This window comes from Microbacterium sp. NPDC087665, from assembly GCF_044743285.1.
GTDB lineage: Bacteria > Actinomycetota > Actinomycetes > Actinomycetales > Microbacteriaceae > Microbacterium.
Genome location: NZ_JBIUWD010000007.1, coordinates 55887 through 109935, shown reverse-complemented (window position 1 = coordinate 109935; position 54049 = coordinate 55887). Strand labels below are relative to the sequence as shown.

Below are 54049 nucleotides of genomic sequence, written 5' to 3'. Positions count from 1 at the left end.
GGGGCGGATCCGTCATCGCGCGGGATCGCGCGCAGGGCTTCTTCGCGTCCGGTGGGCTGGGTGAGCTCGGTCATGTCCTGAGCGTAAGACGAATCTTCGCCCGAGTCAGGTGGGTGGCAATTCACTAGACAATCTAGTAATCTATCTGCCGAGGAGAGTGATCGATGTCCCCCGACGTGGAAATCGCCGACCGCACGACGGTCGCCGATCGCCGCGCGCTCGGGATGCCGCTGGCTACGGTCGCGAGGGTCGATCTCACTCCGCTCGCCGCGAGCGACGCCGTGGGCCGGTACTCGGGTATCGAAAGCCTCACTGCACGCACGCCCCTCTGGCGAAGCGCCGGCATCGTCGGGCTCGTCGCCCTGGTCGCGGCCGGTGCCGCACCGGTCATCGCCGGAGTGCTGCTCTCGGGGTGAATCCGCTTCCCCCGCCAGACCACCGAGAAAGAAAGGAGCCCCCCATGGGACTCGATGACAAGATCAAGAACGCTGCAGAAGACATCGCCGGCAAGGCGAAGGAAGCAGCGGGCAAGGTGACCGGTAACGAGAAGCTCGAGGCCGAGGGCAAGGCCGACCAGGCCAAGGCCGACGTCAAGAAGGCCGGCGAGAACGTCAAGGACGCCTTCAACAACTGAGCGTGACAACGATTTCGGGGAGACGGTGAGTGCACCGTCTCCCCGAATTCTGCCCGGGGGTGTCCGCTCGGGCAGGACGAAAGCGAGAACGACATGTCCGATCCCGTGAGAAGCGATTCCCTCTGGCAGCGGTTGCTGCGCCGATTCCGGCCTGCGCCGACCGAACCGCGGCGCCTCACGGTCGACGACGTGACGGTCGTCGACCGGCCTATGCTGCGCCGCGCGGTCGCCGGCACCGTGGTGGGCAACCTCATGGAGTGGTACGACATCGGTGTCTACGGCTACCTCGCGGTCATCATCGGACGCGCGTTCCTTCCGGATGCCTCCGCCGGCGCGCAGTCCCTCTTCTCGCTCGGCGTCTTCGCCGTGACGTTCGTCGCGCGTCCGCTCGGCGGCATCGTGCTCGGACAGCTCGGCGACCGCATGGGGCGCCAGCGGGTGCTCGCCTTCACGCTCATCATGATGGCGGCCGCGACCTTCCTCATCGGTGTGCTGCCCGACTTCTCGGTGATCGGCATCTGGGCGCCGATCCTGCTCATCGTGCTCAAGCTCGCGCAGGGGTTCTCCACCGGTGGCGAGTACGCGGGTGCGACGACGTTCATCACCGAGTACGCGCCCGACCGTCGCCGCGGCTTCTACGCCTCGCTGCTCGACCTCGGCTCGTACATGGGCTTCGCCATCGGCGCCGCGTTCGTCTCGATCCTGCAGCTCACGCTCTCGGCCGACGTGATGCAGGGCTTCGCCTGGCGCATCCCCTTCCTCGTGGCGCTGCCCCTGGGTCTCATCGCCATCTACTTCCGGCTCAAGATCGAAGACACCCCTGCCTTCCAGGAGGCGCAGGAGGCAGCGGCGAACGCGGCCGACGAAGCGCAGGCGGCGGCGGATGCTCCGAAGGGCGTGATCGCCCTCATCCGCGCCTACTGGCGCGAGCTGCTGACGGCCTTCGTGCTCGTGGCCGCGGCCAACACCGTCGGCTACGCGCTCACCTCGTACATGCCCACGTACCTGACCAAAACGCTCGGGTACGACGAAGTGCACGGCACGCTGCTGACGCTTCCCGTGCTCGTCGCGATGGCACTGTGCATCCCGCTCACCGGGCGGCTCTCCGACCGGATCGGTCGCAAGAAGGTGCTGTTCATCGGCTCGATCTCGGCGATCGTGCTGGCGGTGCCCGCCTTCCTGTTCATGATGCACGGCGAGATCTGGTCGACCCTGCTGGGCCTGGTGCTGCTCGCGTTCCCGGTGACGTTCTACGTCGCCAACCTCGCCTCGTCGCTGCCGGCGCTCTTCCCCACCTCGTCGCGCTACGGCGGCATGGGCATCTCGTACAACCTCGCCGTCGCACTCTTCGCGGGTACCGCGCCGGTGGTGATGGAGGCGCTCGTGCAGATGACGGGCTCGTCGCTCGCGCCGGCGTTCTACGTGATCGGCACGTCGATCGCCGGATTCGTCGCGGTGGTGGTGCTCAAGGAGTCGGCCCGCCGCCCGCTCCCGGGCGCGATGCCGAGCGTGCAGACCGAAGAGGAGGCCATCGAGCTCGTCGAGGGGCAGGACGACAACCCCGACCTCGACCTCGACGAGCTGTTCCCCGAGCGCGTCGAGCAGGCGGCCGAGGCCGACGATGCGGAGCCGGCCACGCCCGAGAAGGCGTGAGGCGGCAGCCGTCGATTACTCGCCGGCGGTGCCGTCTTCCTGCGACTCTTCGTGATCGCGGATGACGTCGCGCAGCTCCTGATCGAGATCGGCCGCCTCTTCGATGGCCGAGGTCATTCCCGCGAGGAAGCGAGTGACCACGGCGCGCTCCTTGTCGGACATCTCGTCGACCAGAGCCAGCATGCGCCGGTGCATCGCGCCGAGCGTGTGGCGAACCTCGTCGTCGCTGCTGACCGTGGGCACCACGATGCCCGCGCGGCGGTCGGTGGGGTGCGCCTCGCGACGGGCGTGGCCGCCCTTCTCGAGACGATCGATGAGCGTGGTGGTCGACGCCGTCGAGATGTCGAGCATGCGGGCGATGTCGATCGAGCGCACGATGCGCCCGGCGCGCTGCTCGCGCAGCAGGAAGCGCAGAGCGACCAGGTCTGTCTCGTTCATGCGCATCGAGGCCCGCGTGCGCGCGCGCATGGCGGTCTCGGCGGAGCGATAGCGGCGCAGCAGGTTGAGCACGTCGACCGTGCTCGCGGTGTCGCCCTCGGGGTACCAGTACCCCGAGCGGGTGAATTCCTCGGAGTTCTCCATCACGCCACCACTTCGTCGTCTTCGCTGGAGCGGCCGTCTGCCTGCTCGAGCATCTCCACCGTACCGGCCTCGACCTCGGCGGGAACGATCTGCAGGATACCGCCGGTGATCGCATCGTGCTCGGCCTGGGCGATCTGCTCCAGCCGCTGCACCGGGGTGGCGGGGAAGCGTTCGTGCAGGCGCTCGATCATGTCGGAATACAGGATGTATCCCGCCTGATCGAGGGTGAATCGCTCAGCCATTTCGTCCTTTCCGGCGGCAGTATTCCATCTTCTCACCCGCAGTACCCCCTGATGATCATTGAAAACCGCTAGCCAACCTGGTTACGTGAGTGTCTTGTAGCATGGAGGGGTCAGGGGGTGACGCATGGTCAACGAAACGACGACGAGAACATCCGATCTCGTGCACTGTGTCGAGGAGTTCCGTCGTGTCGACGCCCAGTTCTCTCGACGCCTCGCCGCGATGCGCGCGCCGAACGACACCGATCGCGTGGCGATGCGATTCATTGCGGATGCTCCAGCCGACGAGCCCGCGACGCCGCGAGGTCTGGCCGATCACCTGAGCGTGAGCACGGCGGCGATCACGAGCGTGGTGCGGCGCCTGCAGGAGCGCGGTCAGATCGAGATCGCGCCGCACCCGACGGATGCGCGCTCCAAGGTGCTTCGGCCTTCCCGGCGCGATGCCCACTCGCCGGTCGATGAGCTGACTCGACGCCTCGAGACCATCGCCGACGAGTTCACCCCCGAGCAGACCGAGACGGTCGCGCGCTTCCTCCGTCGCATCACCGAGGAGATCGATGACCTGCCGTGACGCCTCGGGTGGGCATTTAGCTAGTTAAACTAGTAATGTTGTTCCCAGGCGAGTTCTCTCTGACACGAGGAGCATCATGGGACATCTGATCTACGGCAATGCCGACGCACCGATCGAGGTCGACGTCGAGCTCTTGGCCCACCTGCGCGCGGTCACGGTGACCAAGTTGCGGCGGAACGAATCGTTCGCCCTCACCATCCCCACCTGTGACGGCTCGATCCAGACCCTCTGGATCCACGCCTCCATCCCGCTGCGCTTCTCCTTCGACGGTGACCCGGCGCTGCATCGTCCGCTGCTGGCGTCGATGATGGAGGCCGCGAACTCCCCGGGTGGGCTCGACCTCACCCGTGACGACTACGCCACGTCTCTCCAGCACTCCCGCGAACTGCAGACGATGAGCGCCTGAGATGCCGCACCGAGATCGCAAGGCATCGCGGGCATCGCTCGCTGCACCCCGGCGGCGCCCGAGTCTCGTCCGCCCGCCCCGGGGACTCTGGGTCGAGGTGGAACGCGGATTCCACGTCGGCAACGAACGGGGGATCTTCCTCGGTTCGGTGAAGGCCGCCGACCCGGAACCCGGGTTCCACGCCTTCGGAGCGACCTCCGAGCACCTCGGACACTTCGTCGCACTCGACGAGGCGAAAGCGGCCGTGGTCGCGGCATCCACCGTCTCCGCGCCGGGTGAACTGACCCACTGAGGCGTCTGGGCGGGACCCTTCGACAAGCTCAGGGACTCATCCGCTGGGTTGCTGAGCCTGTCGAAGCATCCCCACGAGACACAGAAGAGGGGCCCGCAGGCGAACCTGCGGGCCCCTCCGTCATTCTCAGACCTGCGCGTTGCGGCGGCGGATCACCAGACCCGCGCCGGCGAGCAGGGCGAGGATGCCGAGCATCCACAGCATCGTCGCCTCACCGCCCGTCGCGGGCAGCGTGCCGTCTCCGGCATCCGCTCCGCCACCGACGCCGCCCGCACCGCCACCGGGCGTGCCGCCGGTGCCCGGGTCGGTCGGGTCGGCCTGCGCCACCACGGTGACCGCGCTCTGCGCCGTCGCCGTCGTGCCGTAGTCGTCGGTCACCGTGTAGACGAGCGTGTAGGCGCCCGCTGCCGGTCCCACCATGCGTGCCGCGCCGGTCGACTGCACCAGCTCGACCTCGATGCGGTCGGTGAGGTCGACGCCGTTCGCATCCTTCGCCGTGATGCCGGCGAGCTCGTCGAACTGTTCGCCCTCGACGACGGTGCGGGTCGGCGGGACGCCTCCGAACGTCGGCTCGACCGCGGTCACGGTCACCGTGCGCTCGACCACCGTCTCGTTGCCGGCCAGGTCGGTCACCCGGTAGGTGAGCGTGTACTCGCCGGGCTTCGTGACGTCGACCGCACCGGTCACCGTGATCGCCGCGGTGACGTCGCCGTCGACCTCGTCGGTCGCGGTGACGCCGGCGAGCGGGTCGAACGACTGGCCCTGGGCGACCTCGGTCGCCTCGGGGAGACCCGCGAACTCCGGGCCCTTCTCGTCGTTCACCGTGCGGGTCAGCGTGACCTCGTCGATCACCTTTCGATCCATCGTCTGATAGGTCGTGAGGGTGATCTCGGTCGGCGTCACGTCGACGTCGGTGTACTGCGGCTGGTTCGACTGATCCTTGATGGCCGCCTCGGGAGACGAGGCGTCGAGGCCGTAGAACTTGCTGCCGCTGGCGGAGTTGCCGGTCACGTAGAGCACCTGCCCCTCTTCGGCCGCCAGGGTCACGCCCGACTCCTGCTGCGCCTCCAGGTCTCCGACCGGCGTCGTGCCGTCCATGAGGTAGCTGCGCGTGTAGATGTGGTCGTGCCCGGCGAGCACCAGGTCGATGCCCAGTTCGCTGAACACCGGTGCGAGGGCCGCACGGCGCTCCTTCACGTCCTGCTCCACGGAGTGGAACGCGGCGGAGTACAGCGAGTGGTGCATGACCACGACGATCCAGTTCGCCTCGGCGCCCTGCTCTTCGACGACCTCGCGCAGGAAGGCCGCGTGGTCTTCCTCGTTCGTGCTGCGCGCGTTGGTGTTGATGTTCAGGTAGAGCACGCCGTTGTAGGTGTACCAGTAGTCGCCTCCGGCTCGCCCCTCGGTGCTCTCGTACCCGTGGGTCTCGGAGCGGTTCGGGGTGAAGAAGTGCGAGTTGAACTGGTCGGACTGGTTGTCGTGGTTGCCGATGGTCGCCTGGAACGGCAGCTGCTTCAGCAGCTCGGGGGCGATCAGCGAGGCGTACTCGTCTTCGGAACGGTGCGTCTCGATCTGGTCACCGCCGCTCACGATCATCGAGGCATCCTTCTCGAACTGGTCGATCTGTCCGAGCGAGGCGGCCCAGCGGTCGCGGTCGTTCTGCCAGCTTCCGGATGCTCCGATCTGAGCATCCGTCAGGTACACGAAGCTGTACGACTCGTCGTACGTGCCGGTCCACAGCTCGTACGAGCGCGACCATCCCATCTCGTCGTTGCCGACCCGGTAGAGGTACGCCGTCTCGGGGGCCAGCTCGTCGATGACGACCTGGTTCGAGAAGCGTCCGTCGCGGGATGCCGCGGTGGTGGCGTCGAGCGTGCGCGCCTCGGCGACGGGGAACCCGGCGCCGGTGCGGGCGGATGCCGGTGCCACCTGCACCTGGGCGTCGATCTGACGATCGGTGTAGAACGTCAGGTTGCGCTGGCTCTCGTCGGATCCGACGTGCAGGAGCACATCGGAGATCGCGGCGGGAGCGCCCTTGGCGGCGATGGTCAGGCTCTTCAACTGCAGGAACACGTCGGAGCTGCCCGCGTTCGTGTTGTGCACCTGGATCGCGATGGTGTTCGCGCCCGCCTTCAGAGCGGATGCCGGCACCGTGAACGCACCGGTCAGCGGTGCCGAGCCGTTGTCGCCCGCGTAGACCATGTTGCTCGCGCCGTCGCCGATCCGCGCATCCGCGAAGCCGCCGACGAGCTGGCCGTTGACGTACACGCGTGCCGCGTCGTCGTAGGCGATCTCGCCGTTCAGCTGCGTGATCTGCGCGAGGTCACCGGCTGCGAGGTCGAAGGTGCTGCGGAAGAAGAAGGCCTCGGTGTTGGTGGTGCCCTCCTTGTACTGCGTCAGCAGGGTGGTCGGCGTGTAGCCGCCGCCCAGGTCGGCGATCGCTCCGTTCTTCGCACCGAAGCTGCCGGTGCCGGTCTTCCACGACGCGTCGTCGTAGTCGGCGGCGGTCCAGCCGGTCTTCGTGGCGAGGCCCGCGGCGGGGTCGTCGGCGGTGTCGTGGAAGCGCCAGAGCGTCGAGGCATCCGTCACCGGGGTGCCGTCGATGTCGGTCGGCTCACCGATGGTCGGTGCCGTCGGCTCCTGCGCGTCCGGACGGGTCGGCAGAGCGGGCTCTTCCGGGTCGACCGTGTCGAGGGGGCGCAGCGCCACGTCGAAGACGTGCATGATGCCCTTGTTGACGTCGGTCGGAAGCGTGACGCTGCGCACCGTCTTCTTCGTGTCGAGCGGCACGACCGCCGTCGCGAAGAGAGACGGCTTGGCCGTGTCGGAACCACCGCTGAGCGTGTTGCGCTTCGTCAGCGGAACCAGGCGCAGGTTGCCGGGCTCGACGTTCGTCGAGGTCCAGTCGGTCATTCGCACGTCGACGTTCTTCGTGCTGCCGTCGGTGTAGGTCACCACGGCGGTACCGCGCGACGGTCCGTTGGTCGCCAGGCCCAGGAACGAGATGCCGGATGCCGCGACGTCGCCGAAAGCGAGCTCCTGGCCGTTCGGGATCCAGTGGTCGGGCTCGCCGGGCTGCGTGTCGGGCCAGGTGAACGTGATGCCAGTGTCGCCGAGCGGGAGCTTCGCCCCCGCGGTGACGCCCGCGTTCGCGAGGTCCTGACGGGAGAGCCCGATGCCACCGGCATCCAGCCCGCCCATGTTCACCGCACCGTCGGCCGTGACTCCGACCGAGTTGCGGTTGTCGCTGCCCTCGCGGAACGACGGCGGCACATCATCGGCTCCGGTGCCCCACGTCGCCGGGGTGGCGCCCATGGCGAAGTCGAGCGTTCCACCCGAGCGGGCGAAGTCGGCGGGCAGCCACGACGCGGTCTGCGCCTGGCCGTTCACCGACAGGCCGGTCGTGTAGCGGCGATCGTCGCCCGCGCCGGGCGCATCGATCGTGATCGTGCGGTCGGATCCGATCGAGGTGATCTCGATGTGCTCGAACATCGGCGCCGAGACCAGCAGGTCGGCCGTGCCCCAGATCGCCGGCATCAGCCCGACGTTCGCCCACACGTACCAGGCGCTGAAGGAGCCGAGATCGTCGTTGCCGGCCAGGCCGTCGGCCTCGGTCGTGAACAGCTCGTCGGCCGCGCGGTACAGCGTGTCGGTGGTCTTGTGCGGAGCCTGCAGCCAGTTGTAGACCCACGGCAGGCCGAAGCTGGGCTGGTTGGCGATGTACGCGGCGTCGCTGAAGGCGCCCGCGTCGAGATCGCGCAGGATGCTGTCGAGCTGCGCGGTGGCCTTGTCCTTGCCGCCCCGCGCCTCGATCAGATCGCCCATGTTGTGGGCGACGTTGAAGCCGTACTGCAGACCCGTCGACTGCTCGAACTGCGCACCCTGCGTGGTGAGCGACGTGTTCATGAAGCCGTTGCGGTTGCGGGCGTCGATGTGCTCGCGGGCCGGGTTGAAGATGTTCTTCCAGTTCTGCGACCGGGTCGAGAACTGCTCGTACGCGTCCTGGTTCCCCAGGCGCTGCGCCATCTGCGCGATCGCGAAGTCGTTCGTCGTGTACTCGATCGTGCGCGAGGTCGCCGCGCCCTGCTTGTCTCCGTCGACCCATCCGTGGATGCCGTACATCACGGCATCCGATCGTCCGGTGTTCGTCATCGGCAGCGTCTGCGTCGCGAGCATCGTCGCGAGAGCTTTCTCGCGGTCGTAGTCGGTGGAGCCGAAGTCATCCGTCGCCGCCACGATGTTCTGCAGCGAGTCGCCGCTCATCTTGGTCTGGATCTGGTTGTACGTGGGCCAGCTCGTCCACTTGCCCGACTGCGTCACCATGTCGACGATCGACTGGTTGATGTCGCTCGCGCGCTGCGGGTAGAGCAGCGCGACCAGCTGGGCCTGTCCGCGGTAGGTGTCCCACCCCGAGAAGTTCACGTAGAAGTCGCGGCCCGCCTCGACCGTGCGGATCGTGCCGTCGTACCCCGTGTAGCGCCCGTCGACGTCCTGGAACGTGTTCGGGTGCAGCAGCGAGTGGTAGAGCGAGGTGTAGAACGTGGTGCGGTCGCGGTCGGTGCCGCCGGTGGCGTCGATCGATCCGAGCGCCTCTTCCCACGTGGCGCGCGCCTGGGCGCGGGTCTGATCGAAGTCGAGGGTCGCGGTCTCGGCCTGCGCGTTGCCGCGGGCGCCGTCGACCGAGACGTAGCTCAGGCCGACCTTGGCGGTGACATCCGAGCCGTCGGGGAACGTCAGCCAGGCGCCGGCGCCGTGCTTGGCCGCCGCGCTCGCCGTGGTGCCCTCGGCCTGGACGCCGCTCGGGGTCCACGTGCCGTACGACTCGACGGGGGTGTCGAAGGTCGCCGAGAAGTAGGCGGTGTACTGGGGGCCGCCGTTGCAGACGACGTTCGCCTTGACCGAGCCCGAGAGCTCGCCCGTGGCGGGGTCGAAGGTGATGCTCGAGGCGTGCACCTGGTTGTTCGAGCCGCCGGCTTCGAAGAGCAGGGTCGAGCTCTCGGCGTTCTCGTCGAACGAGTAGCGGCTCACCGCGGTGCGGGTGGTGCTGGTGAGCTCGGCCTGCACCGACTCGAGGTCGACGGAGTAGTAGCCGGGCTCGGCCTCTTCGTTCGCGTGATCGAAGTCGAGGAAGTAGTTCGCGATGGTCGACGCCGGGTTGCTGGGCAGCGCGCCGTCGGTGAGGGCGCCGGTGAAGGGGATCACCGGGAAGTCGAAGCCGCCGAAGTTCGACCGGCATCCCGTGCCCGAGAGGCGGGTCATGCCGAAGCCGCGGATCTGGTCGGCGTTGTACTCGTACCCGCCGAACTGCTGCTGGTTGCCCGTCTCGTAGGTCGTCGGGCTGGACTGCACCATGCCGAACGGCAGCGTCGCACCGGGGAAGGTGTTGCCGTAGTGGTCGTTGCCGCGCTGGTTGTTCGCGTCGTTCATCTCGGTGCCGATGAACTGATCGACCGCCTCGAACGGCGTGAGCGTCGAGACCTCTTCGGCGTAGGCCGCCGGGGTCACGAGCACCGACGATGCGGCGAGGGCGGTGATGACTCCCGCGGCGAGTGCCGCGCGGCGTCTTCTCATGTGTCGGCTGGGGGACGCCGAGCGCATGGGGGGCATGCGTTACCTCCGTGTGGTGGGGTGGGGAGGCGCTGCCCGAATTATGACAACGCTGTCAGGAACAGTAGACACGTTCCTGGACGCGTTGTCCAACAAAAGATGAACTTTGAGTGTCGGCCCTTCGATGCGGGCCCTTCGACAGGCTCAGGGACCCATCCACTGGGTTGCTGAGCCTGTCGAAGCACCCCGCCCGAAGCATCCGCCCGTTACTGGGCGGTGTAGCCGCCGTCGACGAGGTGGTAGCTGCCGGTGACGAAGCTGGCGGCGTCGCTGGCGAGGAAGACGATGAGGTTCGCGACCTCGTCGGCCTGGCCGAGGCGGCCGATCGGGTGCTTGCTCACGAGGAACGCCTTCGCTTCTTCGCCCATGGTGGCCAGCAGCGGGGTGTCGATGAAGCCGGGGCCGACCGAGTTCACGCGCACGCCCTGCGCCGAGTACTCGAGGGCGGCCGACTTGGTCATGCCGACGACGGCGTGCTTGGCGGCGACGTACGCGGGGGAGTTCGCGAAGCCGACGCTGCCGAGGATCGACGCGATGTTGACGACCGAGCCGCCTCCGTTCGCGAGGATCGAGGGGAGCTGCGCCTTCATGTTGCGGAAGACCGCGTTGAGGTTGATCGAGATGACCTTGTCCCAGGCCTCATCGGTGTACTCGGCGGTGGGGGCGGATGCTCCGCCGATGCCCGCGTTGTTGATGCCGATGCGCAGCGGGGCGAGGGTGTTCGCGAGCTCGACCGACGACGCGATCCAGGCGGGGTCGGTCGCATCGCCGATGGATGCTTCGGCCACGCCGCCTGCGGCGCGGATCTCGTCGACGACGGCCTGGGCGTGCTCGCCGTTCAGGTCGTTGACGACGACTGCGGCGCCGTTCTTCGCGAGAAGGAGGGCGACAGCCTTGCCGATTCCGCTGCCTGCTCCGGTCACGATCGCCGAGCGGTCGGAAACGTCGTACTGGGCCATGGGTGGCTTCTTTCCCGGGCGGGCGCGGTGCCGGGACATCTTCTCGGACTGTCCGTCCTTCTCTCCAGCCTACGCCTCTTGCGGGCAGGTGGATTCACGTGGATGGAGTTTTTGGGGGGTACGCGGGTGTCGCGTTGCGTCACTCGGGAGGAGATCGGCACAAGGGAGGACGGATGCCGCGGATCCTTCCTCCGCAATGCCGATCTCCTCCCGAATGGCGGGTAGTCAGAGGGTGGAGGACCCGGGCGTGGAAGGTGCCGGAGCCGACGGCATCCGCTCGGCCGGTTCCCACACGACCAGCAGGAAGGCCGCGATCGGCCCGAAGAAGAGGGTGAGCAGGAACCACCTCCATGCCGAGCGGTTGCGGGTGCGGGCCAGGCCGCCCGCGAGGAGCGCGAGGGTGGTCCACATCGCGGAGACCATGGACGCGAGGTACTGGATTTCCATGGCCTCGACCCTAGGTCGGGATCGAGGGTCGCAGTCGGCGCTGGTGGGGCGCGCCGTTCGTTCCACCCGACGTGGAGGTCCGCGTTCAGAGCTCGGGGTGGCGGCGGTGATGCCCGGTGAGCTCCTCGAACGCCTGCGCAGCGAGCAAGAGCTCGACGTCCCGGCCGGGGGCAGCCACCAGCTGCGCCCCGACGGGCAGCCCGCCCGCGGTGAAGCCGGCGGGGACCGAAACCGCGGGGCAGCCGGTCGCCGAGATGATCGTCGCCGCGCGCATCCATTCGAGGTAGTCGTCCATCGGTGTATCCCTGATAGCGCGGGGGTACTCGATCCGGGCGTCGAACGGCGCGACCTGTGCGGTGGTCAGCACGAGCAGGTCGTGCGTGGCGAAGTGCGACTCGATCGTCGCCGCGAGGCGGCTGCGCGCCTCGTCGGCGGAGAGGAGCTCGTCGACGGTGAGCGCGAGACCCATCTCGGTGTTCCAGACGACCGCGTCCTTGACCTCCTCGCGATGTTCGCGCACGAGAGTGCGGTAGTCGGCCGCGAAGTCGTACGCCCTGGTCACGCGGAAGACCTCGTCGGCGTCGCGCAGATCGGGGATGTCGTCGTCCACGCGAGCGCCCGCGCTCGTGAACACCTCGGCCGTGGAGCGGACGATCGCGTCGACCTCGGAATCGATGGGGAACAGGCCGTTCAGATCGCTCGAGAACCCGATGCGGAGTCCGGCCAGCCCGGCGCCCGCCCCGTGACGGCTCGGGTGGGTGAACTCCGCGCGATCGAACACGGAGCCGGGCTGCGGCATCGAAAGCGGCGCGCCCGCTGCAGGACCGCAGGCGACGGACATCATCAGCGCGAGATCGCCGACGGTCCGCGCCATGAAACCCGGCTGGGCGAGCCATTCCCACGGGTTCGCGGGCAGAGCGTGGGGGATGCGGCCGTTGGTCGGACGCATCCCGACGATGTTGGTGAACGACCCCGGCGTTCTCAGCGAGCCGCCCATATCCGATCCATCGCCGGATGCTTGGATCCCGGCGGCGATCGCTGCCGCTGCCCCGCCGGACGACCCTCCGGCAGATCGGGTCGTGTCGAACGGGTTCACCGTGGTGCCGAACACCCTGTTGAAGGTGTGGGAGCCGGCGGTGAATTCGGGCACGTTGGACTTGCCGCTCGTGACGACGCCGGCGGCCCGCAGCCGGGCGATGATCAGCGCATCCCGGTCTGGAACATTGTCGAGCAGCAGCGCGGAGCCACGCGTGGTGCGTAGGCCCGACACGTCGGTGGAATCCTTGTGCGTCATCGGGACGCCGTGCAGTGCGCCGAGCGGCTCTCCGGCGGCCCTCCGGGCATCCGCCGCATCCGCGCGGTCGAAGGCTCGCTCGTCGTCACGCGTGACGATCGCGTTGAGCGCAGGGTTCACGCTGTCCATTCGCGCGAGATGGTCGGCGAGTGCTTCGCGCGCCGAGACCTCGCCGACGGCGATGCGAGCCGCCAACTCGCGCGTGCTCAACCAGGTCAGTTCGGACTCGTACGTGACGCGAGAGATCACCGGCAGGCTCCTCATGTTTCGGGGGCGTATCGCTTCTGTTGCAGGTTCCGAACATACTGTACGTTTAGAAAATATTAAACGTAAGGTGAACGGACCCCCCAACTACTCGAGGAGGAGTTTTATGAACGGTCTGTGGAAAGCCGCTATCGCAACGACAGCTCTCATCGCCGTCGCACTCACCGGATGCGCGAGCGGCGGGTCTGATGACACCGCCGACGATGTGCGCGAACTCGTGGTCGGGGCCGCCGATCCCGTACCCGATCTCACCCCCGGTCGTCAGAGCAACGTCTACGGGCTGATGATGTCGGTGTTCAGCCCGCTCACCTTCATCGACGCGGAGGGCGAACTCGAATACGTCGCCGCCGAGTCGGTCGAGAGCGACGACAAGGTGACCTGGACGATCACCCTGCGTCCCGACTGGACCTTCCATGACGGAACGCCGGTCACCGCGCAGGACTACGTCGACAGCTGGAATGCGGTCGCGCTCGGCACGAACGCATTCGCGAACTCCGGTCAGCTCGCCTCGATCGTGGGCTACACCGACCTCAACCCCGCGGAAGGCGAACCGACCACCGACGAGATGTCGGGCCTGCAGGTCGTCGACGACCACGTGTTCACGGTGACGCTGACTCACGCCGACAGCCAGTTCCCCGTGCAGCTCTCGCAGGCGCAGACCGCGTTCTACCCGATGCCGCAGAGCGCGTTCGACGATCTGGCGGCGTACGGCAAGAAGCCGATCGGCAACGGCCCGCTCGCGCTCACCACCGAATGGGTCGAGGGCGAACCGCTCGTCGCCGAGCGGTTCGACGATTACAAGGGCACGGAGTCGACGGTCGACAAGATCACGTGGGTGCCCTACAGCGATCGGCTCACGGCCTACACCGACGCTCTGGCGGGCAATCTCGATCTCAGCGCCGTTCCCGCGACGCGAGCACTGCAGGTGTCGAGCGACTTCGACGAGGAGAACATCTACAGCTTCTCCGCACCCGGAATGAACTACCTCGGAATCCCCTACTGGGACGAGCGGTTCTCAGACATCCGCGTGCGACAGGCGATCTCCATGGCCATCGACCGGGATGCGATCAACGAGGCGATCTACGGGGGCCTCAACAAGCCCGCCACCGCATGGACCCCCGCCGTCATGCCGGGCAACCCCGATGGCGTCTGTGGCAAGTACTGCGAGTACGATCCGGATGCTGCGGCCGCCCTACTGCAGGAAGCCGGCGGATTCGACGGAGAGTTGACGATCCACTTCCCGGGAGGCGCCGGTCACGAGGACCTGTTCAACGCGATCGCCAACTCCCTTCGGCAGAACCTCGGAATCGAGGCCGTCGCGCGTCCTTCGGTCGGCTGGGCCGAGTTCGGCGAAGCGCGCAACACCCAAACGCTGGACGGACCGTTCTTCTCGCGGTGGGGTGCGCTCTACCCGAGCCAGCAGTCGACGCTGCGGGCGATGTTCTCGAGCGCCCCGGTCTGCAAGAACTGCGGAGGAGCGCTTTCGCCCGACGTGGATGCGGCACTGACGCAGGCAGACCTCACCGGTGGCGAAGACGGAACCGCATACGGGCAGGTGCAGAAGATCCTCGCCCAGAACTTCCCGATCGTGCCCCTGTTCGACGAGTCCTACAACTACGTCACCTCTGATCGCATCGAGAAGTTGACCGCCTCGGGAGTGGGGGAACCCATCCTCACCGAGATCGTCCTCACCGACGACTGATCCGCGCCGTCCTCGCATATGTGGAGATTTCTCGCCCGGCGATTGCTGGAACTCATCGTCGTCTTCATCGGCGTCACGTTCGTCATCTACTGCGCGGTGTTCCTGCTGCCCGGAGATCCGATCGAGGCGCTCGGAGGCGACCGCCCCCTCCCCGAGAGCGTGCAGCAGCAGCTGCGCGAGCAGTACGGGCTGGACCAACCCATCTGGCAGCAGTACGTGAACTACCTCGGGGGCCTGTTCCAGGGAGATCTCGGCACGACATTCACCGGTCAGTCGGTGAGTGAGCAGATGGCCAGCCGCTGGCCGACGACCATCACTCTCGCCCTCACCGCGTGGGTGTTGACGGTGCTGATCAGCGTCGTCCTGGGTCTGGTCGCCGGCCTCCGGCAGGGATCGGCGATCGACAGGTCGGTGCTGCTGGGCACCATCATCGCGGAATCGGTGCCGGTGTTCGTCATGGGCATCACGGCCCAGTACGTGTTCGGCATCATGCTCAAGTGGACACCCATCGCCGGCGTCGGCGATGGGTGGCCACGGGCATACATCCTTCCCGCGCTGATCATCGCGATCTATGGGCTGGCGGGGGTGTCGCGGCTCATGCGCGGCAGCGTGATCGACACGATGCAGTCCGACTTCGTGCGCACTCTGCGCGCGAAAGGACTCTCGCGCCGGAGCATCGTCGGACTGCACGTCACGCGCAATGCGGCGGCCCCGGTGGTCAACGTGCTGGCGATCCAGCTCGGTTCGCTCCTCGGTGGCACCGTGGTGATCGAGGCGATCTTCAACATCAACGGGGTGGGGCAGCTTCTCTACAAGGCCATCCAAGACCAGGAGGGCACGCTCGTCGTGGGGGTCGCCACCACGCTCGTCCTCATCTTCCTGATCACCAATGTCGTCGTCGACGTCATCTCTTCGCTCCTCGACCCCAGGATCCGCAATGACTGAGCCCGCGACCGTAGCCATCGATGGGAACTTCGACCGCGCGACCACGCGCGGACTCTGGGCGACGCTCCGCGGTCGCCTGCAGTTCTGGGTGAGCGTCGTCCTCCTGGGTTGTCTCGGGATCATCGCCATGATTCCGGGCATCCTGTCCGGATTCTTCGGACAGAGCGACCCCCGGGCTTGCGACCTGCTGGCCTCGAACCGGCCGCCGGGGCCGGGGCATCCGTTCGGCACCGACGTGCAGGGGTGCGACGTTATGGCGAATGTGCTCTTCGGCACCCGCACGTCGCTGTTCATCGGACTCACGACCACCGCCATCTGCCTGATTGTCGCCGTCATCCTCGGCACTCTCGCGGGCTACCGCGGGGGATGGGTCGACTCCCTCATCGCGCGGGGTGCCGACGTCGTGCTCGGGTTCCCGTTCCTCCTCGGAGCGATCATCGTGCTCAACACGGCGCCGGACCGCACACCCCTGCTGCTCTCCGCGGTGCTCGCCTTCTTCTCCTGGCCGACGTTCGCGCGCCTCATCCGCAGCTCGGTCAAAGAGGTGAGGGAGCGCGAATTCGTGCAGGCGGCGCACGCACTGGGGTTCTCGCAGCTGCGCGTCGTGCTGACGCACGTGCTCCCCAACTCGCTCGCGCCCACACTCGCGATCGCCGCGACGATGGTGGGTGGAGTCATCGGGGCAGAGGCGACGCTGACCTTCCTCGGCGTCGGCCTGGTTCCGCCGTCGATCTCGTGGGGCGTGCAGCTCTCGACCGCGCAGTCGTACTTCCAGCTCGCCCCCCACACCGTCGTGTTCCCCAGCATCTTCTTGACGGTCACCGTGATCAGCCTCATCATGCTCGGCGATGCCCTCCGAGACGCGCTCGATCCGAGGGGGAGATCATGAGCGTCGCTAGCCTGTGGGAATCACCCGGACGATATCGGTCGTCATCGCGGTCACGGAAGAACGAAGAAGGAAGGAGCGTCTCGACATGGCGCTGGATTCACTGAGCGACGAGATGAGCGACTTCATCGATCGGTTCACGGATGCCTGGGAGCTGATGCGAGGCAAGAGGATCACCGGGCGCGTGCTAGGTGTGCTGATCATCACGGACGAGCCGTCGCTGACCTCCGCAGATCTGGTGCGGCTGCTGGATGCCAGCCCGGGAACCATCTCGACGGCGACGAGGTCGCTCATGGGCTCCGGGTACATCACCCGGCTGTCGGTCTCGCACAGTCGGGTCGCGCACTTCCGCGCGGAGGAGGACGTGTGGGGCGCGTTCCTCAGCCGCGAGAAGGTCGGTCTCCAGCGCATGGGCGAGGTGCTCCGCACCGCGATGTCGACCTCGGTCGGGTCGGAACCCGCACCGGCTCGCCGACTGCGGAACGGTAGTCGATACATGGCGTGGGTCGATCAGTTCCATCACAACCTGCTGGATCAGTGGCGCACTTACCGCGATCAGGATGAGGACACACCGCCGCCCGCCCAGCTTCCCGACGAGATGATCGCCGCGATCAGGCAGAAAAGTGAGCGGAGCGACCGTGAGTGAACCCCTTCTGAGCATCACCGACCTCGCCGTCGACTTCGGCAGCCGCCATGGCGGTTCGGTGCGGGCGGTCAACGGTGTCGCGTTCGACGTGGGACGACGAGAGATCGTCGCCGTCGTCGGCGAGTCGGGCTCGGGGAAGTCCGTGACGGCGATGAGCATTCTGGGCCTGCTCCCCGACACCGCCGAGGTGACCGGCAGCATCGTGTTCGACGACGAGCAGCTGCTGGGTCTCGACGAGCGCGCGCTGCAGACGATCAGAGGGCGCCGTATCGCCGTGATCTTCCAGGACCCGTTCAGCGCCCTCGATCCGGTCTTCACCGTGGGGTTTCAGATTCGTGAGACGCTGCGCAAGCACTTCCCCGAACTCAGCGCGAGCGATCGCAGAAAGCGTGCGGTCGAACTGCTCGCCTCGGTCGAGGTGCGCGACCCGGCTCGACGCGCGCGCTCCTACCCGCACCAGCTCTCGGGCGGGCAGGCGCAACGCGTCGTCATCGCCATGGCATTGGCGTGCGACCCGGAACTGCTCATCGCCGACGAGCCGACGACGGCGCTCGATGTGACCGTGCAGCGCGAGATCCTCGATCTCCTCCTGCGCATTCGTGAGCGCGAGGGAACGGCGGTGCTGCTCATCACGCACGACATGGGAGTCGTCGCCGACGTGGCAGACCGCGTCGTGGTGATGCGGCATGGCCAGGTCGAGGAGATGCAGACCGTCACCCGGATCTTCGAGCGCCCCGAGGCCGCGTACACGCGCCAGCTCCTGCAGGCCGTGCCCCGCCTCGACGTGGCGGTTCGCGAGTCGATCGCCGATGATCTTCCCGTCCTCGAGGTCGACGATCTGACCGTCGAGTACCGGCAGGGGATCCGGTCGGTGACCGCGGTCGAGGATGCGTCGCTGAGCATCGCGCGCGGAGAGATCGTGGCGCTGGTCGGGGAGTCGGGATCGGGCAAGTCGACCATCGGCAAGGCCATCACGGGTCTCGCTCCGGTGACCGAGGGTCGCATCGTGATCGACGGCGTCGACGCCGTGCGGGCTCCGCGTCGCCAGGCGATCGAACTGAAGAAGAAGATCGGCATCGTCTTCCAGAACCCGCAGGGAGCCCTGGATCCGCGCTGGACGATGGCCGAATCGATCGGTGAGCCGCTGCGCGTTCATGGGCGCCTGCGCGGACAGGCGTTGACGGCCCGCACCAACGAGCTGCTGGACTCGGTGGGACTCTCGCGGTCGTGGAGCACGAGGTACCCGCACGAGCTGTCGGGCGGGCAGCGACAGCGTGTCGCGATCGCGCGCGCCCTCGCCCTCGACCCGCTGCTGTTGATCGCCGACGAGCCGACGTCGGCTCTCGACGTTTCGGTGCAGTCCACCGTGCTCGATCTGTTCCGCCGGCTGCAGCGCGAGCTGCGCTTCGCCTGCCTGTTCGTCAGTCACGATCTCGCCGTTGTCGACAGCCTCGCCGACCGGATCATCGTGATGAGCAACGCGCGCATCGTCGAGCAGGGCGATCGACGTCAGGTGCTGTCGAATCCGCGCGAGGACTACACGCGGCGGCTTCTCGAGGCCGCGCCGGTGCCCGACCCGTACCAGCAGCAGATCAGACGAAGAGAAAGAGGGCGAGTATGACCACGGAGGCGAGAGCAGCCACGATCTCGGACGATGAGATCGTGATGCGGGCATCCTCCCTGCCGGAGCTCGACGGGTATCCCACGGTCGACGACCTGCTCGAGCGCATCGAAGCGCTGAGAACCGAGTTCCCCGACCTGCTCACGAGGAGGCGCGTGGGGACGTCTCGACTCGGCGAGCCGATCATGAAGTACACGCTCGGCGAGGGCGAGGGCGAGGGCGAGGGTCGACGCGTGCGTTGCCTGGTCGTGGGAGGCATCCATCCGAACGAGCCGATCGGATCCCACACGGTCATCCGCCTGCTCGACGACCTCCTGCGCGACGCGTCGTTGCGGGAGCGCCTGGCGACGGACTGGCACGTGATCCCGTGCATCGACCCCGACAGCATGCGGCTGAACGAGGGGTGGTTCGACGACCCGTTCGACGCGGAGACGTACTTCCGCAACTTCTATCGGCCCCCCGGTCGCGAGCAGGTGGAGTGGACCTTCCCGATCGACTACAAGCAGAAGTACTTCGATGCCACGCTCCCCGAGACGCAGGCCCTGCAGCGGGTGATCGACGAGCTGCGCCCCGACCTCTACATCCCGCTGCACAACTCCGAGACCGGGGGCGCGTACTACTACCTCTCTCCGGCGGCGCGTGACTTGGCGCCTCTCCTGCATCGACTGCCCGCGGAGCTGGGGATCCCTCTTCACCTCGGCGAACCCGAGGCTGCGCACCTGGCGGAGTTGGCTCCCGCCGTGTTCGCCTCCGGCGCGGCGGAAGACGCATACGAATGGCGGGTGCAGAACGACCTCGATCCGGTTCCGCCCGGCGCGGCAGGTCAGTCCTCGACCAGCTACGCGAGCCGCTACGGCACGGTGTCGCTGATCGCCGAGCTGCCAATCTGGCGCACCTTCGGCGCTGACGACATCCGCCCGTCAGGGTCGAACTACGCGGACCTCCTCCGCTCGGCGGGGGAGTCGCTCGTCGACACGGGCACGCAACTCTCCGCGCTCCTCGAGCGGGTGCGACCGCTTCTGACGCTGGACTCGCCCTTCCTGCGCAGTGCCGAGGCGTTCGTGCCCGGCATGTCGCGGGCCGGGCAGCACATGGTCGAACGCTCCCGCGACGCGGCCAACGACCGGGAGGCCACCGTGGCCGAGCGCCCGATGTCTGTGGTGTGGATGTATCGGCTACGGTTCGGCGGTGCATTGCTGCGCGCTCTGAGGGCAGAGGTCGCAGCCGGATCGGCGCCGGTGTCGATCCGCCGCGCGGCGGCCGAACTCGACCGCACGTGGACGGGGTGGCTGGCGCAGCGCGAGGCCGACGAGCAGCCGCAGGGAATCCCCGTCACCGCCGTCGTCGGTGTGCAGTACGGCGCAGTGCTCGGACTCGTCGCGCACTGCGCGGATCGCATCCGCACTCGAGAGAAGGAGACGGCGTGATCCGCCCGCAGACGACATTGCTCGCACTGACGCACGTGACGGGAGACGCGGCTCTCGCGGAAGTCGACGTTCTCGTCGTCGCCGTGGGCACCCGCGACGGCAAGATCGACGTCAGTGCCCCGACGCTCTCCGAGGACGTGACCCAGGCGCTCGCCGACGTTGCGGATGCTGTCGGGCATAAGGGTGCGCCGGGAGCAGTCTCCCGCGTTCCGTCGCCCGCATCGGTCGTGGCGAGGTCGGTTCTGCTGGTGGGCATCGGCGACCTCGCCGGGCACGCGACCGAGTGCAGCCCCGCAGCCGCCGAGTCGCTTCGGCGCGCAGCCGGGAGCGCGTTGCGTTCGGTCGCGTCCGCGAGCGAGGTCGGGATCGCATTCCCCGTGACCGATCGTGCGAGCGTCGAGGCAGTCGCGGTCGGCGCTCTGCTCGGCGCCTACCGGTACACGGCGCACCTCTCCGACAACGACGCGGCGACCGTTCGCACGATCTCGATCGTCGCGAACGGCGATGTGCAGCCCGTGCTGGATCGCGCCGCGATCGTCGCTCGTGCGGTCGCGGCGGCACGAGACCTGGTGAATGAGCCGCCGTCGCACCTCTTCCCCGAATCGTTCGCGGACGCAGTGTCGGAACAGGCGCGACGAATCCCCGGGAACGCAGTGGCCGTCGACGTCATCGATGACGACGAGCTCCGCAGACGAGGATTCGGCGGGCTGATCGGCGTGGGATCGGGGTCGGCGCGCGGACCCCGGCTCGTCAAGATCACCTACGCGCCGCCCGGTGCCGACCAGCATCTGGCGCTCGTGGGCAAGGGCATCACCTTCGACTCCGGGGGTATCTCGCTCAAGCCGGCGGCGAACATGGAGAAGATGAAGTCCGATATGGCGGGCGCCGCGGCTGCGGCGCAGACCCTCTTCGCCATCGCCGAACTCGGCCTTCCCGTGCGGGTCACGGCCTGGCTGGCATTGGCGGAGAACATGCCCTCCGGTTCGGCCGTGCGTCCGAGCGACGTGATTCGCATCTACGGCGGGAAGACGGTCGAGGTGATCAACACCGATGCCGAGGGGCGGTTGGTGCTGGCCGACGCCCTGGTCGCCGCCCAGGAGGAGGATCCCGATCTGCTTCTCGACCTCGCGACCCTCACCGGCGCCCAGGTGACAGCGCTCGGCTACCGCACCTCCGGCGTCATGGGCGTTCCGAGTGCGCGAGACGTCGTGGTGCGGGCATCCGATCTCTGTGGCGAGCCGATGTGGGCCATGCCCATTCCCGAGGAGGTGCTCGCCGCCTATGAATCGAACACCGCCGACCTCAAGAACGTCGGCAAGCCCGCCGCCGGGATGCTCGGCGCGGCGGCCTTCCTGCGGGAGTTCGTCGGCGAAGGCGTCGCGTGGGCTCATCTCGACATCGCCGGTCCCGCCTACAACTCGGACTCCGCGTACGGCTACACCTCGGTGGGAGGCACGGGCGTGCCGATCCGGACCCTCATCGAGGTCGCGCGGGGCATGGCGTTCCCGGGGTCCAGTACGGAGGAGTGACGATGTCGGCCCCGCTCCTCGGCACCAACGCCGAGGAGCTACATGCCGACGAGCTGCTCGCCGACGAGTAGGCGGAACGGGTGCGGTCAGCTCTTCGCGCGGCGCGCGTGCGAGCGTGCCTTCATTCTGTTGCCGCAGACCGCCATGGAGCACCACTTCGCGGTGCCCGGGCGGCTGTGATCGACGAGGAACTGGCTGCATTCGTCATTCGCGCAGGCGCGGAGGCGACCGGGGGACTCGGTGATCACGCTCGACCACGCCAGCACGGCCCCCGCCGCGAGTCGGTCGTCTTCGGGAACCTGAAGATCCCAGATCACGCCGTCCGGAGTGAGGCGCGGCGTGCGCACGGCGCCCTCAAGGAACCCCTCGAGTTCGCCGACGGCTGCGGCATCACCATCACGGATGACGGTCTGCAGGGCCCGTCTCACGCGTCTCAGGCGCGCTAGCTCGTCGGCGGATCCTGTCCCGCCCCAGCTGCGTGCGAGCTTTCGCCCGGCGGCTCCCTGCAGCTCATCTGTCGGCACGCCCTCGATGACGGGCGCGCTGTTCACCAGTGCCAACAGCAGCTGCTCGTCTTGAAGCATCGTTCTCCGTTCTCTCGGGCCGTGCGTTGCCATGGAACCATGCTAGCGTCTTGCTAACCAGTAAAACAAGCCAAAGGGGTTAGTAATGGTCACCGTCCACCACCGCACCGTCTCCGTCGACGGGCTCGATGTCTTCTACCGCGAAGCCGGCCCGGCCGACGCCCCGGTGCTCCTGCTCCTGCATGGATACCCGACCAGCTCCCACATGTTCCGGCACCTCATCCCGGCGCTCGCTGACCGCTACCGCGTCATCGCTCCGGATCACATCGGCTTCGGTCGCTCCTCCGCGCCCTCGGTCGACGAGTTCGACTACACCTTCGAGGCGCTCGCACGCGTGACCGCCCGGTTCCTCTCGACCATGGGGGTGGCGCAGTACACGATCTATGTGCAGGATTACGGCGCCCCCATCGGCTGGCGCCTGGCCCTCAACGACCCCGCGGCCGTCGTGGGGGTCATCTCGCAGAACGGCAACGCGTACGAAGACGGCTTCGTGCCGAGCTTCTGGAACCCGATCTGGGCCGACGCCGCCGAACGGACGACCGAGACGCGTGACGCGCTCCGCCCTGCCCTCGGCCGGGAAGCGGTCGAATGGCAGTACCTCCACGGCGTGCCGGACCCGACGACCGTCGACCCCGACGCCTGGGAGCACGACCTCGCGCTCCTCGCCCGACCCGGCCAAGACGACGTGCAGCTGGCGCTCTTCCGCGACTACGCCACCAACCGAGACCTCTACCCCGCAGTCCACGACTGGTTGCGCACCTCGCAAGTGCCGGTTCTCGCGATCTGGGGGCGCAACGACGAGATCTTCGCCGCCGCGGGCGCGGAAGCGTTCACCCGGGATGCCCCCAATGCGCGCGTCGAGCTCATCGACGGCGGACACTTCCTCCTCGAATCCGACCTCGATCGCGTGGCTGACATCATCAAGGGCTGGCTCGGGTAGTCGCATCTCGGGTTGGCGCGGTCGGGATCAGCCTGCTCGCTTGTCGAAGGGTTCCTTGTGCCCTCCGACAAGAATTGTCGGAAAAACGATCTGTTGACACAGAATGTCGCGCAAGAGCGGCTGTTTCAGCTTTCACGCGACCTCTTTGCCGTGACACTTTTAGCCACCGGCGGCCTCCAGGGCCGATGCAGCTAGGTCAAGGGGGTGAGTGAAGAGCCGTCTAGTCGTCGATGGACGTACGAGAACAGCGCGAACGCGTCGTAGAAGTCGGGCATGGCTTCGACGATGTTGATGCGATTCGAGTGCGCCCGAGGGTTTCGGAAGTGTCCGTGGATGCCGAGCAGAAGATTGTTGAAGCCTCGATGCTCACTGATGTCCGAGTCTGACTCATATGCGTTGATGTAGAGAACCGGCTTGTCGCGACCAGTGGCGAAGACACCGTTGTACAGGGCACCGCCGTCGCCCGCGAGACCGGTGATTGCTCGGACGCGAGCAGGAATGCTCTTGGCTGCCTCCGAGAGCGCGTGGAAGAGCGATCGGTTCACGAACTCCTCCTCGCAGTAGCGGAAGAGCTCGGCGTGCGTGCCCCGTCTGCGAAGCTCGACCTGAAGGGTGCCAGCGAGTTTCGCGCCTTCGCTGAGAGATGTCGCTTGCCTTTTGCGAGTTAGCTTTCCAGCGTCGTTTACCCCATAGCCGTGATGGATGAGGAACTCATTGAGTTCGTCTCTGAGTTGCGTGAAGTGCTGAGGGTCCCGTGCGTACCTCCCGGGAGACATCGCCTTCGTGATGAATGCCGCAACACAGTTCCCAGCGCTCTGGACCACCTGCTCGTTGTTCAACGCGGCGTAGAGCCCATCACGCTTGTTGAATCCGTCGGGCCGGCCACTGACGCCCACCATCTGGAGAAGCTGGTCGATCTCGCGGTTCGTCAGCCCGGGGTGCTCAGTTTGTCCGAGGATCTCCGTGACTCCCTTGACGAGATCCATGGGAAACACCGGCAGTCGACTTGGCTTGTCGCTCATTCCTGTCCTCCGTGAGAGGTAAGGCCGTACAAGCGGCGAGCGAAGCCGATGGACCAGGGTGCCGTGTACCAGCCCTTCTGTGTGAGATGTGACTCCCAGTCCATCTCGTTGAGTCGATGAACGTGGATCGTGTAGCTGAGATCGTCGGCTGGCAACACGAGGGACTCGGTGAAGTACCACCCATCAATCCGCTCGATGATCTTCCTCAGACGGTCCCGATGCCCCAGCAGTGCCTGGGAGCGAAGGAGAGTGACATCCTCGAGCATCTTCATCACCTGCTGCACGGATTCGGTCGGGAGATTCAGTCCCGTGCCGAGATCGTGCCCAGCGGCGCGGACTGCCTCGACGAGCTTCTGGAAGAAGTCTTCGGCTACGACACCCGGCTGCCAGTCGACCGTAGAGATGACCGTCCCGTCATCTTCCTCGAGCCTGACGGACAGTTCGCCATGCAGGGGATCGTCGATAACGAACCGATAGTGAATCTCGGTTTCCCAGACGGGCGCGCGCACCCCAGCGCTGCTGATGAGATCCGCCATTTCAGCAGCGCGGAGCACTCCCAGAAGCGACTCTCGGGTGAGGTTGGTCAGCGGGACACGATACTGCTCCACTTGTTCGTCGAGCTCGGACTGCTGGCGGTCAGCCAGCTTCTGCTGAATTGCCTCGAGCGATGCCGCAGTCTGCGCCGCCTTCACACTGGCTGCCTCTGCGGTAGTTCTGGCGGTTGCCGCGTTGGTCTCGGCAGTGCGCACTCTGGACTCGTTGGCCTCCACGCGCCTCCGCACCTGTCCAAGAATCAGCTCCCCCGGAATGAGGAGCATCACCACGACAGCGGCATTGGCGAAGATGTTGCTCCACCAGGGAGCGGTCGACTGAATCGCCCAGCTCCAGGACGCCAAGCCCATTCCCCCGAGCGAGCTTCCGCCGATGATTAGGGCGGGACGGATCCATCCGCGGCGCCGGTTGCTCGGCTCTGGTGGGGCATCGGGCATGCGTTCATGCTATTGGCTTGCAACCTCCGCTGCGGTGGAATGTCGCAGTCGATGGGTCAAGACTCCGGGGGAAGATCGTAGCGGAGGAAGTGTTGGCGGGCCTCCTGGATTAGATCTGGGAGGATGACGAGGGCGTTCTCCAGGTCTTCGCGTGAAACGTCTTGTGCATGGGCCACGGCGTTCCGGACGGCCCTCACGCTCCGAATTGGGCCCGCGTGGTCATCCAAGAAGAACTGCTGGACCGCTCGACGATGGTGGTCCTTTGAGATCAGTTCTCCGCGGCCGCGCTGTGCCCCGAGACCGAGCAGATTCGCGAGTACCTGGAAGTCCGACAGCACTCGCATCTTGAGTTCGCTCTCAGGTACGTCGCTCGACGCCTCAAAGTTCGGGATGTGATCTCGATGTTGCTCTTCACGGACATCCTCGGCCTGCTTTCGAAGTCGAGCCCGCAGGTCCTCAAGCGCTGCGCCGTCGCCGAGGTGGATGTTCGTGGTGTTGGTAGCGGTTGCCGTGGTGACCGCATCGATCTGAGTCTGCTGGTGCTGCACGACGTCGCGGAGGTGGTCAACACTCTCCCGTGCAGATTCCGCGGCCGCCCGAGCCTCCGCGACCTTCCGCTTCAAACTGACTCCCAACACAGTGATCTCCGAGATGTCCGGCCACAGAAGGGCCACGACCAGCAGCAGGAAAAGCAGAACCGTCGCGCTCGTTGCGGTGGGCGGGGCACAGGTGGTCAGAGCGACGACAGAGTCGTCCGCCTTCAGCGTCCCGGTGACAGTGCACTCGTGGTAGCCGAGAACTGCGGTTACGACGCCAATGACGAGTAGCCCGAGTGCGATGCCGAAGCGTGTTCGCGCCAAAGGTGGCTTCACGGTGTCTTCCGAAGGGGTTGTCACATGAGCATCATGGCAGGGGGTGCCGCCGACGTCGACGGATCGTGGACAGCACTTCATCCGGACTGAGCGAAATCCCGAGGTCGGCGAGATGCTCCGGGTGCTTTGCCATGAGGTCGGTTTCCACACCAAACAGCGACCTCAAACCAGTGGCCCGATCCTCGAGCCCGAGCAACCACACCAACCGCAAGGTGATCTCCATCACGGTGCGCAAGTCTGGAGCGCTCACCGCCTCCCGACCACGCTGAGCGAGCTCCCCGATCGTCAGGATCTGATCATGCGCAGCACGATTTCTACTTCTTGGAGCGGGCGGGCCGTCCCTTGCGGGCGTTAATCTTGGCTGCGCTTTTGTGTCACCGCACCGCGTTCCCGAAGAGCCTCTTGACACGACCCCCGCTCGGGCATAACGTACAACCAAATGGTTGCACAACGAGAACTGAGCGAAGCGGAGGTCGACCGTGTCTTCCACGCACTGGCCACGTCGACCCGGCGCGACATCCTGCGCCGGACGATCGAGCAGGAGCAGTCCGTCTCGACACTCGCCGCCGAGTACGAGATGTCGTTCGCCGCGGTGCAGAAGCACGTCGCCGTGCTCGAAGCCGCGAACCTCATCGTCAAGCGCGCCGAAGGACGCGAGCGCCTCGTGCGCGCGAATCCCGAGATGATCGCCCGCGCCAAGGCGCTGCTCGCCCGGTACGAAGAGCTGTGGCGGTCGCGCATCTCCCGACTCGACGACCTGCTCGCCGCCCCCACGAACACCACGAAGAACACCGAACCGACCGAACACGAACAAGGAGACTGACAATGCCTGTCACCGATGTCACGACGGATGCCGAGAACCTCACCATCACGGTCGTCGCCGACCTGGCGGCTCCCGTCGAGCGGGTCTGGGATGCCTACAGCGACCCGCGCCAGCTCGAGCGCTTCTGGGGTCCTCCCGGATGGCCCGCCACCTTCACGCACTGGGACCAGACGGTGGGCGGCAAGGCGAACTACACGATGAACGGCCCGCGCGGGGAGAAAGCATCCGGCACCTGGGAGTTCTTGAAGATCGACGGCCCGCGCAGCTTCGAGGTGCTCGATTCGTTCGCCGACGAAGACGGCACGCCCAACGACGACATGCCCGGCATGCGCATGGTGATCGCCTTCGAGCCGACCGGCGAGGGCACCCGCATGGTCAGCACGAGCTACTTCTCGTCGGCCGAAGCGCTCGAGCAGGTCGTGGCGATGGGCGTCATCGAGGGAACGACCATGGCGATGAGCCAGCTCGACGCCGTGCTGCAGGATCTGCGGGACTATGCGCAGGGCAAGGGCACGCAGGTCGAACTGCTCGACGATGTGCACGTGCGCATCACGCGCCTCGTCGACGGCCCGCGCGACCTGGTGTGGCGTGCGCACAACGAGCCCGAGCTCATGAAGCAGTGGCTGCTCGGACCCGACGGATGGGTGATGACGGAGTGCGTCGTCGCGACCGAGGTCGGCCAGACGTACCGCACCTCCTGGGCCCCGGTGGGCGACACCGAGGGGCAGCCGTTCGGCTTCGAGGGTGAGGCGCTGCTGATCGACGCTCCGAAGCGGTCGGTGCAGACCGAGCGGATGATCGGCATGCCGGTCGAGACGCTCAACGACCTCAACCTCTACGAGGAAGACGGCGCGACCCTCATCACGCTCTACATCGAGTACCCCGACAAGGAAACGCGCGACATGATCCTCGCCACCGGCATGGCCGACGGCATGGAGACCTCGTACGCCCGCCTCGAACGGGAGCTGCTCGCGGTCTGAGCCTGCACAACTCCTCAGAAACCGGCCGATCCGGGGAAGGATCGGTCGGTTTCTGGGGTTTCGGGGCCGGATCTGAGGAGTTGTGAGCCGGGTCGAGCCCGCACCCCGGCCCCAACTCAGGACAAACCGTCGATTCCGGGGCGAATCAGGGTGGTTCGGGCGGGTTCGCGGCCGATTGTCCTGAGTTAGGGACACGGCACCGCGCTGCCCCGTGCCCCGCCCCCGGGCGAGGCGGGATAAAGTGGCGACACGATGAGGATCACGCGACGGACTCTGCTGATGGGTGCAGGAGCCGGTGTCGTCTCGGTGCTGCTGGCATCGTGCACGCCCGAGCCCACGCCCGCTCCGACGCCGACCCGCACGCCGACGCCCGAGCCGACGAACGGTGTTCCGGTGCCCGCGGCGAGCGTGCGCAGCGGCTGGATCAAAGACGCGTACGCGTTCGGCGCCGTCAGCTTTACCCCGGTCGGCGTCACCGCCGACGCGCGCGCTGCGCTGGCGCGTCCGGTCGATGACCGCCTGTTCTTCGCGGGCGAGGCCACCGATGAGGATGCTCCGGGCACGATGCGCGGGGCGATCGCCTCGGGCGAGCGCGCGGCCGATGAGCTGATGACGCAGGCGGATGCCGGAGAGCGCGTCGCCGTGATCGGTGCGGGTCTGGCCGGCGCGACGGCTGCGGCGCTGTTCGCCCGGAACGAGCTGCAGGTCACGGTGTTCGAGGCGCGCGACCGCGTCGGCGGACGCGTGTATTCGCGGGTCGACGACTCCTGGCCGGTGCCGGTGCAGTTGGGCGCGTGGCTGTTCGACGAGGCGGATGCCGAACTGCTCGACGACATGACGCGCGAGGGTGTCGGCGTCGTCGACCTCGATGGCGAGCTCTGGCGCGCACCCGACGGAGACACCGATCGCGTCGATGACCAGCCCTTGCTCGCTGCGGTCACCACCGCGCAGGCAGCCCCGCAGGATTCCTCGCTCGCGGATGCTCTCACCGCCGCGGGCGGCGACCCCGCCGATCCGGCGAACGCCGCGCTGTTCGCTCTTCTCGCCACGCGCGCCGGTGCCGATGCCGAGATGCTGTCGAGCTGGTTCCCGCCGGTCGTGCCACCGCCCGGTCCGAAGGCGGCACGCGACAGCCTGCTGCCGTTCGTCGAGCAGGCGCTCGATGGGCTGCAGGTGGGGCTGAACTCTCCCGTCACGCGTCTCGCCTACGACGACACCGGGGTGAGTGTGCGCCTCGGCACCGGTGAGGCGCAGACCTTCGACCGCGTGCTCGTGACCGTGCCGCTCGGTGTGCTGCAGGAGCAGGGCATCGAGTTCGAGCCACCCCTGCCGTTCGGAAACCGCGGCGCGATCTCGTCGCTCGGCATGGGCGGCATCGAGACCGTCTGGCTGCGCTGGGACGAACCGTTCTGGGAGGCCGAAGAGGCCATCTGGCACACCGTCGACGGCGACGCCATGATCCGCACCTGGATCAACCTGCGCCCGTCGACCGGCGAGAACGTGCTCGTCGGCATCGTGGGCGGTGCGAGCGCGGCGGAGTTCGCCGAGCTCGACGAGAAGGCCGCGATCGAAGCGGCGCTCGAGTCGCTCAGCGTGTACGTCTGACCGGGTCGCTCGCCCCGGCCGCGTGAACGAGTTCGTCCGTGTCGGCGGAGTGCTCGGACTCTTCCGACGCCGCGCGATGATCCGGCTCGTCGTGATCGGGGCCGTCGTGATCGGACTCGGCCGGGTCGACCCGTAGTCGCCTCGGCAGGGGCATCCGACTGATGAGAACCAGCGCCGTCGCCACGATCGAGAACGTCGCCAGGGCGATGCCCGACGAGATGAGGAACTCGGGCGGACCGCTGACCTGCCGCGGGTCGAGGAAGTAATACGGGTACCAGCCGATGATCGGTCCCCGGATCATCGTGAACGCACCCCATAGCAGCGGATACGCCAGCGTCGCCGGGATCACCCGCCACGGCACCGCGCGGTGCCCCGGCGCCAGCGCCCAGGCGGCGACCGTCAGAGCGGGCAGGTAGAAGTGCAGCACCTGATCCGACCACGGCACATCGATGCGGATGCCGCGCAGCCCCGCCTGCCACACGAGGATCGCGAACACGAGCCCGGCCGTGATGGTCCACGACAGCACGAGCGCGAGCGTGACGGTGAGCCAGCGCGGATCGCGGGCCTTGCACAGAGCGATGATCCCGGCGATCGTCAGCAGCACGACGAACGCGACGTTCGACTGGTTCGTGAGGTACGCGAAGAAGTTCTGGCTCGCAACGGTGTTCGAGGCGAGACCCCACGCGAGGCGGTGGATGAGGGCCACGAGGCAGATGGCCGCGGCGCCCAACCGGAGCAGGCCGAAGACGGTACGCGTCTTCACCGCTGCGTCACCGGCCGATCTCCCATCCGCCGAGTCTACTTTTCGATCGGATGGCCGCCGTCACGACGGGCGGGATACGCTCAGCGGCGCTCGCGCGTCGACCACGCGGCCAGGGCGACGAGTGCGGGCTGGAAGAACAGGCGCACGAACCGCTTCATGTCGGTGTCGAGGCCGAAGCCGTCGCGCTGGTGCATCCACTGCGACACGTTGCCGGGGAACACCGCGACGAAGAACAGGGCCGCGATCGTGCCGACCAGGCGGCGGCGCTTGCGGGCGAACAGCAACAGCGCGCCGAGACCGACCTCGACCACGCCCGATGCCAGAACGGTGACGTCGGGGTCGAGCGGCAGCGACTCGGGCACCTGCGCCTGGAACTCCCGACGCGCGAATGTCAGGTGCGAAACCCCCGCGAACACGAGCGAGGAACCGAGGAAGATGCGGCCGATCGTGCGCGCGGAAGTCGACATGAGGCGAGTGTACGCGCGTCAGATCAGGCGGCGCAGCGCCTCGGCGAGCCCGATGCCCTGCGCATCGGCGCGATCGCGCAGTCGCGCGTGCTCGTCGCCGGTGAGGCTCAGCCGCAGCTCGATCGGGTCGGCGGCCGGGGCATCGAGGTCGTCGAACAGCGACGACGTCTCTGCCCAGAGCGGAGCATCCGCCGGGTGGGTCGTGACGGGAGCGGATGCCGGAGCGGGCGTCGTGCCGGGCGTCGCCGCGGCAGCGATGGGGGCGGATGCCGCGACGGTGGCGCCGGCATCGATCGCCCGCGTGAATCCCGGGCCGCGGCGCGGTTCCTGCTTCGCCTGGTAGGCCTTCGCGGCGGCATTCGCACGCTCGTCGGCGGCCTCGTTCAGGCGGTCGCCGGCGTGACCCTTGACCCACGAGAACTCGACGTCGCGGCCGCGCATGGCCTCGTCGATGCCCTCGAGCAGGTCGCGGTTGAGCACGGGCCCGCCGTCGGACTTGCGCCATCCCTTGCGCTTCCAGCCGGGCATCCACTTGGTCACCGAGTCGATCACGTAGCGGCTGTCGCACCGGATGAGCAGCTTCTCGGTGACACCGGCGGTCGCCTTCAGCAGCTCGAGCACCGCCTGCAGTTCGCCCTGGTTGTTGGTGCCGTGGGGTGATCCGCCCGCCGCCCAGTTGTCGTCGTCGATGTACCAGGCCCAGCCGTTGGGGCCGGGATTGCCCAGGGCGGAGCCGTCTGCGGCGGCGGTGATCGTCATCCCTCCACCGTAGCCGGGGCCGCCCCCATTGCCCGCCGCGTCGCGCGCCCGTGAGGGCTCACAACACGCCGTATCGAGCGGAGTGTCTTGACACCTGGGCGAGGGATCAGGCCAGCGGGCGGCGCATGCGCACCTCGCGCCGACCGTCGGGGAGCGTATCGCCCGGCTCGGAGAGCGCGACAAACCCGGCGCGCTCGTACGCGCGGCGGGCGGCGGGGTTGTCGGGCATGACGGAGAGATCGACGACGGATGCCCCGCCCTCCGTCGCCCAATCGACGACGCGGCCGATCAGATCGGCGGCCAGGCCCGTGCCGCGCGCGGCCGGAGCGACCCACATCGAGATCAGTTCCGCGCGAGCGGGGTCATCGGCGATCGGCATGCCGGAAACCATCCCCACGACGTGCTCGCCGTCGAACGCGAGCAGGTCGTACGCACCCGCAACCGAAAGTCGCTCGCGCCAGCGGGCCTCAGATGCTTCGATCCAATCGGTGAGCTGCGAACCGAAGGCGGAGGGCGACTCGCGCAGGGCCTCGAGGCGCGCAGCGCGCCACAGCATCCATTCGTCGGCGGTCACTGGCCGCATCACGATGCCGTTCTCGCCGGGGGAGGTCATGTCAGTCCTCGTCGGGCTCGCGGTTATCGATCTCGAACTCGGCAGGCGGCGGAGACGTCATCGGGAACACGATCGAGCTCACCTCGGCTCCGAGGCCGATCGACAGCGGGTCGACAGCGGGCGCGGTGTCGAGGGTGTCGGCTGCGCCGCGGTCGAGCGGCTCCGACGGGAGCCCTGCCCACTGATTCTCTTCTTCTTCCGGGCGGTGCTGAAACAGTCCCATGGGCCCATTGTCTCTCCGGCTGCCGCGCGTTGGGCCGGATTCACACCGGATTGATCGGATGCTCCGCTCCCGTCCAGGTGCCGGTCAGGCCGAGAGCGAGCGCTTCTTCTACGGTGGGACCATGGCTGCTTTCTCGTGGGAATCCTGGCTCGGAACCGTCGCTGCCATCGGCATCGCGCTGCTCGGCGCGGCAACCGCTCTCACCCTGCTGACGATCGTCGTCGCTCTGCTGAGCCGCCGACTCGCGTGGGTACGCGAGCTCTCACGGCGCGCCCGCAACGCCCTGTTCGTGACGGTCGCCGTCGTCGCCATGTGGATCGCGTGCGCCGTGTCGGAGCCGGCGCGTGCGGACTGGTGGCCGGCAGTCTCGCGGCTCTTCCTGATCGCGACGATCCTCGCGAGCGCGTGGCTCCTCGGCGCGCTGGTGTCGTTCGGGTTCGAGCGACTGATGGATCGGGAAGAGGCCGATCGTGTCGGGCCCGACGCGCGCCGTCGACGCACGCAGTTGCTGGTGATCCACCGGCTCGTACTCGTCACGATCGCGGTCCTCGCGCTGGGCACCGTCCTCTTCACCTTCCCGGAGATGCGCGCGGTCGGCACCAGCCTGCTCGCCTCCGCGGGAATCGTCAGCATCATCGCGGGACTCGCGGCGCAGTCGATCCTCGGCAACCTGATCGCCGGCGTGCAGGTGGCGTTCACCGATGCCATCCGTGTCGGCGATGTGGTCGTGGTGGAGGGTGAGTGGGGCCGCGTCGGCGAGATCAACCTGTCCTACGTGGTGGTGTACATCTGGGACGAGCGGCGCCTGGTCGTTCCCTGCAGCTACTTCACGACGACCCCGATCGAGACGTGGACGCGACGCTCGGACAAGATCCTCGGCACGGTCTACATGGATCTGGACTGGCGGGTGCCGATGGACGGGGTACGCGAGGAGTTCCAGCGCATCGTCGAGGCGTCGCCGGCGTGGGACGGCCGCTCATCGAGCGCGCTGGTCACCGACTCGCAAGGCGGGTTCGTCACGGTGCGGTTCGTGATGTCGGCGAAGGATTCGGGTGACCAGTGGGATCTGCGCTGCGAGGTGCGCGAGAAGATGATGACGTGGTTGCAGACCACCCACCCGGAGGCGCTGCCTCGCACGCGCGTTTCCTTGGAGTCGTCGGCCGGGCCGAGCGGAGTCTGAACAGGCGCGCCGGACGGTGTGGGCGCGCGTCAGGCGGATGCCGCGCGCACGGCGTCGACGAGTTCGCGCCACGGGCCTGACAACTGGGTGTCGGCGAGCTCGCGTTCGCGCCGTTCCGACGGGGTGCGGGCGCGGATGCTCCACACGAAGCGATCGGCCCCGGTCGGGTCGTCGAGCTCGGCGTCCCACGGACAGCGGTCGATGCGCGTGATCCACTCGTCGGCGTCGTCGGACGACACCTCGACCCGCCAGTGTTGGCTGATTCCCGCGATGCCGCCGGAGCGCACCACCGCGATGATCACCTGCGCGTGCGACGGCGCGGGGTCAGTCGGCTCCGACCCCATCGGTACCCGGGACTCGCTCATCTCCATAGACTCCCACGGTCGTCCAGGCGCGTCGAGCGGCTGTCGCGGTCGCCTCGTCGACCTCTGCCGCCGCAGCCACGGTCGCGTCGGCGAACTCGGTGAACGTGGCGGTGCTCGAAAGCCCGCCGGTCAGCGCCCGATACCAGACCGTGCCCGCCGTCTGCCAGGCGTTGCCGCCGAGGTCGATCGCGAAAAGCGCGAAGGCACGGTTGGGGATGCCCGAGTTGATGTGCACGCCGCCGTTGTCTTCGGTGGTGCGCACGAACCCGCTCATGTGGTCGGGCTGCGGGTCTTTGCCGAGCTCGTCATCGTCGTAGGCCGTGCCCGGCGCGATCATCGATCGCAGTGCCTTGCCCTGCACGGCGTCGGTGAAGATCTCGGCGCCGATGAGCCAGGTGGCGTCGGCCGCCGCGTGCCCGAGCGAGTACTGCTCGGTGAGAGCGCCGAAGACATCGGCGACTGACTCGTTGAGCGCGCCGGGCTGCCCCTGGTACTCGAGGTTGGCGGTGTGCTGCACGACGCCGTGGGCGAGCTCGTGACCGATGACCGTGATCGATCCGGTGAACCCCTGGAACACCTCGCCGTCTCCGTCGCCGAACACCATGCGCTCGCCGTCCCAGAAGGCGTTGTCGTAGTCGACGCCGTAGTGCACCGATGCATCGAGCGGAGCCCCGGCGTCGTCGAGGGAGTTGCGGCCGAAGGCGGTCAGCAGCAGCTCGAAGGTGGCGCCCAGCCCGTCGAATGCCTCGTTCACCGAGACGTCGTCGACCGGGCCGTCGTCTTCGCTGCGCACCAGGATGCCCGGCAACGTCTGGGTGTTGCCGGCATCGCTGATCGTGCGGTTGGGGGCGTCGGAGAGCTGCGCGACCAGATCGCCGTTCTCGTCGATCGACAGATCGATGCGGGCGCGGAACGGCGGGCGCCCGGCGGTGAGGGTCTGACGGGCGGCGGCGGCTGCGCGGGGGAACCGGCCGGAGGCGGCCAGGCGCGCGAGCAGATACGAGGGGACGACTCCGTGACGTTCGATCGGTGCGCTCATGCAGTGACCCTACGCCGGGTCACCGACGTTCGGTCAAGCCCGTCGAGGTCGCCCGCGAGGCGATTTCGACTTGAGATTGAGAATCGTTATCAATAAGGTGAGGGTGCCATGAACCACTCCCCGCCCCGCCGCGCACTCCTCCTCGTCGGAGTCGCCGCTGTCCTCGCACTGACCTCCTGCACCGTCCCTGCTGCACCCGCCCACGCACCGTCGGCATCCCCCTCCGACGCGCACGACGTGGGAGCGGATGCCGCGGCCGAAGTCGCCTCTCCCGCGCTCGCCCTCGCAGTGGCCGACGAGCGCGGCCGTCTCACGCTCCTCGACCTCGACACCGAAGAGCGCCGGGTGATCGCCGAGACCGACGGCATCCCCACCGACATCGTCGGCGACGGCCGTCTCGTCTACGTCGTGCACCAGACCGAGAGCGCGACCGAGGTCGACGTGATCGACACCGGCCGGTGGACCGTGCCGCACGGCGACCACACGCACTCGTTCCTCGCCGAACCGCAGCGCATCGGCGCGATCGAGGGAGTCGGCACCCCCTCGATCACCCCGGGCGAGCAGCGCGCGACCGCGTATTTCGCCGGCACCGCAGACCTCACGACGCTCGTGCACGAAGACCTCGCCGAGGGCATCCCGTCGGCGCAGCAGGTCACCGCCGACGGGCCGGTCATCGCGTTCGCCGGGCACCTGATCGCCGCGAACGCCGGCGCCCTCGACATCGTCGACGCCGACGGCGCCACCGCCGCGAGCATCCCCTGCGCCTCAGCGATCGACGTCGACATGACCCGCGTCGGCGCCGTCGTCACCTGCCCCGAAGGCTCCGTCCTGTTCACCCGAGAGGTCGGCGGAGCCGTCGTGGCCGAGAGCATCCCGTTCCCGCCGGGCACCGCCGTGACGACCCTCAGCGGTCGCCCCGACCGCCCCGACCTTGCCGGTGCCACCGCCCAGGGTGCCCTCCTGCTCGACGTGCGCGCCCGCACCTGGACCGCCCTCCCCACCGACACCCCGCTCGTGCGCGCCGTCGCGATCGGCGACGATGCCTCCCGCACCATCGTGCTCGATGCCGCGGGAGCCGTGCGCATCCTCGCGCCCGACGGCACCGTGCTCGCCAGCACGCAACCGCTCGTCGCCGACGCCCTCGTCGACCCGGCCCTCGCCGACCGGGTGCAACTGATCGTCGACGCGCAGCACGCCTACCTCACCGACCCCACCGGCGGCGAAATCCACGAGATCGACCACCGCGACGATGCCCGCGTCACCCGCACCTTCACCGACCTCGACCCCTGGTTCGTGCAGCAGGTCGGCTGACGGCATCCGCCCCCCCGCACCCCTGACGACACCGTTCGTCTGCGCACCCCGCGCACCCGCAACAAGAAAGAGAGAACACCCATGTCCCGATCCGCCCGCAGCCGCCTCGCGGTCGGCGCCCTCGGCGCCATCGCCGCGGTGGCGCTCGCCGGATGCGCGAGCACTGCGCCCGCCGCCGACCCCGCACCCGAAGACACGCACGACCACGATCACGCGAGCGACTCCCGTGTCGCGATCGCCTACGACGGCGGCATCGTCGTGCTCGACGGCGAAACCCTCGAGACCGTCGGCGAGGCCGAGCTCGACGGATTCCTGCGCGTGAACAGCGCGGGTGACGATGCGGGACACGTCTTCGTGACGGCATCCGACGGCTTCCACCTGCTCAGCACCGGCATCGACGGCGACGTCGAATTCACCGGCGAGGTCTTCGCCGCCACCACCCCCGGCCACGTCACCCCGCACGCCGGCCGGACGGCCCTGTTCGACGACGGCACCGGCGGCTTCGAGATCTTCGACACGGATGCCGTCGGCACCGGCTCTCTTCCGACGACCGACGCCTTCTCGTCGGAGACCGCGCACCACGGTGTCGCGGTCGAGCTGTCGGACGGCACGATCCTCTCGACGATCGGCACCTCCGAATCCCGCTCCGGCGTGCGCCTGCTCGACGCCGGCGGCACCGAACTCGCCCGCAACGAGCAGTGCCCCAGCGTGCACGGCGAGGGTGCGCTCAAAGACGAGGTCATCATGTTCGGATGCCAGGACGGCATCCTGCTCTTCGCCGACGGCGCCTTCACCAAGCTCGACGCCCCCGACGAATTCGGCCGCTCGGGCAATGCCTACGTGACCGAGACCAGCCCCATCGCCGTCGCGGACTACAACTCCGACCCCGACTCCGAGGGGTACCTGCTGTCGAAGCTCGCGTTCGTCGACACCGACGCGCAGGAGCTGTCGATCGTGGAGCTGCCCGCCGACGTGCGATACACCTGGCGCGGCGTCGGGCGCGATGACCACGACAACATCGTGCTGCTGAGCGCCGACGGCACGCTCAACGTGCTCGACGAGACCGGCGCCATCGTCGACTCGTGGGACGTCATCGACCCGTGGGAGAGCCCCGTCGAATGGCAGGACGCCCACCCCGGCCTGCGCGTCGTCGGCGACACCGCCTACGTGACCGACCCGGCGACCGACCGCATCCTCGCGATCGACCTGCACACGGGTGAGACCACGGCCGAGGCGACGCTCGACGTCGTGCCCGGCGAGTTCGTGGTCGTCGGAGGTTCCGCGCACTGAGCCTGCGCGGAACGGGGGCGGGTCCGAGGTGGTCGGGCCCGCCCCTCTCGCGCTGCGGTCAGGCGGGCAGGATGCTCAGCACCGTCGTACGCAGGATGCCGTGGTCGAGCGGCACCTCGTACCGCATCGGCATCCCCGGGTGTCCGAGCGAGAACCAGTAGGTCTCGACCGGAGCATCCGGCCCGTCGCTCGTGTCGTATCGGCGGCACTCGACCCGGCCGATCCCGAGCTCGAGCGTCTCGGTGGTCACGGTCGTGTGGTCGATCGGGAACGCCGCATGCTCCTGCAGTTCGGCCCACGTCACCCGGCTCGACAGCACGTCATCGGGCGACTCGGTGAACCAGCGATCGAGGGTGGCGCCCTCGGCATCCGTCTCGCGGAAGCGGTTGATGCGCTCGTGGGTCGAGCCGTCGGGCGACTCGACGAAGAGTCGGATCGTCTTTCCGGAGCCGGTCGCCTCGCGGATCTCGGCGGCCGTGAACGGCGTCGGCAGCAGTCCGGGGCCGAGAACATGCGCGTCTGTGGGCATGCACACATTGTGCCTCGCGGTCGGGTCTCGGGTCGAGGGTGTACCCAACTCAGGAAGAACGATGGTTCGGATGCCGTTTCGGCCCTGTTTCGAGCCTGCGAGCACGTTTCTTCCTGAGTTATGACCGGCAGCTCGCTCAGACCGGGCACGCACCGACAGGGCGCGCCCGGGATTCTCGCGTAAAATCGGCACAATGACCGATGCGCCCCGCGACGACCTCAGCGATTCCTCCGACCTCGGCGCCGGCATCGACCCCACCGATCTCGCCACCACCCTGCGCGTGCTCTCCGAACTGCACGAGATCGACAACGAGCACCCCGACTTCGTCGCCGTGCGCCACGCGACCGCCGCGATGTTCAAGGCCGTCAAGCGTGTGCGCCGCAAAGAGATCCGCGATGCGATCGCCGATGCCGACAAGGCCGTCGTCGCCCGCACCGCCACCGGCGCCCCCGACCGCATCGACGACGAGACGCGCGGCGTCGACCTGGCCACCAGTTCCGAAGCCCCCATCGCGGGCGAGCTGATCAAGCCCCGCAACTGCTACATCTGCAAGCAGCCGTACACGGTCGTCGACGCGTTCTACCACCAGCTCTGCCCCGACTGCGCCCGTTTCAGCCACGGCAAGCGCAACGCCCGCACCGACCTCACCGGCAAGCGTGCCCTGCTCACCGGCGGCCGCGCGAAGATCGGCATGCACATCGCTCTGCGCCTGCTGCGTGACGGAGCCCACACCACCATCACCACCCGCTTCCCCCGCGATGCCGTGCGCCGGTTCTCGGCCCTGCCCGACTCGGCCGACTGGCTGCACCGCCTGCGGGTGGTCGGCATCGATCTGCGCGACCCGGCGCAGGTGATCGGGCTGGCCGATTCGGTCGCCGCGCAGGGCCCCCTCGACATCCTCATCAACAACGCCGCACAGACGGTGCGCCGGTCGCCGGGGTCATACTCGCTGCTGGCGGATGCCGAGCTGCAGCCGCTCCCCGATGGCCCGCTCCCCGAGATGGAGACCTTCGGGCACACCGCCGATCCGCACCCGCAGGCGCTGCAGGCATCCGTCGACGCGCACCCGCTGCTGTCGGTCGCCGCCCTCGGCGGAACCGTCGCCGAGCAGGGTGGCCAGGCGCTCACCGCCGAAGACCTCGCGCGCCTCGCGATGGCCCCCGGATCGTCGTCGCTCGAGAAGCACGCCGACGGCACCGCGATCGACGCCGGCGGGCTCGTGCCCGACGTCAACACCAGCAACAGCTGGGTGCAGTCGATCGACCAGGTCGACCCGCTCGAGATGCTCGAGGTGCAGCTGGCCAACACGACCGCGCCGTTCCTGCTGATCAGCCGGCTGCGCGCTTCGATGGCCGTGTCCGACGCGCACCGCAAGTACGTGGTGAACGTCTCGGCGATGGAGGGTCAGTTCTCGCGCCGGTACAAGGGGCCGGGGCATCCGCACACCAACATGGCCAAGGCCGCGCTCAACATGCTCACCCGCACGAGTGCCGGCGAGATGCTCGAGAAGGATGGCATCCTGATGACCGCCGTCGACACCGGCTGGATCACCGACGAACGCCCGCACTACACGAAGGTGCGCCTCGCCGAAGAGGGATTCCACGCCCCGCTCGACCTGGTCGATGGAGCCGCCCGCGTGTACGACCCGATCGTGCGCGGTGAGGCCGGCGACGACGTGCACGGCGTGTTCCTGAAGGACTACGAGCCCAGTCCCTGGTGAGGGCGGGGCGGGTTGCTGAGCCTGTCCCCATGGGTTGCTGAGCCTGTCGAAGCATCCGGGCCGGGCCCCTTCGACAGGCTCAGGGACCCAGTGGTGGGGACGGCGGACGTCAGACGGACGGATGCTTCGGACGCACTGCCCAGAGCACGATGCCCACGACCAGCAGCACCAGCCCGCCGACGCCGAGCATCACCGGGCCGATGAGGTCGAGGAACGAGAAGGCCGGGCCGACGGTGAACTTCGCGTCGGCGACCGGGCCGTCGCAGGAGATCGTCGCGGTGCCGGGGGCGGGGGCGCCGAAGCTGCCCTGCGCATCCCAGTGCTGCGGAAGCAGAAGGTCCTGCTGCATCATGTCGGCGCGCAGTGCGAGTTCATCACCGGCGACGGTGCCGGTGCACTCGATGTCGCCCCAGACCTCGTTCGGGGTGACGTAGATCGCGTGGTCTCCGGCGGCCAGGTCGACGGTCATCGTCTCGCCGAAGGCCACGGGCGGGGCGGTGCGGAACCCGGGGGAGAACGCCAGGAGCGCGGCGCCGATGAGCGCCAGCGCGCCGGCCGCCATCAGGATCGTGCCGGTGATGCCGAGTGCGGATCGGGGTCTGCTCATGGGGTGCGCCTTTCGAGGGTGGCGGATGCCCAGGAGCCGAGCTGATCGAGGATCGGCAGCAGCCCGCTCCCGCCGGCGGTGAGGGCGTACGACACGGTGACCGGAGGGCCGGCGTCGACGGTGCGGGCGACGAGGCCGGTGTCGGCGAGTTCGGTGAGCCGCTCGGAGAGCACGGTGTCGCTGATGCCGACGACCGCGCGGCGCAGCGCGACGAAGGTCGAGGAGCCGTTTCCGAGCGCCGAGACGATCATGCCGTTCCAGCGCTTCCCGAGCACGCTGAAGGCGAGAGTGACTGCGGCGTCACAGGCCTGGATGTCTGCGTGGGCTTCCGCCATGCCCCCATCTTACCTGTGCTACGTTAACCAAAGTCGCTACGGAAAACCTAGCGTGGCTCAGAGTGAGCACCTCAGAACGAAAGGTCCGTCCCATGTCCCTGTTCCGCCTGGATGCCAGCATCCTGCCCGCGTCGTCTGCCAGCCGGTCGCTCGCAGACCTCGTCGAAGCCGAGTGGACGGCATCCCACCCGGACTCGACCGTCACTCGCCGCGACCTCGCGAGCGACCCCGTTCCGGCCACGGCCTGGGCCGATGCCGTCACCGGCGGATTCGTCGACGCCGCCCAGCGCACGCCCGCCCAGAACGAGGCCCGCGCCCTCGCGACCTCGTTCGCCGATGAACTGATCGGCGCCGACGCGCTGCTGTTCGCCGTGCCGCTGTACAACTACGGCGTCTCGCAGCACTTCAAGACCTGGTTCGACCTGGCCTACACCGACCCCCGCATCGACCCGACCGGCACCGCGCTGCGCGGCAAGCCGGCCACGCTCGTCACCGTGCTCGGCGGCAACTACGCCCCCGGCACGCCCAAGGAGGGCTGGGACCACTCGACCGGGTGGCTGCGCCGCGTGCTCGGCGACGTCTGGGGACTCGACCTGCGCGTCGTCGAGCGTCCGTTCACGCTCGTCGGCGTGAACCCGGCGCTGGATGCCTTCGCCGACACCGCCCGCGAACTCAAGGAGAACGCCGAGACGGATGCCCGCACCTACGGCCGCGAGATCGCGGCACTGCGCGGCAACGTCGCCTGAGGCGGAGGGCCCTTCGACAGGCTCAGGGACCGGGTTGGGTCGCTGAGCCTGTCGAAGCGTCGGTCAGCTCGGGGCGACGGGCGACCAGGCGTCGGTGCCGACCTCGGCCGGCAGCGCCTGCGCGCCGAACCGCTCGATCTGGAACGCCTTCAGCGCGGGCGATGCCACGCCGGTGATGATCTGCTCGGCCAGCAGCTCGCCGAGGATGAGCCCGAGCGTCGCGCCCGAGTGCGTGAACAGCGTGTACAGGCCGTCGATGCCGGGAACCGCTCCGGCCACGGGCTCGCCGTCGCCGGGGATCGGCTTCCACCCGGCACCGACGCGGCCGGCTGTCAGCGTCGGTGCGCCCGCGAGAACAGCGGATGCCTCGTCGAGCAGCCCCTGCACCGATTCCTCGGGCACCGTGATCGACCCGTCGTCGCCGACGATGATGGAGTCCTCGGCCCATCCCGCATCCAGCACGAGTCGGCGGTCGGGCGTGGGGCGTACGGCCACCCGCGGGGTGTTGAGCACGGTGCGCACGTCGATGTCGACCGGGTCGGTGAACAGCACGAAGGCGGCGGGCGAGGCATCCGGAACCGTGATGCCGAGCTCCGCCAGCTGCGCCGGCACGCTCGGGCCGGTGGCGAGCACGACGCGATCGGCGGGCAGGCGGCTGCCGTCGCCGAGCACCACACCCGCGGCGGCTCCCTCGACCACGTCGACGCGGGCGTCTCCGGCGTTCTCGACGATCGTCGCGCCCGCAGCGCGCGCTTCGGCCACGAGCGCGGCGATCAGCTCGGGCATGTTCACCCAACCCTCGCCGGGGTTGAAGATCGCGCCCTCGTCGGCGACAGCATCCGCGTTGACGTCGGGGGCGACGCGCGCGATGTCGGCGCGGTCGACCCACACGGCGTCGTAGCCGACGGAGCGTTCGAAGTCGAAGGTCGGGCGGTAGCTCTCCCCGGGCTTCGCCCACTTGAGCGCGCCGTCGAACCGCAGGTACGTGCTGCTCTCGGGGTGCGTCGCGCTCCACGTGCGGTAGCGATCGATCGCGAGCAGACGCAGGTAGTGGTACTCCGACGAGCGGTCGCCCGACGAGTTGAGCCAGGCGATCGACCGGCCGGATGCTCCGTCGGCGAGCGACCCGGCGGTGACGAGCGTAACCGATGCGCCGGCCCGTGCGAGGTGTGCGGTCGTCGATGCGCCCAGGATGCCGCCGCCGATGACGACGATCTTCTCGGATCCGGTTTCAGACATGCGTTTCTTCCTTACTTCGTGCTTTTCGAATTCGTGGTGTCAATGGGCTGCCGCGCGAGCAGCGGCGATCACGCGCAGGCCGGCCACGGCATCCGCCGGATCGACCGGAGGGGCGGCGTGGGCCGTGAGCGCCTCGGCGACATCGGCATAGAACCGCCCGTAGTCGCCCCGGGCCGTGGGGATCCGCTCGCTCGCGTCGCCGGAGTCGAGCGTGCCCCAGCGTTCTTCGGGCGTCTCGCCGAAGCCCGCATCGCCGGGCCGCGCGCCCGAGATCAGCGCGGGCTCCTGGCCGTCGAGACCCCAGGAGGTGTACGCGCCCTCGGAGCCGAGCACCCGGAAACGGGGCCCGGGAGCGGCCGCGACGGCGCTCATCCAGAGGTGCGAGCGCACGCCCGACTCGTGGTCGAGCGCGAGGAAAACGTCGTCGTCGGCGGCCACGCCCTCGCGCACCCGGTCGACCTCGGCGTAGACCTCGCGCACCGGGCCGAACAGCTGCAGGGCCTGGTCGACGAGGTGCGGGCCCAGATCGAACAGGATGCCGCCGGCCTCGGCCACCGGGGCATCCGACTTCCATCCCGGCTTCGGGAGCGGCTTCCACCATTCGAACCGTGATTCGAAGCGACGGATCTCGCCCAGTCGTCCCGAGCGCACGAGGTCGCGCAGTGTGAGGAAGTCGCCGTCCCACCGCCGGTTCTGGAAGACCGTGAGCAGGAGGTTCTTCGACGCGGCCAGCGCGATCAGGGCCTCGCCCTCGGCGGCATCCGCCACGAACGGCTTGTCGACGACGACGTGGCATCCGGCCTGCAACGCCGCCTCGGCGAGTGCGCCGTGCGTGCCGTTCGGCGACGCGACGACGACGAGGTCGATCTCACCGGCATCCGCCCACAGGGCGTCGACATCGGCGACGATGCGCGCCTGCGGATGCTCCTGCCACGCCTGCGCCGCACGATCCGGATTCTTCGTCACGATCGCGTCGATGCGGAACGCCGGATCTGCGGCGAGGAACGGCGCATGGAAGATGCGGCCCGCCGTGCCGAAACCGATGATCGCGGTGCGGATCACCATCACAGCACCTCGGAGAGGAACAGCTGCAGGCGGTCGCTCTGCGGGTTGTCGAAGATCTCGTCGGGCGTGCCCGATTCGACGACGCGACCCTCGTCCATGAAGACGACCTGGTCGGCGACGCGACGGGCGAAGCCCATCTCGTGCGTGACGACGAGCATCGTCATGCCGCGCTGGGCGAGCTCGGCCATCAGGCTCAGCACGCCCTTGACGAGTTCGGGATCGAGCGCGCTCGTCGCCTCGTCGAACAGCATGACCTCGGGCTCCATCGCGAGCGCCCGGGCGATCGCGACGCGCTGCTGCTGACCGCCCGAGAGGTCGCGCGGTCGGTGATCCGAACGCTCGGCGAGGCCGACCTCGGTCAGACGTGCCAGGGCGACGCGCTCGGCCGCGCCCTTCGACATGCGCTTCACGTTGCGCAGCGCCAGCGCCACGTTCTGCAGGGCGGTGTGATCGGGGAAGAGGTTGAAGTGCTGGAACACGAGGCCCACGCGGCGGCGCAGCACATCGGGCTTGAGCGCGAGCGCGTCGTCGTCGGCGAGCAGCACCCGGCCGCCCTTGGGTTCGTGCAGCCGGTTCACGCCGCGCAGCAGCGTCGACTTGCCCGAGCCCGAGGGGCCGATGATGCAGGTGGTCGTGCCGGGCTCGACCGAGATCGACACGTCGCGGATGACGTCGATGTCGCCGTAAGCCATCTCGACGTTCTCGATCTTCAGTCGGGAGCCCTCGTAGAAGCGTCCGTCGGTGACGGGGAGGGGCGAGGTGTAGGTCATGTGTTCTCTCCGTGGGCGAGTGCCGGGCTCAGGGTCGACCGTTCGGCCACCTCTTCGAGGCCGCTCTTCGGCGGCGTCGCCTTGCGGCGTCCGGTGCGGAACCGGTTGTCGAAGTAGTTGACGAGGTGGGTGAGCGGCACGGTGATGATCAGGTAGAAGACGCCGGCGAGCACCAGCGGCGACAGGTTTCCGGTGAGTACCGCGGCATCCTGCCCCACCCGGAACAGCTCGCGTTCGCTGACGAGCAGGCCCAGGAAGTACACGAGGCTCGAGTCCTTCACGATGGCGATGAACTGGTTGACGAGCGCGGGGAGCACGCGGCGGATGCCCTGCGGGACCACGACGAGGCGCATGGCGCTGCCGTAGCTCATGCCCAGGGCGCGGCAGGCCTCGAGCTGTCCGCGCTCGATGCTCTGGATGCCGGCGCGGAAGATCTCACCGATGTAGGCGCCCGCGATCAGGCTGAGGGCCAGGATGCCGAGGGGATAGGGCGAGGGGCCGAACAGCTGCTGGCTGATGCGTGCGAAGCCCTGCCCGATCAGCAGGATCGTGAGGATCGCGGGCAGGCCGCGGAAGATGTCGGTGTAGAGGCGTGCGGGGATGCGCAGCCAGGCGGTGCGCGAGACGCCCATGATCGCGAGGATCATGCCGATCACGATGCCGAGCACGGTGGCGAACACCGAGATGATCAGTGTGTTGACGAGCCCCGTCGTGAGCAGCTGCGGCAGCACCTGCAGCATCGCGTCGAAGTCGAGGAACGTCTTGATGATGTTGTCGAACCAGTCCATGAGGATCTCCTTTCGAGGTGCGGGGCCGAAGCCCCGCACCGGGTACGGCGGCTACTCGCTGTCGCCGTCGTCCTCACCCTGCTCGGCGCTGGGCAGGTACTGCTCGGGCATGGGGGAGCCCGGGAACCACTTCTCGTAGAGCTCCTTCCACGTGCCGTCTTCCATGGCCTCGTGGAGCGCCTCGTTCAGGGCCTCCTTGAACGCCTCGTTGCCCTGTGCGATCGCGAACCCGGCCGGGGCGTCGAACGAGGGGATGTCGATGGCGTTCTCGAGTCCGTACTGCTCGGCGTACTCCTTGGCGGCCTCGTAGTCGAGGAAGTGCGCGTCGATCGATCCGCTGTTCACGGCCGAGATGGCGGCGTTGTTGTCGGGGAAGCGCACGAGCTCGGTGTCAGTGAAGTTCTTCACCGCGTACGCCTCCTGCAGGGTGCCCTGCACGACGCCGAGGCGCTTGCCGGCGAGGCTGTCCTCGTCGGTGATATCGCTCTCGGGGCTGGCCATGACGGTGAGGTACCCGGCGAGGTAGCCGTCGGAGAAGTCGACCGTCTTCTTGCGCTCGTCGGTGATGCCGATCGCGGCGACGCCGACGTCGAACTGCCCGTTGGCGACGGCCGAGAGCAGGCCCGAGAAGTCCTGGCCGGTGAAGACGACGTCGTCGATGCCGATGCGCTCGGCGACGTCGGTGAAGAGTTCGACGTCGAAGCCGGTGAACTCACCGCTCGCGTCGGTGAACGTGTACGGCTTGGCGTCGCCGAGGCTGGCCACGCGGATCTGACCGGGGGTGATCAGGCCGTAGGGGTTGTCGTTGCCGGCGTCGCTGCCGGAGTCGGACGATGCGGTCTGGGCGCATCCGGTGAGGGCGAGAACCGCGGCGACGGCGGCGGCGACCGCGAGGCGGGGGAAAGACTTTCTGGCCACGATGTGGCTCCTCTCAGGGGGACTGCTGTGTCGGGTGGTGTGAGCGGCGACCGGATCTCGGGTAAATTGAGACCGGTCTCAATTGGGTGTTTCCAGGAGAGTACATGCGTCGGGGCGGCTCGTCAATATGCTGGGAGTCCGCGTCAGAGAGGGAGGGTGCATTCGATGAGTGCGCAGAGCGAGGGGCGACGCGGGGCCACCGTGGCCGATGTCGCAGCCAAGGCCGGCGTCGCCAAGGCGACCGCCGCGCGAGCGCTCGGCGATTACGGCGCGGTGAGCGCGAAAGTGCGACAGCGGGTGCGGGATGCCGCGGCCGAACTCGGCTACCGACCCAACGAGGTCGCGCGCAGCATGAGCACCGGACGATCGAACTCGATCGGGATCATCGTGGGCGACATCGAGAACCCCGCCTTCGCGCAGGCGACGCGCGGAGCATCCGACGTCGCCGAAGCCGCTGGCTACGACCTGATCCTCTCGAACTCGGGCGAGCAGCCCGATGCCGAAGAGACCGCCATCGAAGTGCAGCTCTCGAAGCGCGTCGACGGGCTGCTCATCGCCCCGGCATCCTCCGTGCGCACCGCGAACTACACCGCGATCACCGACGCCGGACGCCCCGTGGTCTTCTTCGACCGCATCGTCTACGACTTCGACGCCGAGGCCGTGATCGCCGCGAACCGCGAGGGCGCGCAGCGACTCGCACAGGTGCTGCTCGATGCCGGGCACCGCCGCATCGCGTACGTGTCGACCCTCGAAGATCCGCAGCCCGTCGCCGACCGCGCGACGTGGGACGAAGACGGCGCCCTCCACTTCGTACCGGGACTCGCCTCGTCGGTGATCGACGACCGCGTCAGCGGCATCGGCACCGCGCTGCGCGCCGCCGGGATCGACGACCCGCTCGCCTTCGTGCGACTCGGGGCCAACGTCGACGGCATCGGCCGCATGGTCACCGAACTCCTCACCGGCGACCCCGCCGTGACCGCGATCATCGCCTCCGACAGCGTCATCGCCATCCAGGCGTTCCGGGCGATCCGCGAACTCGGGCTGCGCATCCCCGACGACATCTCGCTCGTCGCCTTCGACAACGCCCCGTGGACCTCGGTGACCGAACCGGGGATCACCGTGGTCTCGCAGCCCGAACGCGAACTCGGAGCCATGGCCGCGCGCCTGCTCATCGCCCGCATCGAGGGCGAGTCCGGTCCGGCCGTGCGGCACACCCTGCCGCAGCAGCTCATCGAGCGCGGCTCGGTCGGTCCGCCCCGCGGGTAGGGGGCGGGCCCTTCGACGGCTCAAGGACCCAGCTTCGTGGGCGCGGCGCTCAGGGATCGGTTGTCCGGATGGGTCGCTGAGCCTGTCGAAGCGCGCAGCGACGAGACGAAGGGCCTCAGCCCCGGGGCAACCAGACCGTCACGATCAGCCCGCCGTCGATCCGGGGCGTGAGCACCATGCTCCCGTCGTGCGCCTGGGCGATGCGCTCGGCGATGGCGAGGCCGAGCCCGACACCGGCGTGATCGTCGCTGCGCGCCCGCTCGACCCCGCGCTGGAAGGGTTCCACGAGCATGCCGACGCGCTCGGGCGGCACCACGGCCCCGGTGTTCGCGACCACAATCGCCATGCCCTCGGGGCGGTCGTGGGTGCGCACGGCCACGCGTCCGTCGAAGGCGAGGTTGTGCACGATCGCGTTGTGCACGAGGTTCGTGACCAGCTGCTGCAGCAGCGCCGACGAGCCGGTCACGGTCGCCGGCGATCCGCCGATCTCGACGGTGACCCCGCGTCGGTCGGCCAGCGGCAGCAGCGCCTCGACCGCCTCTTCCGACACGAGCGACAGGTCGACGGGTTCGTGCGTGAACGTGCGCCGGTCGGCGCGACTCAGCAGCAGCAGCGCCTCGGTCAGTTCGATCGCGCGCGCGTTCACCTCACTCAACCGTGCGATGAGGGCGTCGACGTCGCGGTCGGGGTCGTCGCGCGCGACCTCGAGCAGGGTCTGCGAGATCGCCAGCGGCGTGCGCAGTTCGTGCGAGGCGTTCGCGGCGAAGCGCCGCTGCTCGTCGACGTGCGCCTCGATCCTCTCGAGCATGCCGTCGAACACGTCGGCGAGGTCGCGGAACTCATCGCCCGGCCCCTCCATCGCGATCCGGTGCGACAGCGACCCCTGGGCGGCGAGCTGCGCGGCCGCGCCGATGCGCGACAGGGGTGCGAGCATCCGCCCCGCCAGCAACCATCCACCGAGCAGCCCGCAGGCGATCAATCCGATCATCGCCCAGGTCGCGAACGGGGTGAACGCCCGGATCAGGTCGGAACGATTGGGTACGAAGAGGCCGTCGACATAGATGTTCTGATCGGGCACGTACCGCAGCAGGAACAACCAGACGACGGCGAGCAGCACGGCGCCCGCGATCGCGACGACGCCCGCGTAGCTGAGCGTGAGTTTGAGGCGGGCACTCATGCCGCGGTGCCTAAGCATCGGCATCCGTCCCGGCGTCCGTCGCGATCCGGTACCCGACGCCCGGCACGGTGAGGATCAGCCACGGCTCGCCCAACCGCTTGCGCAGCGACGACACCGTGATGCGCACGGCGTTCGTGAACGGGTCGGCGTTCTCGTCCCACGCGCGTTCGAGCAGTTCCTCGGCGCTGACGACCCCGCCCTGCGCGTCGACGAGCACCTCGAGAACGGCGAACTGCTTGCGCGTGAGCGCGACGTACCGCTCATCGCGGAACACCTCGCGGCGGAACGGGTCGAGTCGCAGCCCGGCCACCGTGAGCACCGGGGGCCGGGCGCGTTCGCGTCGACGCCCGAGGGCGCGCAGGCGCAGCACGAGCTCGCGCAGCTCGAACGGTTTGGTGAGGTAGTCGTCGGCGCCGAGCTCGAACCCCGACGCCTTGTCGTCGAGACGGTCGGCGGCCGTGAGCATGATGATCGGGATGCCGCTGCCGGACGCGACGATCGACCGGGCGATGTCGTCACCGGACGGCCCGGGGATGTCACGATCGAGCACTGCGATGTCGTAGGCGTTGATGCTCAGCAGCTCGAGCGCGGTGTCGCCGTCGGCCGCGATGTCGGCGGCGATCGCTTCGAGCCGAAGCCCGTCACGCACGGCTTCGGCGAGGTAGGGCTCGTCCTCGACGATCAGCACACGCATGGCTGCGATCCTACGCACCGCCGCATATCGCGAGCGTATGCAGAACCGCATACGCCCCGACAACAGGGCCCCGAGTGCACTGGAAGCATGAACAGCACCACCTCTTATCGTCCTCGCCGGGTCCGGCGCATCGCCTGGTCGCTGGCGACCGTCGCCGTCGCCGTGATCGCCGTGTTCGCGGTGCAGCAGTCGCTGGCCGCGGCGGATGCCGTCTTCTCGTCGAGCTTCACCGCCGGTGCCGGGCCGGATACGTCGTCGGGGTCGGATGCCGTGCCCGGCACCGGCACCCTCCCCGAAGACGGCTCGGTGATCGCACCGAGCGAGGCTGACGGAGTGATCCGCGACGGCGACCAGCCGTCGGTCTTCGACACCGACCGGGTGGCCGTCGGCAATCTCGACCCGGCGCTGCTCGACGCGCTGCAGCGTGCGGCGTCGGACGCCGGCATCCCGTTCCTGGTGAACAGCGGATGGCGCTCGGCGACCCTGCAGCAGCACATGATGCAGGAGGCCGTCGTGAGTTACGGCTCGGCGGCCGAGGCGGCGCGCTGGGTCGCGACGCCCGAGACCTCGCTGCACGTGTCGGGTGATGCGGTCGACCTGGGTCCGCTGCCCACGCTCGACTGGGTCGTGCAGCACGGCTCGGACTACGGTCTCTGCCAGATCTACGGCAACGAACCGTGGCACTACGAACTGCGCCCCGAGGCGGTCGACGAGGGCTGCCCCGAGATGTACAACGACCCTACCGAAGACCCGCGGATGCAGCGATGAGCGGGGTGCTCGAGGCGCCGACATCGTCGCGTCTGCAGGCGCCGACGTTGTGCACACTGCCCGCTGCGGTCGCCGCGAACGTCGACCGGGTGCGATCGCGCACCGATGCCGCGGTCATGGCCGTGGTCAAGGCCGACGGCTACGGGCTGGGCGCGGTCGCCGTCGCGCGGGCGGCGGTCACCGCGGGCGCGACCTGGCTGGGCGTGACGGATGCCGCGGACGCCGTCGAGCTGCGCGCCGCGGGCCTCGCGGTGCCGATCCTCGCGTGGCTGAACCCGGCCGGAGTCGACGCCCGCCTCGCGCACGAGCATCGGGTCGACATCGCCGTGGGCTCGGTCGACGAGCTGCGGCAGCTGATCGCGGACGCACGCCGTCCCGTGCGGGTGCACCTGCACCTCGACACCGGCATGGCCCGCGGCGGATGCCCGGTCGAGGACTGGTCCGCACTGCTGCGGGTGGCCCGCGCGGGCCGCGGGCGCGTCGAGGTCGCCGGTGTCATGGGGCACCTTCCCCGCGCGGATGAGGGCGACCCCGCCGCCAACGCGCCGGCCGTGCTGCGCATGCGGCAGGGGCGAGACGCCGTTCTGCGAGCGGGCTTCGGGCCCGTGCTCGTGCACCTCGCCGCGACCGCGGGGGCGCTCACCGATCCCGCCGCGCACTTCGACCTGGTGCGCATCGGGGCGGGGCTCGTCGGCATCGATCCCTCGGAATCGGTCGCGCTGGCGGGAGCGGCGCGGTTGACGGCATCCGTCGTGCACAGCGCCGCCGTCGCCGCCGGCACGCCCGTCGGTTACGGAGGCGGGCATGTCGCGGAGTGCGCCACGCATCTGAGCGTTCTCGGGGTCGGATACGCCGACGGCATCCCACGCGAACTGGCGCCCGGCGCGAGCGTGGCCATCGACGGGGTGCGGTATCCGCTCGTCGGGCGCGTATCGATGGACCAGATCGTCGTCGACACCGGATCGACCCTCGTGCCGAGAGGAACCGTGGCCACGGTGTTCGGACCCGACGGCGGCGCGGTGCCGACCGTGCAGGACTGGGCGCGCTGGGCCGGGACCATCCCCCACACGATCCTCACGGGCATGGGCCCGCGGGTGCAGAGGAGCATCGCATGACCACGAACGTTCTGGTGATCGGCGGCGGGCAGAATGCCGAGCACGACGTCTCGCTCGCCTCGGCGGCGGCCGTGGCCGCAGCGCTACGGATGGGCGACAACGCGGTGACCTGCGTCACGATCGACCGCGACGGCATCTGGCGGGCCGACGGCATTCCCGCAGGCGTCTCCGCCGCCGAATCGATGGCGCTCGCTCTGCCGCTGCTCGCCCGCGCCGAGGTCGTATTCCCCGCGGTGCATGGACCCCTCGGAGAAGACGGGGCTCTCGCCGCGCTGTGCGCTCTGGCCGGCGTACGGGTCGTCGGATCCGCACAACGCGCCGGGGCGATCGGGATGGACAAGTGGACGACGAAACTGGTGGCGGATGCCGTCGGCATCCGCACCGCCCGCGGACGCCTCGTCTGTGCCGAAGACATCGGCGACGTGGAGTTCGACGGCGCCGTCGTCGTGAAGCCCGCCTCGGCGGGATCGAGCTACGGGGTCTCGCTGGTGCGCGACGACGACGAGCTGCTGCCCGCACTGCGCACCGCCGCCCGGTTCGACCGCCGCATCCTCATCGAGGAGGTCATGCGCGGACGCGAGATCGACGTCGCCGTGCTGCGCGAGGCCGGGGGCATCCGCTGGGCGGCACCGCCGCTCGAGATCCACGCGGCCGGGCTCTTCGACACCGCCATGAAGTACGACGGCACGGCGCAGTTCACCGTGCCCGCATCGCTCGGGGGCGACGAGCTCGCGGCGCTGCGCCGGGCGGCGCTGGCCGTCTTCGACGCATTGGGGTGCGCCGGTGTGGCGCGGATGGACTTCTTCCTCACCGACGACGGACCCGTGCTCAACGAGGTCAACACGATGCCCGGGCTGACCGCCGCGTCGCAGGTGCCGCGCATGTTCGCCGCCGCCGGAGTGGCCTATCCCGAACTGATCGAGAGGCTGGTGCGTGGGGCGCTGAAGGGGTGAGCCCGGCGACGATCTGCACTCGTCAGGACGATCGACATGCGGATGCCGGAAGATTCGGGTGCAGATCGTCGGAGCGGATGCAGATCGTCGGGCGTCAGAGCCGGTCGACGGCCGAGACGGTGATGACGGCGGCGCCCTCGTCGTCGGATGCCGCGAGATCGACGGTCGCCGAGATGCCCCAGTCGTGGTTCCCGGCCGGGTCGTCCAGGATCTGGCGCACCGTCCAGGTGGTCTCGCCCGGGGTGAGGATCAGGAGCGCGGAGCTGCGAGCATCCGCCCCCGTGAGGATCTCGTCGTGCTCGGCGAAGTAGCCGTCGAGTGCGTCGTTCCAGGCATCCGCTCCGAACGACGGGTCGATCTCGGCCAGGGCCTCGACGTTCTCGCGGGCCGCGAGCTGCACGCGCCGGAACAGTTCGTTGCGCACGAGGGTGCGGAACGCCCGCACATTGCTGGTGAGGCGCTTCGGCGCGGGCGGCACGATCTCGTCGGGACCATCGACGCGTCCGTTGTCGATGCCCGCGCGCAGCTCTTCCCACTCGTCGAGGAGGCTGGAGTCGACCTGCCGCACGAGCTCGCCCAACCACTCGATCAGGTCGCGCAGGTCTTCGTCCTTGAGCTCTTCCGGGATGGTCTGGGATGCCGCACGGTAGGCGTCGGAGAGGTAGCGCAGCACCACGCCCTCGGAACGTGCGATCTTGTAGTAAGCGACGTATTCCCCGAACGACATGGCGCGCTCGTACATGTCGCGCACGACCGACTTGGGGTGCAGCTCGAAGTCGCGGATCCACGGTTGCGCTGCGCTGAACGTCTCGAACGCGGCCGTCAGCAGCTCATCGAGCGGCTTCGGGTACGTGACCTGTTCGAGCAGCTCCATGCGCTCGTCGTATTCGATGCCCTCGGACTTCATCGCCGCAACCGCCTCGCCGCGAGCCAGGAACTCCTGCTGGCTCAGCACCGCACGCGGGTCATCGAGGGTCGACTCCACGATCGAGATCATGTCGAGGGCGTAGGTCGGCGACTCATCACCCAGCAGCTCGAACGCCGCGAGAGCGAAGGGCGACAGCGGCTGGTTCAGGGCGAAGTTCGCCTGCAGATCGACGGTGAGTCTGATCTCACCGGCATCCGTCTGCTCCACGACCCCCGATTCGAGCAGCGTGCGGTAGATGCCGAGGGCGCGCAACGCGAGCTCGCGCTGGCGCGCGCGCGTCTCGTGGTTGTCGTATACCAGCGCGCGCATATTGCCGAAGACGTCGCCGCCGCGCGCAATGACGTTGAGCATCATCGCGCTCGTGATCTGCATGTGCGAGGTCAGCGTCTCGGGCACCGCATCGATGAGCTTGCGGAACGAGGGCTCGCCCCACGAGACGAAACCATCCGGAGCCTTCTTGCGGATGATCTTGCGCTTCTTCTTCGGGTCGTCGCCCGCCTTGCGGATCGCGGCGAGGTTCTCGGTCTCGTGCTCGGGTGCCTGGGCGACGACGGTGCCGGCGGTGTCGTATCCGGCACGCCCGGCACGCCCCGCGATCTGGTGGAACTCGCGCGCGTTGAGCTGGCGCATGCGGGTGCCGTCGAACTTCGTGAGTGCCGTGAGCAGCACGGTGCGGATGGGCACGTTGATGCCGACGCCGAGCGTGTCGGTGCCGCAGATCACGCGCAGCAGACCGCGCTGGGCGAGCTGCTCGACCAGGCGACGGTACTTCGGCAGCATGCCCGCGTGATGCACGCCGATGCCCGCGCGCAGGAACCGCGACAGGGTCTTGCCGAATGCGGTCGTGAAGCGGAAGGCGCCGATCAGATCGGCGATCGCATCGCGCTGCTCGCGGGTCGCCA

General features: G+C 68.5%; 56 protein-coding genes (2 of these 56 only partly in view). 26 read left to right on the top strand and 30 right to left on the bottom strand.

Annotated features, from left to right (window positions below):
* On the bottom strand, window positions 1-74 hold the 5' portion of the coding sequence (locus ACIOSY_RS15525) for an SDR family oxidoreductase (protein WP_400854883.1). Its footprint begins 1504 nt before the window's first position; 74 of the gene's 1578 nt are visible here — the first part of the coding sequence; the start codon lies at window positions 72-74; its stop codon lies off the left edge, out of view.
* 90 nt (window positions 75-164) lie between these two features.
* Between ACIOSY_RS15525 and ACIOSY_RS15520 the strand changes: the two genes are divergently transcribed.
* The 3 genes from ACIOSY_RS15520 to ACIOSY_RS15510 all read left to right on the top strand — a co-directional run bounded on the left by ACIOSY_RS15520 (window position 165) and on the right by ACIOSY_RS15510 (window position 2287).
* Window positions 165-416 carry a hypothetical protein gene (locus ACIOSY_RS15520; RefSeq protein ID WP_400854881.1) on the top strand — a complete coding sequence of 84 codons (252 nt, stop codon included), beginning with the start codon at window positions 165-167 and terminating at the stop codon, window positions 414-416.
* A gap of 44 nt (window positions 417-460) precedes the next feature.
* Window positions 461-634: a CsbD family protein gene (locus ACIOSY_RS15515; protein ID WP_247623802.1), complete on the top strand. Its 174-nt coding sequence runs from the start codon at window positions 461-463 to the stop codon at window positions 632-634.
* Window positions 635-727: 93 nt separating this feature from the next.
* The gene (locus ACIOSY_RS15510) at window positions 728-2287 is read left to right on the top strand and encodes an MFS transporter (protein WP_400854879.1); all 1560 of its coding nucleotides are present in this window, start codon (window positions 728-730) and stop codon (window positions 2285-2287) included.
* A 15-nt stretch (window positions 2288-2302) separates the two neighbouring features.
* Here ACIOSY_RS15510 and ACIOSY_RS15505 read toward each other — a convergent pair whose 3' ends face one another.
* Together ACIOSY_RS15505 and ACIOSY_RS15500 are read right to left on the bottom strand one after the other, a co-directional pair.
* On the bottom strand, window positions 2303-2869 hold the full coding sequence (locus ACIOSY_RS15505; protein WP_400854877.1) for a MarR family winged helix-turn-helix transcriptional regulator: 567 nt from the start codon (window positions 2867-2869) through the stop codon (window positions 2303-2305).
* The gene (locus ACIOSY_RS15500) at window positions 2869-3111 is read right to left on the bottom strand and encodes a hypothetical protein (protein WP_400854875.1); all 243 of its coding nucleotides are present in this window, start codon (window positions 3109-3111) and stop codon (window positions 2869-2871) included. The genes ACIOSY_RS15505 and ACIOSY_RS15500 overlap by 1 nt, the downstream gene beginning before the upstream one ends.
* Window positions 3112-3235: 124 nt before the next feature.
* Between ACIOSY_RS15500 and ACIOSY_RS15495 the strand changes: the two genes are divergently transcribed.
* From ACIOSY_RS15495 to ACIOSY_RS15485, 3 genes are all read left to right on the top strand, one after another.
* Window positions 3236-3679, top strand: a complete 444-nt coding sequence (locus ACIOSY_RS15495) for a MarR family winged helix-turn-helix transcriptional regulator (protein ID WP_400854873.1) — start codon at window positions 3236-3238, stop codon at window positions 3677-3679.
* 76 nt (window positions 3680-3755) lie between these two features.
* Window positions 3756-4085: a hypothetical protein gene (locus tag ACIOSY_RS15490; RefSeq protein WP_400854871.1), complete on the top strand. Its 330-nt coding sequence runs from the start codon at window positions 3756-3758 to the stop codon at window positions 4083-4085.
* Between the two features lies 1 nt (window position 4086).
* Entirely contained in the window at window positions 4087-4377 is a 291-nt protein-coding gene (locus tag ACIOSY_RS15485) for a hypothetical protein (protein ID WP_400854869.1), read from the top strand.
* Between the two features lie 126 nt (window positions 4378-4503).
* On the opposite strand, the gene ACIOSY_RS15480 is transcribed toward ACIOSY_RS15485, so the two are convergent.
* The 4 genes from ACIOSY_RS15480 to ACIOSY_RS15465 all read right to left on the bottom strand — a co-directional run bounded on the left by ACIOSY_RS15480 (window position 4504) and on the right by ACIOSY_RS15465 (window position 12933).
* Entirely contained in the window at window positions 4504-9948 is a 5445-nt protein-coding gene (locus ACIOSY_RS15480) for a GH92 family glycosyl hydrolase (protein ID WP_400854867.1), read from the bottom strand.
* A gap of 242 nt (window positions 9949-10190) precedes the next feature.
* Window positions 10191-10943 (bottom strand): SDR family NAD(P)-dependent oxidoreductase, encoded by a 753-nt coding sequence (locus ACIOSY_RS15475; protein WP_400854865.1) that lies wholly within the window; start codon window positions 10941-10943, stop codon window positions 10191-10193.
* Between the two features lie 225 nt (window positions 10944-11168).
* Window positions 11169-11390: a hypothetical protein gene (locus ACIOSY_RS15470; protein WP_400854863.1), complete on the bottom strand. Its 222-nt coding sequence runs from the start codon at window positions 11388-11390 to the stop codon at window positions 11169-11171.
* An 85-nt stretch (window positions 11391-11475) separates the two neighbouring features.
* On the bottom strand, window positions 11476-12933 hold the full coding sequence (locus ACIOSY_RS15465) for an amidase (protein ID WP_400854861.1): 1458 nt from the start codon (window positions 12931-12933) through the stop codon (window positions 11476-11478).
* A 121-nt stretch (window positions 12934-13054) separates the two neighbouring features.
* Here ACIOSY_RS15465 and ACIOSY_RS15460 point away from each other — a divergent pair, with 121 nt between their 5' ends.
* The 7 genes from ACIOSY_RS15460 to ACIOSY_RS15430 all read left to right on the top strand — a co-directional run bounded on the left by ACIOSY_RS15460 (window position 13055) and on the right by ACIOSY_RS15430 (window position 21704).
* Window positions 13055-14650 (top strand): ABC transporter substrate-binding protein, encoded by a 1596-nt coding sequence (locus ACIOSY_RS15460; RefSeq protein WP_400854859.1) that lies wholly within the window; start codon window positions 13055-13057, stop codon window positions 14648-14650.
* An 18-nt stretch (window positions 14651-14668) separates the two neighbouring features.
* Window positions 14669-15595, top strand: coding sequence for an ABC transporter permease (locus tag ACIOSY_RS15455; protein WP_400854857.1), 927 nt, complete (start codon window positions 14669-14671; stop codon window positions 15593-15595).
* The gene (locus tag ACIOSY_RS15450) at window positions 15588-16484 is read left to right on the top strand and encodes an ABC transporter permease (RefSeq protein WP_400854855.1); all 897 of its coding nucleotides are present in this window, start codon (window positions 15588-15590) and stop codon (window positions 16482-16484) included. The genes ACIOSY_RS15455 and ACIOSY_RS15450 overlap by 8 nt, the downstream gene beginning before the upstream one ends.
* Before the next feature lie 85 nt (window positions 16485-16569).
* Window positions 16570-17127, top strand: coding sequence for a GbsR/MarR family transcriptional regulator (locus ACIOSY_RS15445; protein WP_400854854.1), 558 nt, complete (start codon window positions 16570-16572; stop codon window positions 17125-17127).
* On the top strand, window positions 17120-18748 hold the full coding sequence (locus ACIOSY_RS15440; RefSeq protein WP_400854852.1) for a dipeptide ABC transporter ATP-binding protein: 1629 nt from the start codon (window positions 17120-17122) through the stop codon (window positions 18746-18748). Before ACIOSY_RS15445 ends, ACIOSY_RS15440 begins: the two co-directional genes overlap by 8 nt.
* Window positions 18745-20175: a M14 family zinc carboxypeptidase gene (locus ACIOSY_RS15435; protein ID WP_400854850.1), complete on the top strand. Its 1431-nt coding sequence runs from the start codon at window positions 18745-18747 to the stop codon at window positions 20173-20175. The genes ACIOSY_RS15440 and ACIOSY_RS15435 overlap by 4 nt, the downstream gene beginning before the upstream one ends.
* On the top strand, window positions 20172-21704 hold the full coding sequence (locus ACIOSY_RS15430) for a leucyl aminopeptidase (RefSeq protein WP_400854848.1): 1533 nt from the start codon (window positions 20172-20174) through the stop codon (window positions 21702-21704). Before ACIOSY_RS15435 ends, ACIOSY_RS15430 begins: the two co-directional genes overlap by 4 nt.
* A gap of 86 nt (window positions 21705-21790) precedes the next feature.
* Here the strand turns inward: ACIOSY_RS15430 and ACIOSY_RS15425 are convergent, their stop codons facing one another.
* Window positions 21791-22288 (bottom strand): CGNR zinc finger domain-containing protein, encoded by a 498-nt coding sequence (locus ACIOSY_RS15425; RefSeq protein WP_400854846.1) that lies wholly within the window; start codon window positions 22286-22288, stop codon window positions 21791-21793.
* Window positions 22289-22373: 85 nt separating this feature from the next.
* Here ACIOSY_RS15425 and ACIOSY_RS15420 point away from each other — a divergent pair, with 85 nt between their 5' ends.
* Window positions 22374-23228 (top strand): alpha/beta fold hydrolase, encoded by an 855-nt coding sequence (locus ACIOSY_RS15420; protein WP_400854844.1) that lies wholly within the window; start codon window positions 22374-22376, stop codon window positions 23226-23228.
* 191 nt (window positions 23229-23419) lie between these two features.
* On the opposite strand, the gene ACIOSY_RS15415 is transcribed toward ACIOSY_RS15420, so the two are convergent.
* The 4 genes from ACIOSY_RS15415 to ACIOSY_RS15400 are packed head-to-tail and all read right to left on the bottom strand — an operon-like array spanning window position 23420 to window position 26337.
* Window positions 23420-24250 (bottom strand): TIGR02391 family protein, encoded by an 831-nt coding sequence (locus tag ACIOSY_RS15415; RefSeq protein ID WP_400854842.1) that lies wholly within the window; start codon window positions 24248-24250, stop codon window positions 23420-23422.
* Window positions 24247-25239 (bottom strand): hypothetical protein, encoded by a 993-nt coding sequence (locus ACIOSY_RS15410; RefSeq protein WP_400854840.1) that lies wholly within the window; start codon window positions 25237-25239, stop codon window positions 24247-24249. The genes ACIOSY_RS15415 and ACIOSY_RS15410 overlap by 4 nt, the downstream gene beginning before the upstream one ends.
* A 56-nt stretch (window positions 25240-25295) precedes the next feature.
* Window positions 25296-26135 (bottom strand): hypothetical protein, encoded by an 840-nt coding sequence (locus ACIOSY_RS15405; protein ID WP_400854838.1) that lies wholly within the window; start codon window positions 26133-26135, stop codon window positions 25296-25298.
* A 7-nt stretch (window positions 26136-26142) separates the two neighbouring features.
* The gene (locus tag ACIOSY_RS15400) at window positions 26143-26337 is read right to left on the bottom strand and encodes a hypothetical protein (protein WP_400854836.1); all 195 of its coding nucleotides are present in this window, start codon (window positions 26335-26337) and stop codon (window positions 26143-26145) included.
* Between the two features lie 213 nt (window positions 26338-26550).
* On the opposite strand from ACIOSY_RS15400, the gene ACIOSY_RS15395 reads away from it, so the two are divergent.
* From ACIOSY_RS15395 to ACIOSY_RS15385, 3 genes are all read left to right on the top strand, one after another.
* Entirely contained in the window at window positions 26551-26934 is a 384-nt protein-coding gene (locus ACIOSY_RS15395) for an ArsR/SmtB family transcription factor (RefSeq protein ID WP_400854834.1), read from the top strand.
* Between the two features lie 2 nt (window positions 26935-26936).
* Window positions 26937-27914, top strand: a complete 978-nt coding sequence (locus tag ACIOSY_RS15390; RefSeq protein ID WP_400854832.1) for an SRPBCC domain-containing protein — start codon at window positions 26937-26939, stop codon at window positions 27912-27914.
* 252 nt (window positions 27915-28166) lie between these two features.
* Window positions 28167-29519, top strand: coding sequence for an FAD-dependent oxidoreductase (locus ACIOSY_RS15385; RefSeq protein WP_400854830.1), 1353 nt, complete (start codon window positions 28167-28169; stop codon window positions 29517-29519).
* Here the strand turns inward: ACIOSY_RS15385 and ACIOSY_RS15380 are convergent.
* The 5 genes from ACIOSY_RS15380 to ACIOSY_RS15360 all read right to left on the bottom strand — a co-directional run bounded on the left by ACIOSY_RS15380 (window position 29503) and on the right by ACIOSY_RS15360 (window position 32344).
* Window positions 29503-30282, bottom strand: coding sequence for a Pr6Pr family membrane protein (locus ACIOSY_RS15380; RefSeq protein WP_400854828.1), 780 nt, complete (start codon window positions 30280-30282; stop codon window positions 29503-29505). The genes ACIOSY_RS15385 and ACIOSY_RS15380 overlap by 17 nt on opposite strands.
* A gap of 80 nt (window positions 30283-30362) precedes the next feature.
* Window positions 30363-30749 (bottom strand): DoxX family membrane protein, encoded by a 387-nt coding sequence (locus tag ACIOSY_RS15375; protein WP_400854826.1) that lies wholly within the window; start codon window positions 30747-30749, stop codon window positions 30363-30365.
* An 18-nt stretch (window positions 30750-30767) separates the two neighbouring features.
* Complete coding sequence (locus ACIOSY_RS15370) at window positions 30768-31508, bottom strand: ribonuclease H (protein WP_400854824.1); 741 nt, start codon at window positions 31506-31508, stop codon at window positions 30768-30770.
* A gap of 106 nt (window positions 31509-31614) precedes the next feature.
* Window positions 31615-32121 carry a GNAT family N-acetyltransferase gene (locus tag ACIOSY_RS15365; protein WP_400854822.1) on the bottom strand — a complete coding sequence of 169 codons (507 nt, stop codon included), beginning with the start codon at window positions 32119-32121 and terminating at the stop codon, window positions 31615-31617.
* 1 nt (window position 32122) lies between these two features.
* The gene (locus ACIOSY_RS15360; protein ID WP_400854820.1) at window positions 32123-32344 is read right to left on the bottom strand and encodes a hypothetical protein; all 222 of its coding nucleotides are present in this window, start codon (window positions 32342-32344) and stop codon (window positions 32123-32125) included.
* Window positions 32345-32465: 121 nt separating this feature from the next.
* Between ACIOSY_RS15360 and ACIOSY_RS15355 the strand changes: the two genes are divergently transcribed.
* On the top strand, window positions 32466-33524 hold the full coding sequence (locus ACIOSY_RS15355; RefSeq protein WP_400854818.1) for a mechanosensitive ion channel family protein: 1059 nt from the start codon (window positions 32466-32468) through the stop codon (window positions 33522-33524).
* Between the two features lie 29 nt (window positions 33525-33553).
* Here ACIOSY_RS15355 and ACIOSY_RS15350 read toward each other — a convergent pair whose 3' ends face one another.
* Together ACIOSY_RS15350 and ACIOSY_RS15345 are read right to left on the bottom strand one after the other, a co-directional pair.
* Window positions 33554-33889: a protealysin inhibitor emfourin gene (locus ACIOSY_RS15350; protein ID WP_400854816.1), complete on the bottom strand. Its 336-nt coding sequence runs from the start codon at window positions 33887-33889 to the stop codon at window positions 33554-33556.
* Entirely contained in the window at window positions 33849-34928 is a 1080-nt protein-coding gene (locus tag ACIOSY_RS15345; RefSeq protein ID WP_400854814.1) for a M4 family metallopeptidase, read from the bottom strand. Before ACIOSY_RS15345 ends, ACIOSY_RS15350 begins: the two co-directional genes overlap by 41 nt.
* Window positions 34929-35036: 108 nt before the next feature.
* Here ACIOSY_RS15345 and ACIOSY_RS15340 point away from each other — a divergent pair, with 108 nt between their 5' ends.
* Together ACIOSY_RS15340 and ACIOSY_RS15335 are read left to right on the top strand one after the other, a co-directional pair.
* On the top strand, window positions 35037-36239 hold the full coding sequence (locus tag ACIOSY_RS15340) for a hypothetical protein (RefSeq protein WP_400854812.1): 1203 nt from the start codon (window positions 35037-35039) through the stop codon (window positions 36237-36239).
* Between the two features lie 81 nt (window positions 36240-36320).
* Window positions 36321-37529, top strand: coding sequence for a hypothetical protein (locus ACIOSY_RS15335; protein WP_400854810.1), 1209 nt, complete (start codon window positions 36321-36323; stop codon window positions 37527-37529).
* Between the two features lie 58 nt (window positions 37530-37587).
* Here the strand turns inward: ACIOSY_RS15335 and ACIOSY_RS15330 are convergent, their stop codons facing one another.
* Window positions 37588-38058: a hypothetical protein gene (locus ACIOSY_RS15330; protein WP_400854808.1), complete on the bottom strand. Its 471-nt coding sequence runs from the start codon at window positions 38056-38058 to the stop codon at window positions 37588-37590.
* Between the two features lie 193 nt (window positions 38059-38251).
* Here ACIOSY_RS15330 and ACIOSY_RS15325 point away from each other — a divergent pair, with 193 nt between their 5' ends.
* Window positions 38252-39778, top strand: a complete 1527-nt coding sequence (locus ACIOSY_RS15325; protein ID WP_400854806.1) for an SDR family NAD(P)-dependent oxidoreductase — start codon at window positions 38252-38254, stop codon at window positions 39776-39778.
* Between the two features lie 109 nt (window positions 39779-39887).
* On the opposite strand, the gene ACIOSY_RS15320 is transcribed toward ACIOSY_RS15325, so the two are convergent.
* Together ACIOSY_RS15320 and ACIOSY_RS15315 are read right to left on the bottom strand one after the other, a co-directional pair.
* Entirely contained in the window at window positions 39888-40385 is a 498-nt protein-coding gene (locus ACIOSY_RS15320) for a hypothetical protein (protein WP_400854804.1), read from the bottom strand.
* Complete coding sequence (locus ACIOSY_RS15315; RefSeq protein ID WP_400854802.1) at window positions 40382-40720, bottom strand: winged helix-turn-helix transcriptional regulator; 339 nt, start codon at window positions 40718-40720, stop codon at window positions 40382-40384. The genes ACIOSY_RS15320 and ACIOSY_RS15315 overlap by 4 nt, the downstream gene beginning before the upstream one ends.
* A gap of 92 nt (window positions 40721-40812) precedes the next feature.
* Between ACIOSY_RS15315 and ACIOSY_RS15310 the strand changes: the two genes are divergently transcribed.
* Window positions 40813-41466, top strand: coding sequence for an FMN-dependent NADH-azoreductase (locus tag ACIOSY_RS15310; RefSeq protein WP_400854800.1), 654 nt, complete (start codon window positions 40813-40815; stop codon window positions 41464-41466).
* 63 nt (window positions 41467-41529) lie between these two features.
* Here the strand turns inward: ACIOSY_RS15310 and ACIOSY_RS15305 are convergent, their stop codons facing one another.
* The 5 genes from ACIOSY_RS15305 to ACIOSY_RS15285 are packed head-to-tail and all read right to left on the bottom strand — an operon-like array spanning window position 41530 to window position 46246.
* Window positions 41530-42705 (bottom strand): NAD(P)/FAD-dependent oxidoreductase, encoded by a 1176-nt coding sequence (locus ACIOSY_RS15305; protein WP_400854798.1) that lies wholly within the window; start codon window positions 42703-42705, stop codon window positions 41530-41532.
* A 39-nt stretch (window positions 42706-42744) separates the two neighbouring features.
* Window positions 42745-43770: a Gfo/Idh/MocA family oxidoreductase gene (locus tag ACIOSY_RS15300; protein WP_400854796.1), complete on the bottom strand. Its 1026-nt coding sequence runs from the start codon at window positions 43768-43770 to the stop codon at window positions 42745-42747.
* A complete protein-coding gene (locus ACIOSY_RS15295; protein WP_400854794.1) occupies window positions 43770-44540 on the bottom strand; it encodes an amino acid ABC transporter ATP-binding protein in 771 nt (256 codons plus the stop codon). Before ACIOSY_RS15295 ends, ACIOSY_RS15300 begins: the two co-directional genes overlap by 1 nt.
* Window positions 44537-45328 carry an amino acid ABC transporter permease gene (locus ACIOSY_RS15290; RefSeq protein WP_400854792.1) on the bottom strand — a complete coding sequence of 264 codons (792 nt, stop codon included), beginning with the start codon at window positions 45326-45328 and terminating at the stop codon, window positions 44537-44539. Before ACIOSY_RS15290 ends, ACIOSY_RS15295 begins: the two co-directional genes overlap by 4 nt.
* 51 nt (window positions 45329-45379) lie before the next feature.
* Window positions 45380-46246, bottom strand: a complete 867-nt coding sequence (locus tag ACIOSY_RS15285; protein WP_400854790.1) for an ABC transporter substrate-binding protein — start codon at window positions 46244-46246, stop codon at window positions 45380-45382.
* Window positions 46247-46411: 165 nt separating this feature from the next.
* Here ACIOSY_RS15285 and ACIOSY_RS15280 point away from each other — a divergent pair, with 165 nt between their 5' ends.
* Window positions 46412-47512, top strand: coding sequence for a LacI family DNA-binding transcriptional regulator (locus tag ACIOSY_RS15280; RefSeq protein WP_400854788.1), 1101 nt, complete (start codon window positions 46412-46414; stop codon window positions 47510-47512).
* A gap of 115 nt (window positions 47513-47627) precedes the next feature.
* On the opposite strand, the gene ACIOSY_RS15275 is transcribed toward ACIOSY_RS15280, so the two are convergent.
* Both ACIOSY_RS15275 and ACIOSY_RS15270 read right to left on the bottom strand, forming a co-directional pair.
* Complete coding sequence (locus ACIOSY_RS15275; protein ID WP_400854786.1) at window positions 47628-48689, bottom strand: sensor histidine kinase; 1062 nt, start codon at window positions 48687-48689, stop codon at window positions 47628-47630.
* A 10-nt stretch (window positions 48690-48699) separates the two neighbouring features.
* Window positions 48700-49383: a response regulator transcription factor gene (locus tag ACIOSY_RS15270; protein ID WP_400854784.1), complete on the bottom strand. Its 684-nt coding sequence runs from the start codon at window positions 49381-49383 to the stop codon at window positions 48700-48702.
* 87 nt (window positions 49384-49470) lie between these two features.
* On the opposite strand from ACIOSY_RS15270, the gene ACIOSY_RS15265 reads away from it, so the two are divergent.
* The 3 genes from ACIOSY_RS15265 to ACIOSY_RS15255 are packed head-to-tail and all read left to right on the top strand — an operon-like array spanning window position 49471 to window position 52219.
* Complete coding sequence (locus tag ACIOSY_RS15265; protein ID WP_400854782.1) at window positions 49471-50151, top strand: M15 family metallopeptidase; 681 nt, start codon at window positions 49471-49473, stop codon at window positions 50149-50151.
* Window positions 50148-51266 (top strand): alanine racemase, encoded by a 1119-nt coding sequence (gene alr / locus ACIOSY_RS15260; RefSeq protein ID WP_400854780.1) that lies wholly within the window; start codon window positions 50148-50150, stop codon window positions 51264-51266. The genes ACIOSY_RS15265 and alr overlap by 4 nt, the downstream gene beginning before the upstream one ends.
* Window positions 51263-52219: a D-alanine--D-alanine ligase gene (locus tag ACIOSY_RS15255; protein ID WP_400854778.1), complete on the top strand. Its 957-nt coding sequence runs from the start codon at window positions 51263-51265 to the stop codon at window positions 52217-52219. The genes alr and ACIOSY_RS15255 overlap by 4 nt, the downstream gene beginning before the upstream one ends.
* A gap of 94 nt (window positions 52220-52313) precedes the next feature.
* On the opposite strand, the gene ACIOSY_RS15250 is transcribed toward ACIOSY_RS15255, so the two are convergent.
* A protein-coding gene (locus tag ACIOSY_RS15250; RefSeq protein ID WP_400854776.1) for a DEAD/DEAH box helicase crosses the window boundary here: on the bottom strand, window positions 52314-54049 show its 3' portion. 766 nt of this gene lie beyond the right edge of the window; only the last 1736 of its 2502 coding nucleotides appear in the window; the start codon falls outside the window, past its right edge — the gene reads right to left on this strand; it ends in the stop codon at window positions 52314-52316.

What these genes read in the sequence shown, in the direction of transcription:
- ACIOSY_RS15520 (WP_400854881.1), top strand. Translation starts at nt 165, where the DNA reads ATGTCCCCCGACGTGGAAATCGCCGACCGCACGACGGTCGCCGATCGC.
- ACIOSY_RS15515 (WP_247623802.1), top strand. Translation starts at nt 461, where the DNA reads ATGGGACTCGATGACAAGATCAAGAACGCTGCAGAAGACATCGCCGGC.
- ACIOSY_RS15510 (WP_400854879.1), top strand. Translation starts at nt 728, where the DNA reads ATGTCCGATCCCGTGAGAAGCGATTCCCTCTGGCAGCGGTTGCTGCGC.
- ACIOSY_RS15505 (WP_400854877.1), bottom strand. Translation starts at nt 2,869, where the DNA reads ATGGAGAACTCCGAGGAATTCACCCGCTCGGGGTACTGGTACCCCGAG.
- ACIOSY_RS15500 (WP_400854875.1), bottom strand. Translation starts at nt 3,111, where the DNA reads ATGGCTGAGCGATTCACCCTCGATCAGGCGGGATACATCCTGTATTCC.
- ACIOSY_RS15495 (WP_400854873.1), top strand. Translation starts at nt 3,236, where the DNA reads ATGGTCAACGAAACGACGACGAGAACATCCGATCTCGTGCACTGTGTC.
- ACIOSY_RS15490 (WP_400854871.1), top strand. Translation starts at nt 3,756, where the DNA reads ATGGGACATCTGATCTACGGCAATGCCGACGCACCGATCGAGGTCGAC.
- ACIOSY_RS15485 (WP_400854869.1), top strand. Translation starts at nt 4,087, where the DNA reads ATGCCGCACCGAGATCGCAAGGCATCGCGGGCATCGCTCGCTGCACCC.
- ACIOSY_RS15480 (WP_400854867.1), bottom strand. Translation starts at nt 9,948, where the DNA reads ATGAGAAGACGCCGCGCGGCACTCGCCGCGGGAGTCATCACCGCCCTC.
- ACIOSY_RS15475 (WP_400854865.1), bottom strand. Translation starts at nt 10,943, where the DNA reads ATGGCCCAGTACGACGTTTCCGACCGCTCGGCGATCGTGACCGGAGCA.
- ACIOSY_RS15470 (WP_400854863.1), bottom strand. Translation starts at nt 11,390, where the DNA reads ATGGAAATCCAGTACCTCGCGTCCATGGTCTCCGCGATGTGGACCACC.
- ACIOSY_RS15460 (WP_400854859.1), top strand. Translation starts at nt 13,055, where the DNA reads ATGAACGGTCTGTGGAAAGCCGCTATCGCAACGACAGCTCTCATCGCC.
- ACIOSY_RS15455 (WP_400854857.1), top strand. Translation starts at nt 14,669, where the DNA reads ATGTGGAGATTTCTCGCCCGGCGATTGCTGGAACTCATCGTCGTCTTC.
- ACIOSY_RS15450 (WP_400854855.1), top strand. Translation starts at nt 15,588, where the DNA reads ATGACTGAGCCCGCGACCGTAGCCATCGATGGGAACTTCGACCGCGCG.
- ACIOSY_RS15445 (WP_400854854.1), top strand. Translation starts at nt 16,570, where the DNA reads ATGGCGCTGGATTCACTGAGCGACGAGATGAGCGACTTCATCGATCGG.
- ACIOSY_RS15435 (WP_400854850.1), top strand. Translation starts at nt 18,745, where the DNA reads ATGACCACGGAGGCGAGAGCAGCCACGATCTCGGACGATGAGATCGTG.
- ACIOSY_RS15425 (WP_400854846.1), bottom strand. Translation starts at nt 22,288, where the DNA reads ATGCTTCAAGACGAGCAGCTGCTGTTGGCACTGGTGAACAGCGCGCCC.
- ACIOSY_RS15420 (WP_400854844.1), top strand. Translation starts at nt 22,374, where the DNA reads ATGGTCACCGTCCACCACCGCACCGTCTCCGTCGACGGGCTCGATGTC.
- ACIOSY_RS15415 (WP_400854842.1), bottom strand. Translation starts at nt 24,250, where the DNA reads ATGAGCGACAAGCCAAGTCGACTGCCGGTGTTTCCCATGGATCTCGTC.
- ACIOSY_RS15410 (WP_400854840.1), bottom strand. Translation starts at nt 25,239, where the DNA reads ATGCCCGATGCCCCACCAGAGCCGAGCAACCGGCGCCGCGGATGGATC.
- ACIOSY_RS15395 (WP_400854834.1), top strand. Translation starts at nt 26,551, where the DNA reads ATGGTTGCACAACGAGAACTGAGCGAAGCGGAGGTCGACCGTGTCTTC.
- ACIOSY_RS15390 (WP_400854832.1), top strand. Translation starts at nt 26,937, where the DNA reads ATGCCTGTCACCGATGTCACGACGGATGCCGAGAACCTCACCATCACG.
- ACIOSY_RS15385 (WP_400854830.1), top strand. Translation starts at nt 28,167, where the DNA reads ATGAGGATCACGCGACGGACTCTGCTGATGGGTGCAGGAGCCGGTGTC.
- ACIOSY_RS15375 (WP_400854826.1), bottom strand. Translation starts at nt 30,749, where the DNA reads ATGTCGACTTCCGCGCGCACGATCGGCCGCATCTTCCTCGGTTCCTCG.
- ACIOSY_RS15370 (WP_400854824.1), bottom strand. Translation starts at nt 31,508, where the DNA reads ATGACGATCACCGCCGCCGCAGACGGCTCCGCCCTGGGCAATCCCGGC.
- ACIOSY_RS15365 (WP_400854822.1), bottom strand. Translation starts at nt 32,121, where the DNA reads ATGACCTCCCCCGGCGAGAACGGCATCGTGATGCGGCCAGTGACCGCC.
- ACIOSY_RS15360 (WP_400854820.1), bottom strand. Translation starts at nt 32,344, where the DNA reads ATGGGACTGTTTCAGCACCGCCCGGAAGAAGAAGAGAATCAGTGGGCA.
- ACIOSY_RS15355 (WP_400854818.1), top strand. Translation starts at nt 32,466, where the DNA reads ATGGCTGCTTTCTCGTGGGAATCCTGGCTCGGAACCGTCGCTGCCATC.
- ACIOSY_RS15350 (WP_400854816.1), bottom strand. Translation starts at nt 33,889, where the DNA reads ATGAGCGAGTCCCGGGTACCGATGGGGTCGGAGCCGACTGACCCCGCG.
- ACIOSY_RS15345 (WP_400854814.1), bottom strand. Translation starts at nt 34,928, where the DNA reads ATGAGCGCACCGATCGAACGTCACGGAGTCGTCCCCTCGTATCTGCTC.
- ACIOSY_RS15340 (WP_400854812.1), top strand. Translation starts at nt 35,037, where the DNA reads ATGAACCACTCCCCGCCCCGCCGCGCACTCCTCCTCGTCGGAGTCGCC.
- ACIOSY_RS15335 (WP_400854810.1), top strand. Translation starts at nt 36,321, where the DNA reads ATGTCCCGATCCGCCCGCAGCCGCCTCGCGGTCGGCGCCCTCGGCGCC.
- ACIOSY_RS15330 (WP_400854808.1), bottom strand. Translation starts at nt 38,058, where the DNA reads ATGCCCACAGACGCGCATGTTCTCGGCCCCGGACTGCTGCCGACGCCG.
- ACIOSY_RS15325 (WP_400854806.1), top strand. Translation starts at nt 38,252, where the DNA reads ATGACCGATGCGCCCCGCGACGACCTCAGCGATTCCTCCGACCTCGGC.
- ACIOSY_RS15320 (WP_400854804.1), bottom strand. Translation starts at nt 40,385, where the DNA reads ATGAGCAGACCCCGATCCGCACTCGGCATCACCGGCACGATCCTGATG.
- ACIOSY_RS15315 (WP_400854802.1), bottom strand. Translation starts at nt 40,720, where the DNA reads ATGGCGGAAGCCCACGCAGACATCCAGGCCTGTGACGCCGCAGTCACT.
- ACIOSY_RS15310 (WP_400854800.1), top strand. Translation starts at nt 40,813, where the DNA reads ATGTCCCTGTTCCGCCTGGATGCCAGCATCCTGCCCGCGTCGTCTGCC.
- ACIOSY_RS15305 (WP_400854798.1), bottom strand. Translation starts at nt 42,705, where the DNA reads ATGTCTGAAACCGGATCCGAGAAGATCGTCGTCATCGGCGGCGGCATC.
- ACIOSY_RS15300 (WP_400854796.1), bottom strand. Translation starts at nt 43,770, where the DNA reads ATGGTGATCCGCACCGCGATCATCGGTTTCGGCACGGCGGGCCGCATC.
- ACIOSY_RS15295 (WP_400854794.1), bottom strand. Translation starts at nt 44,540, where the DNA reads ATGACCTACACCTCGCCCCTCCCCGTCACCGACGGACGCTTCTACGAG.
- ACIOSY_RS15290 (WP_400854792.1), bottom strand. Translation starts at nt 45,328, where the DNA reads ATGGACTGGTTCGACAACATCATCAAGACGTTCCTCGACTTCGACGCG.
- ACIOSY_RS15280 (WP_400854788.1), top strand. Translation starts at nt 46,412, where the DNA reads ATGAGTGCGCAGAGCGAGGGGCGACGCGGGGCCACCGTGGCCGATGTC.
- ACIOSY_RS15275 (WP_400854786.1), bottom strand. Translation starts at nt 48,689, where the DNA reads ATGAGTGCCCGCCTCAAACTCACGCTCAGCTACGCGGGCGTCGTCGCG.
- ACIOSY_RS15270 (WP_400854784.1), bottom strand. Translation starts at nt 49,383, where the DNA reads ATGCGTGTGCTGATCGTCGAGGACGAGCCCTACCTCGCCGAAGCCGTG.
- ACIOSY_RS15265 (WP_400854782.1), top strand. Translation starts at nt 49,471, where the DNA reads ATGAACAGCACCACCTCTTATCGTCCTCGCCGGGTCCGGCGCATCGCC.
- alr (WP_400854780.1), top strand. Translation starts at nt 50,148, where the DNA reads ATGAGCGGGGTGCTCGAGGCGCCGACATCGTCGCGTCTGCAGGCGCCG.
- ACIOSY_RS15255 (WP_400854778.1), top strand. Translation starts at nt 51,263, where the DNA reads ATGACCACGAACGTTCTGGTGATCGGCGGCGGGCAGAATGCCGAGCAC.